The 55,984-nt window shown below is 72.6% G+C and carries 51 protein-coding genes, 4 tRNA genes and 1 pseudogene (1 of these 56 running past the window's edge); 45 read left to right on the forward strand and 11 right to left on the reverse strand.

The features are described 5' to 3' along the window. Positions 1–115 precede the first annotated feature (115 nt). Positions 116–1,285, reverse strand: a complete 1,170-nt coding sequence (locus tag ACZ52J_RS05475; RefSeq protein ID WP_465616364.1) for a sensor histidine kinase — start codon at positions 1,283–1,285, stop codon at positions 116–118. A gap of 414 nt (positions 1,286–1,699) precedes the next feature. On the opposite strand from ACZ52J_RS05475, the gene ACZ52J_RS05480 reads away from it, so the two are divergent. The 11 genes from ACZ52J_RS05480 to htpX all read left to right on the forward strand — a co-directional run bounded on the left by ACZ52J_RS05480 (position 1,700) and on the right by htpX (position 12,930). Further along, positions 1,700–2,116, forward strand: coding sequence for an NADH-quinone oxidoreductase subunit A (locus ACZ52J_RS05480; protein ID WP_465616063.1), 417 nt, complete (start codon positions 1,700–1,702; stop codon positions 2,114–2,116). Beyond that, on the forward strand, positions 2,107–2,802 hold the full coding sequence (locus tag ACZ52J_RS05485) for an NADH-quinone oxidoreductase subunit B (RefSeq protein ID WP_465616065.1): 696 nt from the start codon (positions 2,107–2,109) through the stop codon (positions 2,800–2,802). Before ACZ52J_RS05480 ends, ACZ52J_RS05485 begins: the two co-directional genes overlap by 10 nt. Beyond that, the gene (locus ACZ52J_RS05490; RefSeq protein WP_465616067.1) at positions 2,799–3,941 is read left to right on the forward strand and encodes an NADH-quinone oxidoreductase subunit C; all 1,143 of its coding nucleotides are present in this window, start codon (positions 2,799–2,801) and stop codon (positions 3,939–3,941) included. Before ACZ52J_RS05485 ends, ACZ52J_RS05490 begins: the two co-directional genes overlap by 4 nt. Beyond that, positions 3,938–4,897 (forward strand): NADH-quinone oxidoreductase subunit NuoH, encoded by a 960-nt coding sequence (nuoH, locus tag ACZ52J_RS05495; RefSeq protein ID WP_465616069.1) that lies wholly within the window; start codon positions 3,938–3,940, stop codon positions 4,895–4,897. Before ACZ52J_RS05490 ends, nuoH begins: the two co-directional genes overlap by 4 nt. Then, positions 4,894–5,448: a NuoI/complex I 23 kDa subunit family protein gene (locus tag ACZ52J_RS05500; protein WP_465616071.1), complete on the forward strand. Its 555-nt coding sequence runs from the start codon at positions 4,894–4,896 to the stop codon at positions 5,446–5,448. The genes nuoH and ACZ52J_RS05500 overlap by 4 nt, the downstream gene beginning before the upstream one ends. Then, positions 5,445–6,182: an NADH-quinone oxidoreductase subunit J family protein gene (locus ACZ52J_RS05505; protein ID WP_465616073.1), complete on the forward strand. Its 738-nt coding sequence runs from the start codon at positions 5,445–5,447 to the stop codon at positions 6,180–6,182. The genes ACZ52J_RS05500 and ACZ52J_RS05505 overlap by 4 nt, the downstream gene beginning before the upstream one ends. Continuing rightward, positions 6,182–6,556, forward strand: coding sequence for an NADH-quinone oxidoreductase subunit NuoK (nuoK, locus tag ACZ52J_RS05510; RefSeq protein WP_360495483.1), 375 nt, complete (start codon positions 6,182–6,184; stop codon positions 6,554–6,556). Before ACZ52J_RS05505 ends, nuoK begins: the two co-directional genes overlap by 1 nt. Continuing rightward, positions 6,553–8,613, forward strand: a complete 2,061-nt coding sequence (locus ACZ52J_RS05515) for an NADH-quinone oxidoreductase subunit 5 family protein (protein WP_465616075.1) — start codon at positions 6,553–6,555, stop codon at positions 8,611–8,613. Before nuoK ends, ACZ52J_RS05515 begins: the two co-directional genes overlap by 4 nt. A 53-nt stretch (positions 8,614–8,666) precedes the next feature. Further along, positions 8,667–10,247 (forward strand): complex I subunit 4 family protein, encoded by a 1,581-nt coding sequence (locus ACZ52J_RS05520; protein ID WP_360495477.1) that lies wholly within the window; start codon positions 8,667–8,669, stop codon positions 10,245–10,247. A gap of 56 nt (positions 10,248–10,303) precedes the next feature. Then, the gene (locus ACZ52J_RS05525) at positions 10,304–11,854 is read left to right on the forward strand and encodes an NADH-quinone oxidoreductase subunit N (RefSeq protein WP_465616078.1); all 1,551 of its coding nucleotides are present in this window, start codon (positions 10,304–10,306) and stop codon (positions 11,852–11,854) included. 212 nt (positions 11,855–12,066) lie between these two features. Next, on the forward strand, positions 12,067–12,930 hold the full coding sequence (gene htpX, locus ACZ52J_RS05530) for a zinc metalloprotease HtpX (RefSeq protein WP_465616080.1): 864 nt from the start codon (positions 12,067–12,069) through the stop codon (positions 12,928–12,930). 72 nt (positions 12,931–13,002) lie between these two features. Here htpX and ACZ52J_RS05535 read toward each other — a convergent pair whose 3' ends face one another. After that, the gene (locus tag ACZ52J_RS05535) at positions 13,003–14,457 is read right to left on the reverse strand and encodes an aminotransferase-like domain-containing protein (protein WP_465616082.1); all 1,455 of its coding nucleotides are present in this window, start codon (positions 14,455–14,457) and stop codon (positions 13,003–13,005) included. Between ACZ52J_RS05535 and ACZ52J_RS05540 the strand changes: the two genes are divergently transcribed. The 3 genes from ACZ52J_RS05540 (at position 14,456) to ACZ52J_RS05550 (ending at position 16,943) form a co-directional block, all read left to right on the forward strand. After that, a complete protein-coding gene (locus tag ACZ52J_RS05540; protein WP_465616084.1) occupies positions 14,456–15,364 on the forward strand; it encodes a DMT family transporter in 909 nt (302 codons plus the stop codon). The two genes, ACZ52J_RS05535 and ACZ52J_RS05540, sit on opposite strands and share 2 nt — an antisense overlap. 193 nt (positions 15,365–15,557) lie before the next feature. Next, a complete protein-coding gene (locus ACZ52J_RS05545) occupies positions 15,558–15,983 on the forward strand; it encodes a BlaI/MecI/CopY family transcriptional regulator (RefSeq protein WP_360495463.1) in 426 nt (141 codons plus the stop codon). 3 nt (positions 15,984–15,986) lie between these two features. Next, the gene (locus tag ACZ52J_RS05550; protein WP_360495460.1) at positions 15,987–16,943 is read left to right on the forward strand and encodes a M48 family metalloprotease; all 957 of its coding nucleotides are present in this window, start codon (positions 15,987–15,989) and stop codon (positions 16,941–16,943) included. 21 nt (positions 16,944–16,964) lie between these two features. Here the strand turns inward: ACZ52J_RS05550 and ACZ52J_RS05555 are convergent, their stop codons facing one another. Next, complete coding sequence (locus tag ACZ52J_RS05555) at positions 16,965–17,654, reverse strand: FMN-dependent NADH-azoreductase (protein WP_465616086.1); 690 nt, start codon at positions 17,652–17,654, stop codon at positions 16,965–16,967. 74 nt (positions 17,655–17,728) lie between these two features. Here ACZ52J_RS05555 and ACZ52J_RS05560 point away from each other — a divergent pair, with 74 nt between their 5' ends. Further along, positions 17,729–18,700: a sigma-70 family RNA polymerase sigma factor gene (locus ACZ52J_RS05560; protein WP_465616088.1), complete on the forward strand. Its 972-nt coding sequence runs from the start codon at positions 17,729–17,731 to the stop codon at positions 18,698–18,700. Positions 18,701–18,811: 111 nt separating this feature from the next. Here ACZ52J_RS05560 and ACZ52J_RS05565 read toward each other — a convergent pair whose 3' ends face one another. Further along, positions 18,812–19,816 (reverse strand): NADP-dependent oxidoreductase, encoded by a 1,005-nt coding sequence (locus tag ACZ52J_RS05565; RefSeq protein WP_465616090.1) that lies wholly within the window; start codon positions 19,814–19,816, stop codon positions 18,812–18,814. Positions 19,817–19,954: 138 nt separating this feature from the next. On the opposite strand from ACZ52J_RS05565, the pseudogene ACZ52J_RS05570 reads away from it, so the two are divergent. Then, positions 19,955–20,809: pseudogene (locus ACZ52J_RS05570) on the forward strand (LysR family transcriptional regulator); the annotation flags it as partial. Between the two features lie 74 nt (positions 20,810–20,883). Here the strand turns inward: ACZ52J_RS05570 and mug are convergent. From mug to ACZ52J_RS05585, 3 genes are all read right to left on the reverse strand, one after another. Beyond that, entirely contained in the window at positions 20,884–21,498 is a 615-nt protein-coding gene (gene mug / locus ACZ52J_RS05575; protein ID WP_465616366.1) for a G/U mismatch-specific DNA glycosylase, read from the reverse strand. 14 nt (positions 21,499–21,512) lie between these two features. Then, entirely contained in the window at positions 21,513–22,511 is a 999-nt protein-coding gene (locus ACZ52J_RS05580) for a phosphatase PAP2 family protein (RefSeq protein ID WP_465616092.1), read from the reverse strand. Positions 22,512–22,683: 172 nt separating this feature from the next. Further along, positions 22,684–23,763: a M24 family metallopeptidase gene (locus tag ACZ52J_RS05585; RefSeq protein WP_465616368.1), complete on the reverse strand. Its 1,080-nt coding sequence runs from the start codon at positions 23,761–23,763 to the stop codon at positions 22,684–22,686. Between the two features lie 438 nt (positions 23,764–24,201). Between ACZ52J_RS05585 and ACZ52J_RS05590 the strand changes: the two genes are divergently transcribed. Then, the gene (locus ACZ52J_RS05590; protein ID WP_465616094.1) at positions 24,202–24,693 is read left to right on the forward strand and encodes a hypothetical protein; all 492 of its coding nucleotides are present in this window, start codon (positions 24,202–24,204) and stop codon (positions 24,691–24,693) included. A 158-nt stretch (positions 24,694–24,851) separates the two neighbouring features. Here ACZ52J_RS05590 and ACZ52J_RS05595 read toward each other — a convergent pair whose 3' ends face one another. Continuing rightward, on the reverse strand, positions 24,852–25,466 hold the full coding sequence (locus tag ACZ52J_RS05595) for a YajQ family cyclic di-GMP-binding protein (protein ID WP_465616096.1): 615 nt from the start codon (positions 25,464–25,466) through the stop codon (positions 24,852–24,854). A gap of 115 nt (positions 25,467–25,581) precedes the next feature. On the opposite strand from ACZ52J_RS05595, the gene ACZ52J_RS05600 reads away from it, so the two are divergent. The 8 genes from ACZ52J_RS05600 to ACZ52J_RS05635 all read left to right on the forward strand — a co-directional run bounded on the left by ACZ52J_RS05600 (position 25,582) and on the right by ACZ52J_RS05635 (position 36,298). Then, positions 25,582–25,662 (forward strand) — tRNA-Tyr (locus ACZ52J_RS05600). A gap of 354 nt (positions 25,663–26,016) precedes the next feature. Further along, positions 26,017–27,849 carry an APC family permease gene (locus ACZ52J_RS05605; protein WP_360495437.1) on the forward strand — a complete coding sequence of 611 codons (1,833 nt, stop codon included), beginning with the start codon at positions 26,017–26,019 and terminating at the stop codon, positions 27,847–27,849. A gap of 424 nt (positions 27,850–28,273) precedes the next feature. Continuing rightward, positions 28,274–28,363 carry a K(+)-transporting ATPase subunit F gene (gene kdpF / locus ACZ52J_RS05610; protein ID WP_045693083.1) on the forward strand — a complete coding sequence of 30 codons (90 nt, stop codon included), beginning with the start codon at positions 28,274–28,276 and terminating at the stop codon, positions 28,361–28,363. 1 nt (position 28,364) lies between these two features. Further along, positions 28,365–30,029 (forward strand): potassium-transporting ATPase subunit KdpA, encoded by a 1,665-nt coding sequence (gene kdpA / locus ACZ52J_RS05615; RefSeq protein ID WP_465616098.1) that lies wholly within the window; start codon positions 28,365–28,367, stop codon positions 30,027–30,029. Beyond that, entirely contained in the window at positions 30,029–32,146 is a 2,118-nt protein-coding gene (kdpB, locus tag ACZ52J_RS05620) for a potassium-transporting ATPase subunit KdpB (RefSeq protein WP_465616100.1), read from the forward strand. Before kdpA ends, kdpB begins: the two co-directional genes overlap by 1 nt. Before the next feature lie 17 nt (positions 32,147–32,163). After that, positions 32,164–32,793, forward strand: coding sequence for a potassium-transporting ATPase subunit KdpC (gene kdpC, locus ACZ52J_RS05625; protein WP_465616102.1), 630 nt, complete (start codon positions 32,164–32,166; stop codon positions 32,791–32,793). Positions 32,794–32,961: 168 nt separating this feature from the next. Beyond that, on the forward strand, positions 32,962–35,631 hold the full coding sequence (locus ACZ52J_RS05630) for an ATP-binding protein (RefSeq protein WP_465616104.1): 2,670 nt from the start codon (positions 32,962–32,964) through the stop codon (positions 35,629–35,631). Next, positions 35,624–36,298 carry a response regulator gene (locus ACZ52J_RS05635; RefSeq protein ID WP_465616106.1) on the forward strand — a complete coding sequence of 225 codons (675 nt, stop codon included), beginning with the start codon at positions 35,624–35,626 and terminating at the stop codon, positions 36,296–36,298. The genes ACZ52J_RS05630 and ACZ52J_RS05635 overlap by 8 nt, the downstream gene beginning before the upstream one ends. Before the next feature lie 282 nt (positions 36,299–36,580). Here the strand turns inward: ACZ52J_RS05635 and ACZ52J_RS05640 are convergent, their stop codons facing one another. After that, entirely contained in the window at positions 36,581–37,849 is a 1,269-nt protein-coding gene (locus tag ACZ52J_RS05640; RefSeq protein WP_465616108.1) for an amidohydrolase family protein, read from the reverse strand. A 252-nt stretch (positions 37,850–38,101) separates the two neighbouring features. Here ACZ52J_RS05640 and ACZ52J_RS05645 point away from each other — a divergent pair. The 8 genes from ACZ52J_RS05645 (at position 38,102) to ACZ52J_RS05680 (ending at position 42,951) form a co-directional block, all read left to right on the forward strand. Continuing rightward, positions 38,102–38,174 (forward strand) — tRNA-Thr (locus tag ACZ52J_RS05645). 43 nt (positions 38,175–38,217) lie between these two features. Then, a tRNA-Met gene (locus tag ACZ52J_RS05650) sits at positions 38,218–38,290 on the forward strand. Between the two features lie 83 nt (positions 38,291–38,373). Continuing rightward, positions 38,374–38,538, forward strand: a complete 165-nt coding sequence (gene rpmG / locus ACZ52J_RS05655; protein ID WP_006604855.1) for a 50S ribosomal protein L33 — start codon at positions 38,374–38,376, stop codon at positions 38,536–38,538. A 130-nt stretch (positions 38,539–38,668) separates the two neighbouring features. After that, positions 38,669–39,127, forward strand: coding sequence for an FAS1-like dehydratase domain-containing protein (locus ACZ52J_RS05660; RefSeq protein ID WP_465616110.1), 459 nt, complete (start codon positions 38,669–38,671; stop codon positions 39,125–39,127). 5 nt (positions 39,128–39,132) lie between these two features. Continuing rightward, complete coding sequence (locus ACZ52J_RS05665) at positions 39,133–39,555, forward strand: MaoC family dehydratase (RefSeq protein WP_465616112.1); 423 nt, start codon at positions 39,133–39,135, stop codon at positions 39,553–39,555. A gap of 161 nt (positions 39,556–39,716) precedes the next feature. After that, positions 39,717–40,280 carry a TetR/AcrR family transcriptional regulator gene (locus ACZ52J_RS05670; RefSeq protein ID WP_465616114.1) on the forward strand — a complete coding sequence of 188 codons (564 nt, stop codon included), beginning with the start codon at positions 39,717–39,719 and terminating at the stop codon, positions 40,278–40,280. Positions 40,281–40,378: 98 nt separating this feature from the next. After that, a complete protein-coding gene (locus ACZ52J_RS05675; protein WP_465616116.1) occupies positions 40,379–41,833 on the forward strand; it encodes an MFS transporter in 1,455 nt (484 codons plus the stop codon). Between the two features lie 74 nt (positions 41,834–41,907). Further along, entirely contained in the window at positions 41,908–42,951 is a 1,044-nt protein-coding gene (locus ACZ52J_RS05680; RefSeq protein WP_465616118.1) for a UDP-N-acetylmuramate dehydrogenase, read from the forward strand. Here the strand turns inward: ACZ52J_RS05680 and ACZ52J_RS05685 are convergent. Both ACZ52J_RS05685 and ACZ52J_RS05690 read right to left on the reverse strand, forming a co-directional pair. Then, entirely contained in the window at positions 42,948–44,039 is a 1,092-nt protein-coding gene (locus ACZ52J_RS05685) for an adenosine deaminase (RefSeq protein WP_465616120.1), read from the reverse strand. The genes ACZ52J_RS05680 and ACZ52J_RS05685 overlap by 4 nt on opposite strands. A 109-nt stretch (positions 44,040–44,148) precedes the next feature. Next, positions 44,149–45,396 (reverse strand): pyridoxal phosphate-dependent aminotransferase, encoded by a 1,248-nt coding sequence (locus tag ACZ52J_RS05690; RefSeq protein ID WP_465616122.1) that lies wholly within the window; start codon positions 45,394–45,396, stop codon positions 44,149–44,151. A 285-nt stretch (positions 45,397–45,681) separates the two neighbouring features. On the opposite strand from ACZ52J_RS05690, the gene ACZ52J_RS05695 reads away from it, so the two are divergent. The 12 genes from ACZ52J_RS05695 to rpoB all read left to right on the forward strand — a co-directional run. Then, positions 45,682–45,754, forward strand: a tRNA-Trp gene (locus ACZ52J_RS05695). 149 nt (positions 45,755–45,903) lie between these two features. Further along, the gene (secE, locus tag ACZ52J_RS05700; protein ID WP_360494892.1) at positions 45,904–46,263 is read left to right on the forward strand and encodes a preprotein translocase subunit SecE; all 360 of its coding nucleotides are present in this window, start codon (positions 45,904–45,906) and stop codon (positions 46,261–46,263) included. A 209-nt stretch (positions 46,264–46,472) separates the two neighbouring features. Then, a complete protein-coding gene (gene nusG, locus ACZ52J_RS05705) occupies positions 46,473–47,396 on the forward strand; it encodes a transcription termination/antitermination protein NusG (RefSeq protein ID WP_465616124.1) in 924 nt (307 codons plus the stop codon). A gap of 165 nt (positions 47,397–47,561) precedes the next feature. Further along, the gene (gene rplK, locus ACZ52J_RS05710) at positions 47,562–47,996 is read left to right on the forward strand and encodes a 50S ribosomal protein L11 (RefSeq protein ID WP_360494898.1); all 435 of its coding nucleotides are present in this window, start codon (positions 47,562–47,564) and stop codon (positions 47,994–47,996) included. A gap of 76 nt (positions 47,997–48,072) precedes the next feature. Further along, entirely contained in the window at positions 48,073–48,795 is a 723-nt protein-coding gene (gene rplA / locus ACZ52J_RS05715; RefSeq protein WP_360494901.1) for a 50S ribosomal protein L1, read from the forward strand. 237 nt (positions 48,796–49,032) lie between these two features. Beyond that, positions 49,033–49,815: a hypothetical protein gene (locus ACZ52J_RS05720; RefSeq protein WP_465616127.1), complete on the forward strand. Its 783-nt coding sequence runs from the start codon at positions 49,033–49,035 to the stop codon at positions 49,813–49,815. Positions 49,816–49,939: 124 nt separating this feature from the next. Continuing rightward, complete coding sequence (locus ACZ52J_RS05725; protein ID WP_465616129.1) at positions 49,940–50,779, forward strand: SCO4651 family lipoprotein; 840 nt, start codon at positions 49,940–49,942, stop codon at positions 50,777–50,779. Between the two features lie 100 nt (positions 50,780–50,879). Continuing rightward, entirely contained in the window at positions 50,880–51,827 is a 948-nt protein-coding gene (locus ACZ52J_RS05730; RefSeq protein WP_465616131.1) for an SCO4651 family lipoprotein, read from the forward strand. 185 nt (positions 51,828–52,012) lie between these two features. After that, positions 52,013–52,891, forward strand: a complete 879-nt coding sequence (locus ACZ52J_RS05735) for an SCO4651 family lipoprotein (RefSeq protein WP_465616133.1) — start codon at positions 52,013–52,015, stop codon at positions 52,889–52,891. A 345-nt stretch (positions 52,892–53,236) separates the two neighbouring features. Beyond that, entirely contained in the window at positions 53,237–53,800 is a 564-nt protein-coding gene (gene rplJ / locus ACZ52J_RS05740) for a 50S ribosomal protein L10 (protein WP_045693068.1), read from the forward strand. An 88-nt stretch (positions 53,801–53,888) separates the two neighbouring features. Continuing rightward, complete coding sequence (gene rplL, locus ACZ52J_RS05745) at positions 53,889–54,272, forward strand: 50S ribosomal protein L7/L12 (RefSeq protein ID WP_360494915.1); 384 nt, start codon at positions 53,889–53,891, stop codon at positions 54,270–54,272. Positions 54,273–54,969: 697 nt separating this feature from the next. After that, positions 54,970–55,984, forward strand: partial view of a DNA-directed RNA polymerase subunit beta gene (gene rpoB / locus ACZ52J_RS05750; RefSeq protein ID WP_360494918.1) — the 5' portion only. 2,462 nt of this gene lie beyond the right edge of the window; 1,015 of the gene's 3,477 nt are visible here — the first part of the coding sequence; it begins with the start codon at positions 54,970–54,972; its stop codon lies off the right edge, out of view.

Consider the following 55,984-nt stretch of genomic DNA (forward strand, 5'->3'; position numbering starts at 1 on the left):
CACGAGGGTTCTCTTCCCCCCCCCCTCCGCACCGTCTTCCCCCCTCCCCCCCGTCACTGCCTCGACGGGGGCCCGGCGCCCGTCCGGACAGTCAGCGGTGGGGTCAGCGGTGGGGTCAGCGGCGGGCAGTGCGGGTGTGCCAGGGCAGCTCGACGGTGACGGAGGTCGGGCCGTCCTTCGGGCTCTCCACCAGGAAGACCCCGTCCACCGCGCGGACCCGCTCGGCCAGCCCCGCCAGACCGCTGCCCGGGTACGGGGCCGCGCCGCCCTTGCCGTCGTCCTGGACCAGCACCATCAGCTGGTGGTCCGAGCGCCAGACGTCGACCGAGGCGGTGCGGGCTCCGGCGTGCTTGGAGACATTGGTCAGCAGCTCGCTGACGGTGAAGTAGGCGATGCCCTCGACCGCCGAGTCCGGGCGCTCCGGCTCACCGTCCCGGCCGGTCAGGTCGACGTTCACCTTGACCCCGCCGGGGACGGTGCAGCGGGCCGCGACCGCGGACAGCGCGGCGTCCAGACCGCGGTCGGTGAGCACCGCCGGGTGGATGCCGCGGGCCAGGTCCCGCAGCTCCTGCAAGGCCAGCTTCACCTCGCCGTGCGCGTTGTCGACCATCCTCGTGGCGGCCACCACGTCCTCCTCGGACTCCACCTCGCGCAGCCGCTCCTTGGCCATGCCGAGATCCATCGCCAGCGCCACCAGCCGGGCCTGGGCCCCGTCGTGCAGGTCGCGCTCGATCCGGCGCAGGTCGGCGGCGGCGGTGTCGACCACCGTGCCGCGGTCGTCCTCCAGCTCGCGCACCCGCTCGGCCAGGGCGCCCGGGAAGAGCAGCGACTCGATCAGGATCCGGTCGATCGCGGCCATGCCGCGGATCACCCAGGGCAGCACCGGCCACAGCACCAGGACCGAGACCAGGGTCAGGGCGAAGCTGAGGATGCCCCAGGGCAGCATCAGCACGTTGTAGAGCGCGGTGCGCCAGTTCAGCAGGTCGGTGACGTGCGCGATGGTGTAGCCGACCACGCCCGGGCGGCGCGGCTGCACCGGCTCCGGCTCGTCGATCGCGGAGCCGTACGCCGTCCGCGCCCGGCGCCGGCCCAGGGCGCCCAGGGAACGCTGGGCGGCCAGCCCGGCGGCCAGCAGCGGCAGGCCGACCACGGTGACGGACAGCCCCAGGCCGACCGAGAGCGTGAGCACGGCGAGAACGAAGCCGACGATGCCCAGCGGCAGGTTGAGCAGCAGGTGCCCCGCCTGGCGCCACATCCGTGCGCCGTACAGCGATGGGCGCTCCATCCGAGCGTCCTGCTCATCGATGGTGTCCTCGGCGCGGCGGTGCAGCGGCTTCATCCGGATCTACCGTCCTCTTGATCGTGCGACTGGACCAAGCTTCTCCAACCGGGGGCGGTGGGTGCCATGGGGGTGATACATCTTCCCGGCCGGGGGTTATCCCCACCCCCGTCCCGGACGCCGGGCGTTCACCGGGGTGTCCACGGGCCGTCTTGCGGAACGGGCAGGGTTCGGGTGGAGCCGAGCCGTCCCCTTAGACTCACGCATTGGCCATGGTTGTGATCCCGGTTGAGACCGTGGTCGGGACCGTGGTCAGGACCGCGGTGACGACCGTGGTTATGACCGTGGTTATGACTGTGCGAGGAAACGTCGTAGAACTGCCTTGAGGGGCGGATTCACGGCCGAGGTGGAGGCGAAGGCATGGAGGGGCAGCACGCGGCTGTCGTCGCGGCCGACCCGGCGGTCGGCAGCGGCTACTTCGACGCGTACGCCGCGATGGGCGTGCTGGCCGTCGTCGGGGTGCTGTTCGTCGCCGTGGCGTTCACCGCCAACCGCCTGCTGCGGCCGGTGGTCTACTCGCCCGAGAAGCTCCTCGCCTACGAGTGCGGCGTGGACCCGGTGGGCGAGGACTGGGCGCACACCCAGATCCGCTACTACGTGTACGCCTTCCTGTACGTGATCTTCGCGGTCGACGCGATCTACCTGTTCCCGTGGGCGACCGTCTTCGCCACCGCCGGGTACGGCGCCGGAACGCTGATCGAGATGTTCCTCTTCATCGGCTTCCTCGCAGTCGGGCTGCTCTACGCCTGGAAGAAGGGCGTTCTGGAATGGACGTGACGCACTCCCACTCGCACGGCGCCCAGGGCGGTCCCGTCCCGCTCGGACTGCCGGACCCCGCCCGCCCCGGCGCCGTCGAGCGCCGCGGCATCGGACCGCTGGCCCGGCTCGCGCCGGACCCGGTCAAGGTGGTGCTCAACTGGGGCCGCCGCTACAGCCTCTGGTGCTTCAACTTCGGCCTGGCCTGCTGCGCGATCGAGTTCATCGCCGCGTCCATGGCCAAGCACGACTTCATCCGGATGGGCGTCATCCCGTTCGCGCCGGGTCCCCGTCAGGCGGACCTGATGATCGTCTCGGGGACGGTCACCGACAAGATGGCCCCGGCCGTCAAGCGGCTCTACGAGCAGATGCCCGAGCCGAAGTACGTCATCTCCTTCGGCGCCTGCTCCAACTCCGGCGGGCCCTACTGGGACTCGTACTCGGTCACCAAGGGCGTGGACCAGATCATCCCGGTCGACGTCTACGTGCCCGGATGCCCGCCCCGGCCCGAGGCGCTGCTCCAGGGCATCCTCAAGCTGCAGGAGAAGATCGCCGAGGAGTCCCTGCCCGACCGGTACACCGCGCCCGCGGCGGCGCTGCGCCGCCCGCTGGTGGCGGGGCCCACGGCTGCGGCCGGTTCCGAGGCCGGGTCTTCGGCCGGGTCTTCGAGTGAGGCCGGGCCTTCGAGTGAGGGAGGGGCCTCGTGACCACGGCCGAGCAGTACGCGGCGTCGGTCGGGGAGTGGGCGACCGGCGCCGAGGCGTACGGGCTGATCACCGTCGACGTCCCGGCCGAGAACTGGATCGAGGCGCTCACCAACGCCCGGGACGTCCTGGGCCTGGGCTTCTTCGACTGGCTGAGCGCCGTCGACGAACTCGCCGAGGGCTTCTCCGTGGTCGCGCACCTGGCCGCCGTCGAGGCACCGGGCGTGCGGCACCTCGCGCTGCGCACCAAGGTGCCGCGCGACAAGGCGGCACTGCCGACCGCCGTCTCCGTCTACGCCGGTGCCGGCTGGCACGAGCGCGAGACGCACGAGATGTTCGGCATCGACTTCCCCGGGCACCCCTACCTGGCCACCCTGCTGCTGCCGGACGGCTTCGAGGGGCACCCGCTGCGCAAGGAGTTCGTGCTCGCCGCCCGGGTCGCCAAGGACTGGCCGGGCGCCAAGGAGCCGGGCGAGTCGGACCACGGCGGCGGCCCGGCCCGGCGCAAGATGCAGCCGGCCGGTGTGCCGGACCCGAACGAGTGGGGGCCGCTCAAGGGCACCCTGCCGCCGGTCGCCGCGCGGCCCGCGCGCGGTGCGCGGGCGGCGGGCGCGGCGGCGCGCACGCCCCGGGCGGCCGCTGCCGCCGGTGGCGCCGCCCCTGCTGCCGGTGCCGCCGGTGCCGCCGGTGGCGCCGCCGAGGGCGCGCCCGTACGGGCCGACCGGCCGCGGCGGACGCGCTCGGTGGCGGAGGGCTCGGCGAGCCAGGCCGCTTCCGACGCCGCTCCCGCTGCTTCCGGTGCTCCCGCTTCCGGTGCTCCCGCTCCCGCTTCCGGTGCTCCCGCCGTTCCCGCCGAGGAGACGCCCGCGGTGCGGGCGGACCGGCCGCGGCGAGTCCGGTCGGTCTCCGACGGGTCGGTCAGCCAGACCGCCGACGAGGCCGCGCCGGAGCGTCCGGCCCCCGCGCGGCCCTCGTCCTCCGACGCGCCCTGGCACAACCCGGTGCCGGCCCACGACGAGAAGCCGTCGGGCGACCGGCCCCCGGCGCCGTCGGGCGACGAGCCCGCGGAGCAGCCCGGCGAGCCGGAGCAGAAGGACGAGACGGCGGCCGCCCCGGCCGACCGGGACGGAGACGGCGCGTGAACCTGCTCGACACCGTGCTGCGCTGCGTCGCCACCCTCGTGGTCTTCCTGGTCGTCCCGCTGGTCATCGGCCAGACCGAGCACAAGGTCATGGCGCACATGCAGGGCCGGCTCGGCCCGATGTACGCGGGTGGCTTCCACGGCTGGGCACAGCTCGTCGCGGACGGCGTGAAGTTCGCGCAGAAGGAGGACATCGTCCCGGCCGGGGCGGACCGCCGGATCTTCCAGCTGGCGCCCGCCGTCTCGCTGCTGCCGTACCTCTTCGTCCTGCTGGCGATCCCGGTCGGCCCGAACGGCTTCGTCGGCCAGGCGATCGACGCCGGGCTGTTCTTCGTGCTGGCCGTGATGGGCGTCGGCGTGATCGGCAAGCTGATGGCCGGCTGGGCCTCGGCGAACAAGTTCTCGCTGCTCGGCGGTCTGCGCACGGCCGCGCAGCTGATGTCGTACGAGCTGCCGATGGTGCTGGCGGCGGCCTCGGTGGCGATGGCCGCGGGCACCCTCTCGCTGCCCGGGATCGTGGACTCCTGGCAGTGGTACTGGCTGCCCTGGCAGGTCATCGGCGCGTTCGTGTTCTTCACGGCCGGTCTGGCCGAGCTGCAGCGCCCGCCGTTCGACATGCCGGTCGCCGACTCGGAGATCATCTTCGGCGCGTACACCGAGTACACCGGTCTGCGGTTCGCGCTGTTCCTGCTGTCCGAGTACGTGGGCATCCTGGTGGTGTCCGCGCTGACCGCGGTGCTCTTCCTGGGCGGCTGGCACGGGCCGATGGCGGACCAGCTCGGCTGGCTCTGGATGATCCTCAAGACCTTCGCGCTGGCCTTCGTGGTCATCTGGCTGCGGGTCACCTACCCGCGGCTGCGCGAGGACCAGCTGATGCGCTTCGCGTGGACGGTGCTGATCCCGCTCGCCCTGGTCCAGCTGGCCCTCACCGGCATCATCAAGGTGGCGATCTCATGAGTTTTCCGGGTATCGGCCTCGCCAAGGGGCTGGCCGTGACGCTGCGGACGATGACGAAGAAGAGCGTCACCGCGCAGTACCCCGACGTGCAGCCGGTGCTGCCGCCGCGTTCGCGCGGCGTCATCGCGCTGCTGGAGGAGAACTGCACGGTGTGCATGCTCTGCGCGCGCGAGTGCCCGGACTGGTGCATCTACATCGACTCCCACAAGGAGACGCTGCCGGCCGCCGAGCCGAACGCCCGGGCCCGCACCCGCAACGTGCTGGACCGGTTCGCCATCGACTTCTCGCTCTGCATGTACTGCGGGATCTGCATCGAGGTCTGCCCCTTCGACGCGCTGTTCTGGTCGCCGGAGTTCGAGTACGCCGAGACGGACATCCACGAGCTGACCCACGAGCGGGACAAGCTCCGCGAGTGGATGTGGACCGTCCCGGCGCCGCCGGCGCTGGACCCGGCGGCCGAGGACCCCAAGGAGATCGCCACCGCGCGCAAGGCCGCGGACAAGCTGGCCGCAGCCGCCGCGGCGCTGGAAGAGAAGGGTGACGACGCATGAGTACCGCCGCCACGCTTCTCGCGGCGACCGGCTCGTTGGAGCCGGCCGCCCGTTCGTTCCTGTCCCCGACCGGGCAGGAGATCGTCTTCCTGCTGGTCGGCATCGCCGTGCTCGGCTCGGCCGTGGTCGCCGTCACCACCAAGCAGCTGGTGCACGCCGCGCTCTGGCTGGTCGTCGCGCTCGGCGGGCTGGCGGTGGAGTTCCTGCTGCTCACGGCCGAGTTCATCGCCTGGGTGCAGGTGCTGATCTACCTCGGCTCGGTGGTCGTCCTGGTGCTGTTCGGGCTGATGCTCACCAAGGCGCCGATCAGGCGCTCGCCGGACGCCGACTCCAAGAACCGCTGGGTGGCCCTGGTCGTGGCGCTGGCCTCGGCCGGGACGCTGGTCACGCTGGTCGTCGACGCCTTCCGGACCTCCTGGATCGACCTCGGCGCGGGCGGCGGCTCCGCCGCCGTCACCGGGGCGAGCCTGTTCCGGAACTGGGTGCTGCCCTTCGAGGCACTGTCCGTCCTGCTGCTGGCGGCGCTGGTCGGCGCGATCGTGCTGTCGCGCGGGGACAAGCGGCGGGTGCCGGTGCCCCGGGCGGGCAAGCTGCGCGCCGGACGGCCGGTCGGATCCAACGGGACGGTCGCCGCGACCGCGCCCAAGCCGGCCGCGCCGGCCGCCGCCGAGCAGGCCGCCGCTGAGCCGGCCGCCGCCGAGTCGGCCTCCGCCGAGCCGGAGGAGAAGAGCTGATGCACCTCGCCTACCCCGTCGTCCTCGCCGCGCTGCTGTTCAGCGTCGGCGTGTACGGCGTGCTCGCCCGGCGCAATGCCGTCCTGGTACTGATGTCGGTCGAGCTGATGCTCAACGCCGTCAACCTCAACCTGGTCGCCTTCGACGCCTGGCTGCGCGACTCGCTGCACGCCGGACAGGCGCTCACCCTGTTCACCATCACCGTCGCCGCCGCCGAGATCGGGCTGGGGCTCGCCATCGTCCTGCTGCTGTTCCGGGCCCGGGGCACGGCGGACATCGACCGGGCCACCGCGCTCGGCGACCCGGCCGAGTCGCTCGCCGCCGAGGAGACGCCGACCGGAGCCGAGGCGCTGAAGGGCCAGGCCGCCGCATGAACCTCGCCCTGCCCGTACTCGTCCCCGTGCTGCCCGCGCTCGGCGCGGCCGCGACCCTGGCCACCGGCAAGAAGGCGCCCGGGCTGGCCCGGCCGCTGGCGATCGTCCCGGTCTCCGTCTCGGCCGTGCTCGCCCTGGTGGTCGCCCTCCAGCTCGGCACCGGCCAGACCCTCGACGCGGCCACCCGGCTCACCCCGACCGGCGGCCCGGACATCACGCTCGCCCTCCACCTGGACGGCTTCAGCTCGCTGATCTCGGTGCTCGTCGGCCTGGTCGCCACCTGCGTCCAGGTCTACTCGACCGCGTACCTGAAGCAGGACCCGCGCTACCCCTCGTACGCGGCGCTGGTCTCGCTGTTCACCGCGGCGATGTTCCTGGTGGTCTACTCGGGCGACCTGATCGTGCTGCTGGTCGGCTGGGAGGTCATGGGCCTCTGCTCGTACTTCCTGATCGGCCACCACTGGGAGAGCGCGGACGCCCGCTCGGCCTCGCTCAAGGCCTTCCTGGTCACCAAGCTCGGCGACGTGCCCTTCCTGTTCGGGATCTTCCTGCTGGGCGCGGACGCCGGCAGCTTCCGGATCACGGACGTGCTGGCCGCCGCGGGCGAGGGCAAGCTCGGGCACCCGACGCTGATCGCGCTGCTGCTGCTCGCCGGGGTCGCCGGCAAGAGCGCGCAGTTCCCGCTGCACACCTGGCTCCCGGACGCCATGGCCGGCCCCACGCCGGTCTCCGCGCTGATCCACGCCGCCACCATGGTCGCGGCCGGCATCTACCTGGTCGCCCGGCTGATGCCGGTCTTCCTGCTGTCCGGCGCGGCGCTGGTCGTGCTCGCGGTGATGGCCGCCGTGACGATGATCGGCTCGGCGCTGTGCGCGCTCGCCCAGGACGACCTCAAGCGGGTGCTCGCCTACTCCACCGTCGGCCAGCTCGGCTACATGGCCGGCGCGCTGGCCAGCGGCGACCGCGAGGCCTCCGTCTTCCACCTGGTCAGCCACGGCGCGTTCAAGGCACTGCTGTTCCTGGCCGCCGGTGTGGTGATCCACGCCGCGCACACCAACTCGATCTCCGCGATGTCCCGGATCCCGGGGCTGCGCAAGCGCGTCCCGGACGCCTACTGGACGATGGGCATCGCGCTGATCGCCCTGATCGGGCTGCCGCCGTTCTCCGGCTTCTTCAGCAAGGAGGCGGTGCTGACCGCCGCCGAGCACGCCGCCAAGGGCGAGGCGCTCACCAACGGGCTCGGCCCGGCCTCGGCGGTGCCGCAGGTCGCCGGGTGGATCGTGCTGATCTCCGCCGCGCTCACCGCGCTGCTCACCGCCGCGTACGCGACCCGGCTCTTCCTGGTGGCGTTCCACAGCCCGGCCGGTGCCGCCGCTGCCGCACCGCAGGTGCTGCCCGCCGCCGACCGGGCCACTGTCGTGGCCGACCACGAGGCCGACGCACCGTACTCGCCCGAGCTGGACGAGGCCGACCCGGGCAGCACCGAGCCGCCCGCGATGCGCTGGCCGCTCTGGGTGCTCGCCGTCCCGACCATGGGCTTCGGCATCGCCGGCCTGCGCTCGGACTGGCTGCCCGCGCTGCTGGACGGCGGCTCGCTGCGACCCACCGGGGTCACCGCCGTCACCGGCACCGGGCTCGCCGTGGTCGGCGTGCTCGCGGCGTACGGCGCCTGGCGCTCGGCGACCGCCCGGCTGGGCACCGGCAGGCCGGCTCCGGCCGCCGCCGGCCGGGTGCCCGAGCAGGCCGGAGCGCCGGCCGCCGAGGTGATCGTCGCCGACCCCGGGCGCACCCTGCTCGGCCCGCTGTTCGGCCCTGCCCGGCACGGCTTCGGCGTCGACCGGCTGTACCAGGCGCTGTTCGTCCGACCGGTGGTCGCCGCCGCCCGGCTGGTCCGCTTCCTCGACCGCGAGGTCGTCGAGGGCTACGTGCAGGGCAGCGGGATCGGCGCCAACCTGCTCGGCCGGGCCGTCCGGCTCGCGCAGACCGGCAACGCGCAGACCTACCTCAGTGCCCTGCTGGCCGCCGTCGTCCTGCTGGCCGTCCTGGTGGCGGTGTAGCCGGTGCTGTCCTTCACCTCCGTCCCCTCGACCGCCGCACGTAGGAGCCCCCGATGAACGCAGTCCTCATCGCCCTCCTGGTGCTGCCGCTGCTCGGTGCCGCGCTCACCCTGGCGCCGGTGTTCGGGCCGGACCGGGCCGCCGCCGACCGGCGGGCGCTGCGGCTGAACACTGTCGTCACCGGCGCGGTGCTCCTGCTCACCGTCGCCCTCGCGGCCGGCTTCGACCACGACGAACCCGCCCGGATGCAGGCCACCACCGACGTGTCCTGGATCCCGGCCCTGCACGTGCGCCTCCACCTCGGCGTGGACGGCATCTCGCTGCCGCTGATCGTGCTGACCGCGCTGCTCACCTTCCTCTGCGCGCTGTACTCGGAGAAGCGGCTGCCGAACGGGGAGGCCCGGGGCGGAGTCCCCGATGAGCCCCGTCCGTCCGCGCAGGCCTTCGTCGGGCTGTTCCTCCTCCTCGAAGTCGGCATGCTCGCCACCTTCGCGGTGCTGGACCTCCTGCTCTTCTTCCTGGCCTTCGAGATCGTGCTGATCCCGATGTACTTCCTGATCGCCCGCTGGGGGAGCGGCGCGAAGGCCCCGGCCGCCAACCGGTTCATCCTCTACACGCTGCTCGGCTCGGCCGTGATGCTGCTCGGCTTCCTGCTGATCGGCAGCAAGGCCGGCACCTTCGACATGCAGGCCCTGGCCGCCGCGCACGGCAGCGGACTGAGCCACACCACCCAGGTGATCGCCGCGCTGGCGATCCTGGTCGGGCTCGCCGTCAAGGCCCCCGCCTGGCCGCTGCACAGCTGGCTCCCCGACGCGCACACCGCCGCCCCGACGGTGGGCTCGGTGCTGCTCGCCGGTGTGCTGCTGAAGATGGGCACGTACGGTCTGGTCCGCGTCCTCCTCCCGGTCGTGCCGGACGGCACCGCCACGCTCGCCCCCTACCTGGGCGCCTTCGCGGCCGTCGGCATCGTCTACGGATCACTCGCCTGCCTGGCGCTGGCCCGCCCCGGATCCAAGGGCGACCTCAAGCGCCTGATCGCGTACTCCTCCGTCGGCCACATGGGCTTCGTGCTGCTCGGCATCGCCTCCCTCACCCCGGTGGGCGTCAACGGCGCACTGTTCGCCAACATCGCCCACGGCCTGATCACCGGCCTGCTGTTCTTCGTCGTCGGTGCGCTCAAGGACCGCTACGGCACCGCCGACCTCGACACCCTCTCCGGCGCCACCGGCGCCGCCCTGTACGGCCGGGCGCCGCGACTCGGCGCGCTGCTCGCCTTCGCCGCCGTCGCCAGCCTCGGCCTGCCCGGCCTGGCCGGCTTCTGGGGCGAACTGCTCGCCATGTTCGGCGCGTTCGACCCGGCCGACGCCCTGTCGCGCCCCGCCTTCGTCACCTACATGGTCCTGGCCGGCCTCGGCACCCTCCTCACCGCCGCCTACCTGCTGATCGTCGTCAAGCGCGTCTGCATGGGTGACCCCGAGCAGCCCGCGCCGGTGGCCGAGGTGGCCGACCTGCGCCCGTACGAGGCCGTCAGCTGGACGCCGCTGGCCGCGCTCACCCTGCTCGCCGGCCTCTGGCCCGCGCTGCTGCTCGGCCTCTCGAACCCCGCCGTCAAGCACCTCCTCGGGGGTGGCTGACCGTGCTCGCAGCCCAGACCGCCGCACTCGGACCTCACTCCACGGGGCAGCACACTGTGACCTCCCTCGCCGTAGCCAACCCGGGCAGCCTGATCCAGTCCGTGGACTGGGTGGCGATCGCGCCCCCGCTGATCGCCGCCGTGGCCGCCCTCGCCGTGCTGGTCACGGACCTGTTCCTGCCCGAGCGGCACAAGAAGTGGCTCGGCCGCCTCACCGTGGCCGGACTCGCCCTCGCCCTCATCGCGCTTCTTCCCCTCACCGGTGGGTCACCCCGAGCGACCTTCTGTGTGCAGAACGTAGCAGGCGGCACTGACAACGCCGGCTGCTCCTACGTCGCCGACCATTTCGCCCTGGTGTTCCAGCTGCTCGTCCTCGGCGGCGCGCTGATCGCGGCGCTGCTCTCGGCCCACACCGTCGAGAACGAGAAGCTGCCCCGCGGCGAGTACTGGTTCCTGCTGCTCTCCAGCGCCACCGGCGCCGCCCTGCTGCCCGCCTCCCGCGACCTCGCCACCCTGGTGATCGCCCTGGAGGTCGCCTCGCTGCCCGCCTTCGCCCTGGTCGCGCTGCGCCGGGACGGCCGGGGCGCGGAGGCCGCGCTCAAGTTCTTCGTCTCCTCCGTGACCGCGACCGCCGTGATGCTGCTCGGCATCGGCTTCGTCTACGCGGCGAGCGGCAGCCTGCACCTCGCCGCCGTCGCCCAGGGCCTGGAGCACGCCCCCGCGCAGCTCAAGCCGCTGGCCGAGGCGGGCGCGGTGCTGACCCTGGTCGGCTTCGCGTTCAAGGTCGCCGCAGTCCCGTTCCACTTCTGGGTGCCCGACACCTACACCGGCGCACCGCTGCCGGTGGCCGGCTACCTGTCGGTGGTCGGCAAGGCGGCCGGGCTCTCCGGGCTCGCCCTCGCCACCACCATCGCCTTCCGGCCGTACGCGCACACCTGGGGGGCGGCGCTCGCGGTGCTGGCCGCCGTCACCATGACCGTGGGCAACGTCGGCGCGCTGCGGCAGCGCTTCGACACCCGGTACAGCGCGGTGCGGCTGCTCGCCTGGTCCTCGGTCGGCCAGGCCGGGTACCTGCTGGTGCCGCTCGCCGCGGCCGGCTACGCGCCCACCGGGAGCGACCAGCTCGGCGCCACCGCCGCGTACGCGCTGATCTACGGCGTGGTGAACCTCGGCGCCTTCGCGGTGGTCGCGGCGGTCGGCCGCCGGGCCGGGACCAGCGTGGACGACTTCCGCGGCCTGTTCGCCCGCCGCCGCTGGACGGCGCTGGCACTCGCCTTCTTCCTGCTCTGCCTGGCCGGACTGCCGCCGGGCGTGATCGGCCTGTTCGGCAAGGTCGTGGTGTTCCGCGCGGCCGTCGACGCCGGGCTGGGCTGGCTGGCCGTGGTGATGGCCGCCAACGTGGTCGTCGCCCTGTACTACTACCTGCTGTGGACGGCCCGGCTGTTCGCCCCGGCGGCGGACCGGCCGGCGGGCGGCGCCGTGGTCGAGGCCGAGCAGCGCCTGCCCGCGAGCCTGACCGCGACCCTGGGGCTCACCGCCTCGGTCGCGGTGGTCCTGTCGGTGGCGCCCCAGCTGGTCCTGCAGGTCGCGGGCGGCTCGCTGTTCTGAGCCGGTGCCCGCCCCGGCGGGCGGTGCCCGTTCCGGTGCGACGGCGCGACGGCGCGGCGGTGCGGCGCGGCGGGGCGGCAGTACGACGGTGCGACGGGCCGGTGCGGCGGTGTCGCGTCGGTCACAAGGGAACAAGGTCCCAGGCCCCGCCCGTTGACCGGGCAAGAGGGACGAGGCAAGGGCTTCCCCACCGCACCAATGGAGGGCCTGACGTGCACCGCCGGCACAACGGACTGAGGACCGCCGTCCTGCTCGGTGGCCTCTCCGCGCTGATCCTGGTGATCGGAAGCTTCTTCGGCCGCACCGGCTTCGTGATCGCCCTGCTGATCGCCCTCGGAACCAACGCCTACGCCTACTGGAACAGCGACAGGATCGCGCTGCGCGCCATGCGGGCCCGGCCGGTCAGCGAGTTCGAGGCGCCGCAGCTGTACCGGATCGTGCGCGAGCTCTCCACGGCCGCCCGCCAGCCGATGCCCCGCCTCTACATCTCCCCGACCCCGGCTCCCAACGCCTTCGCCACCGGCCGCAACCCGCGCAACGCGGCGGTCTGCTGCACGGAGGGCATCCTGCGGCTCCTGGACGAGCGCGAGCTGCGGGGCGTGCTCGGGCACGAGCTGAGCCACGTCTACAACCGGGACATCCTGATCTCCTCGGTCGCCGGGGCGCTCGCCTCGGTGGTGATGTTCCTGGTGAACTTCGCCTGGCTGATCCCGTTCGGGCGCGACGAGGACGACGACGGGCCCGGGCTGTTCGGGGTGCTCGCCATCATGATCCTCGGACCGCTCGCGGCCGGACTGATCCAGATGGCGGTCAGCCGCTCCCGCGAGTACCAGGCCGACGCCGACGGCGCCCGGATCACCGGCGACCCGCTCGCCCTCGCCGGCGCCCTCCGGAAGCTCGACGAGGGCACCCGCCGGCTCCCCCTGCCGCCCGAGCCGCAGCTCCAGACGGCGAGCCACATGATGATCGCCAGCCCCTTCCGCCCCGGCGAGGCCGGCGCCAGGCTCTTCTCCACCCACCCTCCGATGGCGGAGCGCATCGCCCGCCTGGAGCGGATGGCGGGGTACGGGCGGTAACCGACCGCCACCCCCGGTTGCAGGGTCAGGGGGCGCGGCGAGGCCTGGGCGGGCCCCCGGCACCAACCCGGGTCAGCCGGCGGTCTCCTCGTAGGCCAGTCGGAGGCGGTGGATGCCCTCGGCCACCCGGGCGGGGCTCTCCGCGGCGGCGTAACTGAGGCGGACGTGGGGCGCCTGGGGTTCGGCGGGGTGGTAGGGGCGGCCGGGGGTGATCTGGACGCCGGTGCGCAGGGCGGCGGCGGTGAGGGCGCCGTCGTCGGTGCCGTCCGGGAGGCGCAGCCACAGGTGGTAGCCGCCGGGGCGGTGGATGGTGAGGAGGCCGGGCAGCTCGCGGTGCAGGGCGGCGACGGCGGCGGTGCGGCGGTCGCGCAGTTCGGTGCCGAGGGTGCGCAGGTGGCGGGCCCAGGCGGGGTCGGCGACCAGTTCCAGCGTCGCTTCCTGGAGCGGCCGGGGCACGAAGAAGCTGTCCACCACCTGGGTGGCCCGCAGTCGGGCCAGGGCGGGGCCGCGGGCGGTGAGGGCGCCGATCCGCAGATTGGGGGAGGCGGCCTTGGTGAGCGAGCGCAGGTGCACCACGACCCCGTCCCGGTCGTCGGCGGCGAGCGGGCGCGGCAGCGCGGGGGCGTCCGCGTGGACCAGGAGCCGGGCGAAGTCGTCCTCGACGACGAAGGCCCCGGCCGCCCGGGCGATCCGCAGGACCTCCTCCCGCCGTGAGGGTGAGAGCACCGCGCCGGTGGGGTTCTGGAACAGCGGCTGGCAGACGAAGACCCGGGCCCGGGTGGCCGCGAACGCGTCCGCCAGCAGGTCGGTGCGGACGCCGTCGGCGTCGATCGGGACGGGGACGGGCCGCAGCCCGGCGGCCCGGATGACCGCCAGGATGCCCGGGTACGTCGGCGATTCCACCAGGACCGGCGCGCCGGGCGCGGCCAGCGAGCGCATGGCGACGGTGAGCCCGCCCTGCCCGCCGGAGGTGATCAGGACGTCTCCGGCGCCGATCGGCCCGCCGTGGCCGCCGATGTCGCGGGCGAACCAGCCGCGCAGCTCGGTGAGGCCGTCGACGGGTGGGCGGTCCCAGGCGCCGGGGCGGCGGCCGGCCCGGGCGAGGGCGGTGGCCAGCAGGCGTTCGGGCAGCAGTGAGGCGTGCGGGTAGCCGCTGTTGAGGTCGATGACGTGGGGCGGCGGCACCCGGAGGGTGGCGAGGACCGGGGCGGCGATCAGGTCGCGGGGGCCGGAGTCGGCGCTGAGCGCGATCTCCTGCCAGGAGAGGTCGCCGGTGCGGCCGGGCGGTGCGGCGGGGGCGGTCGGGGCCGCGGCGAAGGCCGCCGCCCGGAAGACCCCGGCGCCGGGCCTGGAGACCACCAGTCCCTCGGCGACGAGGACCGCGATGGCCCGGGAGACCGTCACCGGGCTGACCTGGTGGCGTTCCATCAGCGCCCGGCTGGCGGGCAGCTTCCGTCCTTCCGGGTAGCGCTCGACCTCCCGCCGCAGGGTGTCGGCAAGTTCGGTCACACTGCTACGCTCGTTCATGACGGCACAAGATAGCGCTACCCAGCTCCGGGCGATAGCACCGCAGCGCGGCGCGGCCTCCGGCACCGCTCTCGCCGCCCTCGGGGTGGCCTCCTTCTCGCTCAGCTTCCCGGCCACCGCGTGGTCCCTGACCGGCTTCGGCCCGTGGACCTCGACCGGCCTGCGCGGGGTCCTGGCCGGGGCGCTGGCCGCGCTCTACCTGCTGGCTGCCGCCGCCCCGCTGCCGCAGCGGCGGCACTGGCCCGCCCTGCTGGTGGTCTCGGTCGGCTGCGTCCTCGGCTTCCCGCTGCTGACCACGCTCGCCCTGCGCACCTCCTCGACCGCCCATTCGGCGGTGGTGATCGGCGTCCTGCCGCTGGCCACCGCGGTGGTCGCGGCGCTGCGCACCGGCCGCCGGCCGTCCCGGGCGTTCTGGGCGGCCGCGCTGGCGGGGGCGGTGGCCGTCCTGGCCTTCACCCTGCTGCAGAGCCACGGCCGGCCGACCGTCGCCGACCTCTACCTGTTCGTCGGGCTGGTGATCTGCGCGGCCGGGTACGCGGAGGGCGGGCGGCTCTCCCGGGACCTCCCGGGCGCCCAGGTGATCGCCTGGGCGGTGCTGGCCGCACTGCCGGTGACGCTGCTGACCTCGGCGTTCGGGCTGGCCACCGAGCCGGTGCAGCTCGGGCCGAAGGCGCTGGCCGGGCTGGCGTACGTCGCGGCGGTGTCGCAGTTCGGCGGGTTCGTGCTCTGGTACCGGGGGATGGCCGGGATCGGCGTGCCGAGGGCCAGTCAGCTGCAGCTCGGGCAGCCGCTGCTGACGCTGGTCTGGTCGGTGCTCCTGCTCGGCGAGCACCTGCCGGCCGCCGCGCCGGTCACGGCGGTGGTGGTGCTGGTCTGCATCGCGGTGACCCAGCGGGCCCGGACCTGAGCGGGCAGCGGCGCGGGGGACGCCGAACGCCACGGCTGACGCCACGGCTGACGCCACGGCGAACGCCGCCGCGAACGCCGCCGCCCGTACGGCCCCGGAGCCGCGCACTGACCGCTTCGGAGCAGCCCTCCGCTCGTTAGGATGAAGCCGTGCCCGTCGGTCCGGGCGCGGCATCCGGAGGGAGTGGGCCGTCATGGCAGACGAGAGGCACGCCCCGGCGGCCGGGGAAGCGCCGGCCCGACGACGCGGCCAGGGCGAGCTGGAGGCGCAGGTGCTGGCGGTGCTCCAGCAGGCGCCCGGCCCGGCCAGCGCGGGGTGGGTCCAGGAACGCCTGGAGGGCGACCTGGCGTACACCACGGTGATGACCATCCTGTCCCGGCTGCACGCCAAGAACGCCGTCTCCCGGTCCCGCTCCGGCCGCTCCTACCTGTGGCTGGCCTCCTCCGACGCCGCCGGGCTGGCGGCGCTGCGGATGCGCCGGATGCTCGACGGGGAGGCCGACCGGGACGCCGTCCTGGCCAGTTTCGTCACTGCGCTGCTGCCGCACGACGAGGAACTGCTGCGGGCGCTGCTCGACGCCGCCTCCGCCGATCCGGCGGCGACCGACCGCGAGAGCTGACCCGTGGGCTTCTTCGTCTTCCTCCCGCTCATCCTGCCGCTCACCGCGGTTCCGATCGCGCGCCTGACCGAGCAGCACCTGCACCCGCGCGGCGCGGCCCGGCTGATGACCGTGATCAGCGCGGTGATGGCGGTGTGCAGCGTGCTCTGCCTCGGGCTGATCGGCGTGGTGGGCACCGCGCAGATCCCCGGCAACCCGCTGCCGGACAGCTGGTCAGACCCGGAGGTGCGGGCCGCGCTGCCGTACCACGAGACGGTCGGCACGGCCGCGATGTGGCTGCTGGCGCTGGTGGGCCTCGCCTGCGCCCGGACGCTCGTCCGGCACCTGCGGGTGCGCGCCCGGGCCCGGCGGGCGCTGTCCGGACTGCCCGCGCGGCCCGGGCCGACCGGTGACCTCGCGGTGCTGCCGGACCGCAGCCCGTACGCCTACGCGCTGCCCGGCTCGCCCGGGCGGGTGGTGGTGTCCACCGGGATGCTGGACGGCCTGGCGGCGGACGAGCGGGAGGCCCTGCTCGCCCACGAGCGGGCGCACCTGCGCCACCGTCACCACCGGTACCTGCTGACCACCCAGCTCGCCGCCTGCGTCAACCCCTTCCTGCGGCCACTGCAGGACGCGGTGGCGTACAGCGCGGAGCGGTGGGCGGACGAGGACTCGGCACAGGCCGTGGGGGACCGCCGGATCACCGCGCGGGCGGTGGCCCGGGCGGCCCTGGTCTCGCACGCCGCCCCGGCGCCCGGCTTCGCGGCCTTCGCCGCCCCGACCGCGGCGGCCGGTCCGGTGCCGCGCCGGGTCGCCGCGCTGCTCGGCCCGGTGCCGACCTCCCGCAACTGGCCGCCGGCCAAGACCCCGGCGGGCCTGGCGGCGATGGTCGCCGCGATCGGGACGGCGGCGTCGGCGCTGTGCGCGCTCAACGCCGCCGTGGCCCTGCTGCTGGTGCTGAAGGCCGTCACCCCGCTGTAGTGGACGAACCTGCCGCCGGGCTCAGAGCGTCGCGGCCAGTTCGTCGACGGCGGCCTCGGCAGCCGCCAGCGACTCGGCGGCGAGCGGCTCCAGGCCGTTCAGCGCGGGAACGTCCGCGGCCCGGGTGAGCTCGGCGGTGACGACGTGCAGGTTCTCCTCGGCGATTCCGAGGCTGCCGAAGTACGCCCGCAGGTACGGGAGCTGGAAGTCGAAGTGCTCGCGCGGGGTGCCCGGCCCGTAGCCGCCGCCGCGGACCGCGACGACCACCACGGGGGTGCCGCGCAGCAGCCGCCCGCCGGTGTCCGGGTCGAGGAAGGCGCCGGGGAAGGAGACCCGGTCGATCCACGCCTTGAGGCCGGTCGAGACGGTGAAGTTGTACATCGGGCTGCCGAGCAGCAGGGTGCCGGCGGCCCGCAGTTCCTCGATCAGTGGCCGGCTGAGCGCCCACTCGCGCGCCTCGTCCGGGTTCTCGACCAGCGCGGCGACGTCCGCCGGCGGGAGCGGGCCCTTGCGTTCGGTCCGTCGGCCGAGGCTGTCGTAACCGGCGCGCACCGCGGGCACCGGGTCGGCGGCGAGGTCGCGGTAGCGGTGCCGGGCGGCGCTGCCGTGCCGGGCGCGCCATGCGGCGGCGAAGCGGCCGGTCAGGGCGCGGCTGACCGAGCCGGCCGGGCTGATGCTGGAGTCCAGGTGGAGCAGCGTGGTGGAGGTCATGGTGGTCTCCTGGTCACCTCGGGGGAGGACGGATCGTCATAGCGGTGACGAGCCGGGCCGAGGAAAGGTGACCGATGGACCGGGACGGGATTTCGGGAGCGATCACCGAGGGAGCGCCGGCCGGGGACGCGATTACCACCGGAGCGGCGGCCGGGGACGCGATCACCGGCGGAGCGGCGGCCGCAGGCGCGGCGGCGCGGTTCGAGGCCGAGCGCGGGCGGCTGCGGGCGATCGCCCAGCGGATGCTCGGGTCGACCGGCGAGGCCGAGGACGCCGTGCAGGAGGCCTGGCTGCGGCTGGCCCGGACCGACCCGGCGGAGATCGACAACCTGCCCGGCTGGCTGACCACCGTGGTCTCCCGGATCTGCCTGGACCTGCTGCGGGCCCGCGCCGCGCGCCGCGAGGAGCCGACCGGCGAGGCGCTGCCGGACGCGGCGGGCGGTGGCGCGGACCCGGAGCGGGAGGCGCTGCTGGTCGAGTCGGTGGGCCGGGCGCTGCTCGTGGTGCTGGACCGGCTGGGCCCGGCCGAGCGGGTCGCCTTCGTGCTGCACGACGGCTTCGCGGTGCCCTTCGAGGAGATCGCGTCGATCGTCGGACGGACCCCGGTGGCCGCCAAGAAGCTGGCCAGCCGAGCCCGGCAGCGGGTGCGGGGCACGGCCGCGCTGCCCCCGGAGCCGCTGGCCGGGCACCGGCGGGTGGTGGAGGCCTTCCTGGCCGCCGCCCGGGACGGGGACCTGGCCGGGCTGCTGGCCGTCCTGGCCCCGGACGTGGTGCGCCGGGCCGACCCGGCCGCGCTGCCGCCCGGCCGCGCCCTGGTGGCCCGCGGCGCGGCGACGGTCGCCCGGGAGACCACGGTCTTCGGCCGCCGGGCCCGCCACGGCGCGGTGGCCCTGGTGGACGGGGTGCCGGGCATCCTGATCGCGCCGGCCGGGCGGCTGCGGCTGGTGCTGCGGGTGGCGGTCGCGGACGGCCGGGTGGCCGGCTACGAGGTGGTCGCCGACCCGGCCCGGCTCGCCGCCCTCGAGCTGGCCGTACTGCCGGGGTGATCCCGAGGCCCGCCCCGCCGCCCGTCCGCCCCGCCGCCCGTCCGCCCCGCCGCCTGGCCGCTCCGCCCTGCCGCCCGTCCGTCCCGCCGAAGGGCTCAGTCGGTGGAGGGCTCAGTCGGCGATCCGGACCAGCATCTTGCCGGTGTTGGCGCCGCGCAGCATGCCGAGGAAGGCGTCCACCACGCGGTCGAAGCCGTCCACGATCGTCTCGTCCGGGACGACGGCGCCCGACCGCAGGTGCGGGACGAGGAAGTCGTACAGCTCGGGCCGGGCGTCGAGGTGGTTGCGGACCAGGAAGCCCTCCAGTCGCAGGCTCTTGCCGACCACGTCGTAGAGGTTGCGCGGCGCGGCCGGCGGGTCCTGCGGGCGGTCGTACTGGGCGACGGCGCCGCACCAGGCGATCCGGCCGTGGTCGCGCAGGGCGCCGATGGCGGCTTCCAGGTGGTCGCCGCCGACGTTGTCCAGGTAGACGTGCAGCCCCTCGGGGGCGGCCTCGCGCAGGCGCTCCGCGATCGGGCCGTCGTGGTAGTCGAAGGCGGCGTCGAAGCCGAGGTGCGCGGTGAGGCGGGCGGCCTTGGCGGCGGAGCCGGTGCTGCCGACGATCCGTCCGGCACCGAGCAGGCGGGCGAGCTGTCCGGTGGCGGTGCCGACGCCGCCGGCGGCCGCCGAGACGAACACCGTCTCGCCGGGCTGGAGCCGGGCGATCCGGGTCAGGCCGACCCAGGCGGACAGGCCGGTGCCGCCGAGCACCGACAGGTGGGCGCTGAGCGGGACCCCGGCGAAGTCGGGCAGCAGGCTCGCCCGCTCGGCGGTGACCACCGAGTGGGTGCGCCAGGCCTGGCGGTGGTGGACGAGCGCCCCGACGGGCAGGGCGTCGGCCCGGGACTCCACCACCCGGCCGAGGGTGCGGCCCTCCAGCGGGGCGTGCAGCTCCCAGCCGCCCTCGTTCATCTCCTCCCGCATGTACGGGTCGACGGACTGGTAGAGGTTCTCGACGAGGGCCTCGCCCGCCGCGAGCGCCGGGACGGCCTCCTCGACGAAGGCGAAGTTCTCGGCGGTCGGCGCGCCGTCGGGGCGGGAGACCAGGTGGACGGCGTGGGCGGTGGGGCGGGACATCGGGGCGCTCCGGACGGGTGAGGACGGGCGGGACGTGATCACCGTAGGAAGCGGGGGAGCGGTCGGGCAGGGGCTCACGTCGATGGAACGGCGGCTTCCATGAACGGGATCGATGGATCGGGGACTAGATTCGGGCGCATGACCGATCTCGCCCCGCACGAGCTGCGGACCCTCGTCGCCGTCGACGAGGAGCGGAGCTTCACGGCGGCCGCCGGCCGCCTGGACACCACCCAGTCCGCCGTCTCGCACGCCGTGCGGGCCTGCGAGCGGAAGCTCGGCGCGGTGCTGTTCGACCGCGGCCGCCACGGCGCGCGCCCCACCGACGCCGGCCTCCGGGCCCTGGCGTACGCCCGCCGGATCCTGCGGCTGCTGGACGCCATGGGTCCCGACGTGCGCGGTGCCGGAACGGAGGGGCCGCTGACCGGCACGCTGCGGATCGCCGCCTTCCGCAGCGCCGCCGCCCACCTGCTGCCGCCCGTCCTGGCCCGGCTAGCCGAGCGCCACCCCGGGCTCGGCACGCACGTCCGGATCGTCCGGGAGATCGGCCGCGGCACCGCCGGGGAGGTCGCCGACGGCCGCGCCGACCTCGGGCTCGCCACCCTGGACGCAAGCGGCCCGCCGCCCGTCCCGGGCCTGGTCGCGGCGCGCCTGTACGAGGAGACGTACGCGCTCGCGCATCCGCAGGGCCACCCGGCGCCGCGCGAGCTCCCGCTGGTCGACTGGGACGAGAACTGCGGCTCGTACACCCGGGACTGGTGGCAGCGGCAGGACTGGATCCCGCCCGCGACCGTGGACGTGGAGGACGACACGGTCGCCCTCTCGCTGGTCGCCCAGGGCATCGGCATGGCGATCATGCCCCGGACGGCGCTGCTCGGCGCCCCGGCCGGCCTCGCCGTGACCGACCTCGGGCCGCGCCCGCCCAGCCGCTTCGTCGGGTACGTCACCACGCCCGAGCTGGCCGGGGCGGCCGCCGTCCGGGCGCTGATCCGCGAGCTGCGCGAGGTCCCGCTGCCGGCGGGGCTCACCTCCGCCCGGCCCTCGGCAGCCGCCCAGCCCGCGACGGCGGCTCAGCCCTCGACGGCTGCCGCGTCCCCTTCGCCCCCGCCGCCCTCGCCGCCCCCGCCGACCCCGCCGCCCTCGATGGCTTCGACGGCCTCCCTGAGCTTGCGGAACTCCCCGGCCAACGCGTCCAGGGTGTAGTGCGCGTTGAGGCCGCTGGGGTTGGGCAGTACCCACACCTCGGTGTCGCCGATGCCCTCGGGCTGGCGGCCGATCGCGGCCCGTCGCTGCCCGAAGGCCGTCCGGTAGGCGCCGATGCCGAGGACGGCCAGGGCCCGCGGGCGCAGCCGCCGCACCCGGTCGCGGAGCGCGGCACCGCCCTCGCGCAGTTCCTCGGCGGTCAGCTCGTCCGCCTTGGCGGTGGTGCGCGGGGCGACGTTGGTGATCCCCAGGCCGAGCGCGAGCAGCTGCTCCTGCTCGTCCGGCCGGTACTGGCGCCCGGTGAAGCCGGAGCGGTGCAGCGCGGGCCAGAAGCGGTTGCCGGGCCGGGCGAAGTGGTGTCCGGTGGCGCCGGACCACAGGCCCGGGTTGATGCCGCAGAACAGCACCCGCAGCCCGGGCCCGGTGATGTCCGGGATGGTGGTGTCCTTGGCGGCCAGCAGCTGTTCGGCGGTGGGCTTCATCGGCGTGTGCGGCTTCACCCGGCCAAGTGTGCCGTGCCCTCCGCCGGCGCCGTACGGCGGCAGCGCAGCCACCGCAGGCCGAAGACCACCGCGGCCGCGTACGCCCAGCCGACGAAGACGTCGATGATGAAGTGCTCCGCGCCGTAGACCAGGGTGAACGTCATCGCGAGCGGATAGGCGACCAGCACCGCCCGCAGCCAGGGCCGGACGGTGGGCCAGAAGAAGAACAGCAGCATCGCCGGGTAGGCGGAGTGCAGCGAGGGCATCGCGGCGACGTCGTTGGCGAACTGGCTGCCGTTCTCCAGCAGCGAGTCGGCCTGCGGCAGCCCGCTCACCGAGATGACCTCCCAGACCACCCGGGTCACGTGCGGCAGGTTGCCGTCCTGGGCGACCAGCCACGGCGGGTCGGCCGGGAAGAGCAGGTAGGTGGCGAAGCCCGCGAAGGTGAGGGTCAGGTAGCAGGCGAGCAACTGTCGGAACCGGTGGTGCGCGCGTCGCCAGAGCGCGGCGAGCAGCAGGAAGACGACGAAGAAGTGCGAGAGGTAGACGCCGATCGCCGCGTAGTCGTACCAGTGCGGCGAACCGGGGGTGTAGAGGGCGTGCTGGAGCCGGACCGTCCAGGTCTCGCCGAAGCCGAGGGCCTCGTCGAAGCGCAGTTGTGGCAGCCAGTGGGGGGCCCACGGGGTGTGCGCGCCGTAGCCGCGCAGCAGCGAGTACGCCCAGACCACGGCCATCACCGGCACCCAGTCGCGCAGCACCAGGAGGAAGCCGCGGGGGCCGTGCCCGCTGTGCACGGCGGCGGTCAGCAGGGCGCCGATCAGCCAGAGGAACAGCACGTCGTTGGCGGCCGGGATGCCCTCGGCGCTCAGGAACCAGAGGAGGCCGGTCAGGTAGAGCGGCCACGCCAGGAACCGGAGTCTCGACCAGCCCGTCACGCGGGGGCGGGGTGGAGGCACCGGGCGCGGTTGTTCGGCCCGCACGGGGGGCGGGGCGGGGCGGAGGGTCTTGGTCATGCGCACCGAAACTAGCAATCGAAACTTGGAGGACTCTGGATGAAGTATGACCGGATCGTAAGAACGTCGGATCCGGTCAGCGCCGCTGCCGGCCTCGCTGCCGAGCTCGCGGTCGGTACCGCGGTCGGTACCGCGGCCCACCTCGCGGTCGGCGCCGTGCCGGGCATCGCGCTCATGCCACGATGCCCAGCTCGTGCGGGGTGTTGTTGAAACGGCGGCCGCCGGTCGGGGTGACGGTGACGATGTCCTCGATCCGCACCCCGAACCGGCCGGGCAGGTAGACCCCGGGCTCGATCGAGAAGCACATCCCGGGCACCAGCGGCTGCTCCTCGCCTTCGACCAGGTACGGCGGTTCGTGCGTGGTCGTACCGATGCCGTGGCCGGTGCGGTGGATGAAGTACTCGCCGTAGCCGCCGTCGGTGATCACCCGGCGGGCGATCCGGTCGATCTCCTGGCAGCTCACCCCGGGGCGGACCGCCTCGAAGGCGGTCTGCTGGGCGAGCCGGACCAGGTCGTGGACCTTCCGCACCTCCGCCGGGACGTCCGTGCCGACGTGCACCGTCCGAGTGGTGTCGGAGCCGTAGCCGTCCTTGAGGCCGCCGAAGTCCAACACCACGGTGTCACCCGTTCGGATGACCCGGTCGCCGGCCTCGTGGTGCGGATCGGCGCCGTTGGGGCCGGAGCCGACCACCGTGAAGTCGACCTGGCTGTGCCCGTACTGGATGAGCAGCGCGCCGAGGTCGCCGGCCACGTCGGTCTCCCGGCGGCCGGCGAAGGCTGCCTCCAGGATCCTGCGGTAGGCGGCGTCCGCCGCGCCGCCGGCCGAAGCCAGGCGCTCCAGCTCCTCGGTGTCCTTGACCGCGCGCAGCATCGGCAGGGTCTCGGTGAGCGAGGTGAACGAGGCGCCGGGCAGCGCGGCCTGGAAGCCGAGCAGGTGCATGGCCCAGGCGTTGTCGGAGACGCCGTAGCGCCCGGCCGGGTCGAGCAGTGGACCGGCGGTGGCGAACGGGTCCTCGCCGTCGGACCAGTCGAGCAGCCGGACGGCCTTGGCGCCGACCGCCTTCTCGGCGTCCGGGCGCTCCAACGTGGGGACGACCAGGGTGGGTTCGCGCCCGACGGTGAGGACGAGGGTGGTCAGCCGCTCGGTGATCGCGGTCGGCGTGTAGCCGCACAGGTAGGCCAGGTCGGGGCCGGCGGCGACGACCAGGCCGGCCAGCCCGGCGGCGGTCGCCTCGGCGCCGGCCCGAACCATCCGGGCGGTGTAGTCCTCGACGGTGAAGGGTCGGGGCACGGGTTCTCCCTCTGGGGGCGGACGGGCTCTGCCGGAACTCCATACTCCTCGAACTCCCTCAAGACCTCCTCGAGTTGGCGAAGCTCCAGGCGGACGTCGTGCAGGCCGGCCGCGGTGAAGGCGGCGGCGACCCGCTCGGCGGGCGTCCGGCACCCGGTGCCGGCCGCGGCGCGGGAGTCGGGGGAGGGCCCCGGGGCGGGCCGTACCCGGCCAGTCCACCCGGGTGCCGGGGCCGCCGCATGCGGCACGCACCCGAGTGGGTGACCGGCCGCCGACGCCGGGGCGTTCGCGGCCGAGGCCCGGTGCTTGACGGTGCTCAGTCTGCTCTACGGTCTCCGACTGGGCACGGAATCATAAATTCCGGGCCGACTGTCAGTGCGGTGGGACACCATGGCCGGCATGGCCTACGAACTCCAAGCGCTGATAGGAACATTGGAGCTGCTGAGGGTGGCGGCGGCGGAGGTCCCGGCGGCCCGGGTGGTGCCCCTGGCACAGGGGCTGGCCCTGATCCCGGTCACCTCCGCCGTCCTCACCGCGCTCCAGGGCGACGGCAGCGTGCGGAAGCCCGCCGGCTGGGCCGGGTTCGGCCGGTACGCGGACGGCTTCGAACTCCGGCTCGCCGCCTGGTCGAAGGCCGGCCCGATCGCCTGCGTCGAGGCCGAGTACTTCGGCGGCAGCGGCACCCAGTGCGCCGCGGTCTGGGAGAACGGCCGGATCGTCCTCGGCCCGCTCACCGTCGGCGAGTTCGAGCCCGAGCCGCCCGAGGGCCTCCCGATCTCCCGAGCCCTGCGGCGGATCGGCGCGCGCACCGACGAGGGCCGGGTCGACGAGTTCGACTCGGTCGGCCTGGGCGCGCACCGCAGCACCGGGAGCTGGGCCGGGGCCGACTGAGCCGGCGCGCGCGGTTCGGCGTACGTGCGGTGGCTGCGTTCGGACGACTGCCCGACCGTGTGAGGCAGGCACGAACGGCCCCGCTCCCAAATACCGGGGAGCGGGGCCGTGCCGTTCGTCCCGCCGACCGGAGGCCAGTGGCTGGCGGCGGTTCGCGATCAGCGGTAGTTCACGTACTGGATCGCGAAGTCCAGGTCCTTGCTCTTGAGCAGGTTCTGCACGGCCTGGAGGTCGTCGCGGCTCTTCGAGCTGACGCGCAGTTCGTCGCCCTGAACCTGCGCCTTGACGCCCTTCGGGCCTTCGTCACGGATGATCTTCGCGACCTTCTTCGCGTCCTCCGTGGTGATGCCTTCCTTGATGTTGGCGAAGATCTTGTACTCCTTGCCGGAGAGCTGAGGCTCGGCGGCGTCCAGAGCCTTCAGCGACAGGCCGCGCTTGACGAACTTCGTCTGCAGCACGTCGAGGATGGCGCGCACGCGCTCCTCGCCGTTGGCCTTCATCTCGATCTTTTCGCCGGAGCGGCTGATCTCGCCGCCCACGCCCTTGAAGTCGAAGCGCGTCGCGATCTCACGGGAGGTCTGGTTGATCGCGTTGTCGACCTCCTGCCACTCGACCTTCGAGACGATGTCGAAACTGGAGTCGGCCATGGGTGTTGGTCTCCTTGATGCTCTGGCTGCACTGACAAGGGCTGCCCCACCGGACGCCCGCCGCCCCAGCCTATCCAGCGCCGCCCCGCCCTCGCCCGCGGCGAGCACGTGGCGATCCTTGATCATCGCGTGCCTCATCGCGTGCCTCATCGCGAGGCCTATCGAGTGGCGAACCACCCCCCGGCATCGGGTATGGTTTACCAAGTCGAACGGGGCGAACACCCCGGAAGGCAAAAATCCTGGCTGGTTGCCCGAGCGGCCAAAGGGAGCAGACTGTAAATCTGCCGCGTAAGCTACGCAGGTTCGAACCCTGCACCAGCCACAGGATAGAGAACAGCCCCTGATCTGCGGAAACGCAGATCAGGGGCTGTTTTGTCGTGCCCGGATGCCGACGGGCCCAGCTCTTGCACATTGCTTGCAATTGCGTGAGTCAGGCAGCAGAGTGGGGGCCCGGGGGTGGGAGTCCTTCGACTGAGCTGATCGTCTTCCCAACCGGCGCCCGCCGGGACAAACGGCTCGCCCACCCCCGCCAACAGCCCCTCCACGCAGGACGGCGGGCGCGTCAAGGGCCCGTCAAAGCTGCTCGTGGCCGCGTCAGGAACGCGTAGGGCCGGGGAGGCGCCGGGCGCACGGACCGCAGGATCGGAGCAACTACCGACCGCGGAGGTTCCGTCCGATGTCCAGCGCCACCACCACCCCGGCCGTCACGGCCGAACCCGAGCCGCCGGATACCGGCGCGGGCGACGAGCGGCACCGGCTCAGCGCGCTCGGCGGACTGGCGGCGCTGTCGCTGGACGCGATGGCCTCGGTGGCGTACGGGCCGGAGTCGATCGTGCTGGTGCTGGCGGCCGCCGGCGCGTACGGGCTGGGCTTCACGCTGCCGGTCACCGCGGCGATCGCCGTCCTGCTGGCGGTGCTGGTCGCCTCCTACCGGCAGGTGATCGCGGCGTTCCCGGACGGCGGCGGCTCCTACGCGGTGGCCAAGGCGCACCTGGGCCGCCGGACGGCGCTGACCGCGGCCGCCTCGCTGGTGATCGACTACATCCTGAACGTCGCGGTCTCGGTGACCGCGGGCGTGGCCGCGCTGACCTCGGCCGTACCGGGCCTGTACGGCCAGCGGGTCTGGCTCTGTCTGGGTGTGCTGGCCCTGGTGACCGCGGTGAACCTGCGGGGGATCGCCGAGTCGGCGCGCTGGTTCATGGCGCCGACGGCGGTCTTCGTCCTCGCGATCCTGGCGATCATCGTGGTCGGTCTGTTCCGGGACGGCCCGGCGAGCACCGCGGCGGCCGCCGGGCACGCCTCGGCGCTGGCCGGGAACGCCACCACGGTCGGTGCGCTGCTACTGCTCAAGGCCTTCGCGGCGGGCTGTTCGGCGCTGACCGGGGTGGAGGCGGTGGCCAACGCCGTCCCCTCCTTCCGCGCCCCGCGAGTGAAGCGGGCGCAGCACACCGAGGTCGTGCTCGGCGCCCTGCTCGGCGTGATGCTGATCGGCCTGGCCGTGCTGATCGGGCGCTTCCACCTCCAGCCGGTCGAGGGCGTCACCGTGCTCGCCCAACTCGCCGACGCCTCGCTCGGCCACGGCGCCGGCTTCTACGTCGTCCAGTTCGCCACCGTGGTCCTGCTCGGGCTGGCCGCCAACACGTCCTTCGGCGGGCTGCCGGTGCTGATGGACCTGCTGGCCCGGGACAACCACCTGCCGCACGTGTTCGCGCTGCGCGCCGACCGCCAGGTGTACCGGTACGGCGTGTTGTTCCTGGCCGCGGTGTCGGCGGCGCTGCTGGTCGGCTCCGGCGGGGACGTCAACAGCCTGGTGCCGTTGTTCTCGATCGGCGTGTTCGTCGGCTTCACCGTCTGCCAGGTCGGCATGGTCCGGCACTGGCTGCTGCACCGCCCGGCGGGCTGGCGGGGCAAGGCCGCGCTGAACGGCTTCGGCGCGCTGCTCACCGGCGTCGCCGCCCTGGTCGTCACCGGCACCAAGTTCACCGAGGGCGCCTGGGGCATCGTGGTGGCCCTGCCGCTGCTGGTGGTGCTGTTCGAGGCGATCCACCGCAGCTATGCGCGGATCGGCGAACGGCTGGAGCTGGGCCGCGTACCCGGCCCGGTGACCCGACAGCGCAGCCTGGTCATCGTCCCGGTGACCGCGATCACCCGGCTCACCCGGGACGGCCTGTCGGCGGCGCTCTCGCTCGGCGACGAGGTGATGGCGGTGACCGTCGTGCACGAGCCGACCGCGGCCGAGGCGCTGCGCCGGGACTGGGAGCTGTGGCAGCCGGGCGTGCCGCTGGTGGAGATCCCGGACGGCCGCCGGCGGCTGGGCCGGCCGATCGCCGACTTCGTCAACGAGCTCGGGGCGGAGCACGTCTACGACCGGCTGACCGTGCTGATCCCCGAGGTCGAGCCCGCCCGCTGGTTCCAGCGGGCGCTGCAGAACCGGCGCGGTGCCGTGATCGACCGCGCCCTGCGCCGGCACACCGACGCGGTGGTCTGCCGGCTGCGGATGCGGATGTGACCGGGGGAGACCCGCGTGAACGGCCCCGGGCGGCAGCCTGCCGCCCGGGGCCGTTCGCCGTCCCACCTGTTCGCCGTCCCACCTGTTCGCCGTCCCACCTGCACACCGTCCCACCACCCGTTTGCCGTCCCATCACCTGCACACCGCCCCACCACCCGTTCGCCGTCCCACCACCCATTCGCGTCAAGGTCCCGTCAACGTGGCGCGGTCACCCGTATGGAGGGCGTCAGGGCTCGATAACGCGCCTCTGACGGCTGGTTTGCTGCATCTGCCGGTCGTCCGCCGGCGCCGCGCGAGCCGTACGGCCAGGTCGCGGCATCTCCCGAACCACGCTGGTGGAGCCCATGTCCGATCTCATCTACGTCGGTGTCACGGTCGCCGTGTTCGCCGTCATCGCCCTGATCGCGCGGGGGGTGGAGAAGCTGTGAGTGCCGAGAACATCGCTGGTCTGGTCGTGGCTGTCGCGCTCGTCGGCTATCTCGTCGTGGCGCTGATCTTCCCGGAGAAGTTCTGACATGGGATCCACTCTCGCGGGCTGGCTGCAGGCCCTCGCCCTCGTCGGCGCGCTGGCCCTGTGCTACCGCCCCCTGGGCGACTACATCGCCAAACTGCTCACCACCTCCAAGCACCTCGGAGTCGAGCGCGGCATCTACAGGGTGATCGGGGTCGACGGCGACGCCGATCAGCGGTGGCCGGTGTACCTGCGTTCGGTGCTGGCCTTCTCGGCCGTCTCCGTCCTGTTCCTGTACGGCCTGATCCGGCTCCAGGGCTACCTGCTGCTGAGCCTGGGCGTGCCGCAGATGGAGGGCCACCAGGCCTGGAACACCGCGATCTCGTTCGTCGCCAACACCAACTGGCAGTCCTACGCGGGTGAGTCCGCGATGGGCCACCTGGTGCAGATGACGGGCCTGGCGGTGCAGAACTTCGTTTCGGCGGCCGTCGGCATCGCGGTGGTGGCCGCGCTGATCCGGGGCTTCACCCGCAACCGCACCGACCGGGTCGGCAACTTCTGGGTGGACCTGGTCCGGATCAACCTGCGGCTGCTGCTGCCGATCTCGATCGTGTTCGCCCTGGTCCTGGCCGCCTCCGGGGTGATCCAGAACTTCCACGGCTTCCACGAGGTGACCACGCTCAGCGGCGAGGTGCAGAAGATCCCTGGCGGCCCGGTGGCCTCCCAGGAGGCCATCAAGCTGCTCGGCACCAACGGCGGCGGCTTCTTCAACGCCAACTCGGCGCACCCGTTCGAGAACCCCACCGGCTTCTCCAACCTGGTCGAGGTCTTCCTGCTGCTGGTGATCCCGTTCGCGCTGCCCCGAACCTTCGGCCGAATGGTCGGCGACAACCGCCAGGGCTACGCGATCGTCGCGGTGATGGGTCTCTTCTGGGTGGCGTCGACCGCCCTGCTGACCCTCGCCGAGTCGCAGCACCAGGGCAGCGCCCTACAGGCCGCGGGCGCCGCGATGGAGGGCAAGGAGCAGCGGTTCGGTATCGCCGCCAGCTCGCTGTTCGCCGCGTCGACCACGCTGACCTCGACCGGTGCGGTGAACTCCTTCCACGACTCGTACACGCCGTTCGGCGGCGGGTTGACGGTCTTCGACATGATGCTGGGCGAGATCGCGCCCGGCGGCACCGGCTCCGGCCTGTACGGCATGCTCGTGCTGGCGATCGTCGCGGTGTTCGTCGCGGGCCTGATGGTCGGGCGCACCCCCGAGTACCTGGGCAAGAAGCTCGGCGGCCGGGAGATGAAGTTCGCCTCGCTGTACATCCTCACCACGCCGACGATCGTGCTGATCGGCACGGGTGTGGCGATGGCCCTGCCGGGTGAGCGGGCCGGGATGCTCAACTCGGGCGCCCACGGCTTCTCCGAGGTGCTGTACGCGTTCACCTCGGCCGCCAACAACAACGGCTCGGCCTTCGGCGGCATCACCGTGAACACCGACTGGTACGACACCGCGCTCGGACTGGCGATGATCTTCGGCCGGCTGCTGCCGATCGTCTTCGTCCTGGCGCTGGCGGGCTCGCTCGCGCAGCAGCAGCCGGTCCCGGCCACCCCGGGCACCCTGCCCACCCACAAGCCGCTGTTCGTGGGCCTGCTGTCGGGCGTGATCCTGATCGTCGTCGGCCTCACCTACTTCCCGGCCCTGGCTCTCGGGCCGATCGCGGAAGGTCTCACCTCCTGATGTCCACCCCCACGCTCAACCCCGTACCGGCCGACACCGAGGCCGTGCCCGCCGCGCCGCACAGAGTGCAGAGCGGCCTCCTCGACCCGAAGCTGATCGTCGCGTCCCTGCCGGACGCGGTGAGGAAGCTCGATCCCCGGGTGATGGTCAAGAATCCGGTGATGTTCGTGGTCGAGGTGGGCTCGGTCGTCACCACGATCTCCGCGATCGCCAGCCCGTCCGTGTTCGCCTGGACGATCACGGTCTGGCTCTGGCTCACCACGGTCTTCGCCAACCTGGCGGAAGCCGTCGCCGAGGGCCGCGGGAAAGCCCAGGCCGACACCCTGCGCAAGACCAAGACCGAGAGCGTCGCCCGCCGGCTCACCAACTGGCCCGCCACGCAGGACGAGGAAGAAGTCCCCGGCACCGCGCTCCAGCTCGGCGACCACGTGGTGGTCGAGGCCGGCCAGGTCATCCCCGGCGACGGTGACGTCGTCGAGGGTGTCGCCTCGGTGGACGAGTCGGCGATCACCGGTGAGTCCGCGCCGGTCATCCGCGAGTCCGGCGGCGACCGCTCCGCCGTGACCGGCGGCACCAAGGTGCTGTCCGACCGGATCGTGGTGAAGATCGCCTCGGAGCCCGGCAAGTCGTTCATCGACCGGATGATCGCCCTGGTCGAGGGCGCCGCCCGGCAGAAGACGCCGAACGAGATCGCGCTCAACATCCTGCTGGCCTCGCTGACCATCGTCTTCCTGGTCGCGGTCGTCACGCTCCAGCCGATGGCCACCTACGCGGGCGCCCCGCAGTCGATGATCGTGCTGGTCGCCCTGATCGTGGCGCTCATCCCGACCACGATCGGCGCGCTGCTCTCCGCGATCGGCATCGCGGGCATGGACCGGCTGGTCCAGCGCAACGTGCTGGCGATGTCCGGCCGCGCCGTCGAGGCCGCCGGCGACGTCAACACCCTGCTGCTCGACAAGACCGGCACCATCACCCTGGGCAACCGCCAGGCCGCCGAGTTCCTCGCGGTGAGCGGTGTCTCCACGGACGAACTGGCCAGTGCGGCCCAGCTCTCCTCGCTGGCGGACGAGACCCCCGAGGGCCGCTCGATCGTGGTCCTCGCCAAGACCGAGTACGGCCTGCGGGCCCGCGCCCAGGGCGAGTTGACCCACGCCACCTGGGTCCCGTTCACCGCCCAGACCCGCATGTCGGGCGTCGACCTCGACGAGGCCGACGGGGTCCACCAGGTCCGCAAGGGCGCCGCCGCCGCCGTCTCCACCTGGGTCGCCGACAACGGCGGCCGGGTCGGCGACGAGGTCTCCACGCTCGTCGACGGGATCTCGGCCGCAGGTGGCACCCCGCTGGTGGTGGCCACCAGGATCGGTGAGGAGCCCGCCCGCGTCCTCGGGGTCATCCACCTCAAGGACGTGGTCAAGGAGGGCATGCGGGAACGCTTCGACGAGCTGCGCCGGATGGGCATCAAGACCGTCATGATCACGGGCGACAACCCGCTGACCGCCAAGGCGATCGCGGAGGAGGCCGGCGTCGACGACTTCCTCGCCGAGGCCACGCCCGAGGACAAGATGGCCCTGATCAAGAAGGAGCAGGAGGGCGGCAAGCTGGTCGCGATGACCGGCGACGGCACCAACGACGCCCCCGCCCTCGCCCAGGCCGACGTCGGCGTCGCGATGAACACCGGGACCATGGCGGCCAAAGAGGCCGGCAACATGGTCGACCTCGACTCCAACCCCACCAAGCTGATCGAGATCGTGGAGATCGGCAAGCAACTGCTGATCACCCGCGGCGCGCTGACCACCTTCTCCATCGCCAACGACGTGGCCAAGTACTTCGCGATCATCCCCGCGATGTTCGCCGGCGTCTACCCGGGCCTGAGCCACCTCAACATCATGGACCTGCACAGCCCCCAGTCCGCGATCACCTCGGCGATCATCTTCAACGCCCTGGTCATCATCGGCCTCATCCCGCTCGCCCTGCGCGGCGTCAAGTACCGGCCTTCCGACGCCAGTTCGCTACTGCGCCGCAACATCGGGATCTACGGCTTCGGCGGTCTGGTGGTCCCGTTCGTCGGCATCAAGCTGATCGACCTGCTCGTCCAGTTCATCCCCGGCCTCAGCTGAGAGAGGAGTCCACCACCATGTCCAAGCCCCTGCCCGCCGCCGTGCGGACCCACTTCACCGCGCTGCGCGTGCTCCTCGTGCTGACCGTGATCCTCGGAGTCGCCTACCCGCTGCTGGTCACCGGGATCTCCCAGGTCGCGTTCAGCGACAAGGCCAACGGCTCGATCGTGACGTCCGACGGCAAGGAAGTCGGCTCCAGCCTGATCGGCCAGAACTTCAACCTGCCCAAGGCCAACCCGGACGACCCGAAGGAGGAGGCCAAGCCGGACCCGAAGTGGTTCCAGCCGCGCCCCGCCGCCAACGGCTACGCCGGCGACAACTCGGGCGCCTCCAACCAGGGCCCGAACAGCGAGGACCTGCTGAAGGCCGTCAACGACCGCCGCGCCGCCGTCGCCGCGTTCGACGGCGTCGACCCGGCGAGCGTCCCGGCCGACGCGCTGACCGCCTCCGGCTCCGGCCTCGACCCGCACATCTCCGTGGCCTACGCCAAGGAGCAGGTCAACCGGGTCGCCAAGGAGCGCAACCTCCCGGCCGACAAGCTGAACCGGCTGGTCGACACCTACACCGAGAGCCGCTCGCTCGGCTTCCTCGGCAGCGAGGCGGTCAACATCGTGCTACTCAACAAGGCTCTGGGCGAGCAGAAATGACGCTACGTCAGAAGTCTGCGTGACCTGGCCGGCCCGGTCATGGGAGAACCTCTCCCGTGGCCGGGCCGGCCGCGCCACACCCACACCCAGGCCCGCACCCGCACTCACAACCACGACCACGCCCGCACCATCCCAACTGTCGGATCCTCGACGGAAAGAGCAGTGCCCATGGCCCGCGACCTCACCACCGGCTCCGCCATCCGCGGCGGCCGGCTGAGGGTGTACCTCGGCTCCGCGCCGGGGGTCGGCAAGACCTACCGGATGCTGGACGAGGCCCGGCGCAGACAGGAGCGCGGGGCCGACGTCGTGGTCGGCTACATCGAGTGCCACGGCCGGCGTCACACCGAGGGCATGCTGGCGGGCCTGGAGATCCTGCCGCGGGTCCAGCGCTCCTACCGGGGGGCCGAGTTCGAGGAGATGGACCTCGACGCCGCGCTCGCCCGCCGCCCGTCCGTCGTCCTGGTCGACGAGCTGGCGCACACCAACATCCCCGGCGGCCGGCACGCCAAGCGCTGGCAGGACGTCGAGGAACTACTCGCCGCCGGGATCGACGTCATCACCACCGTCAACATCCAGCATCTGGAATCGCTGAACGACGTCGTCCAGAAGATCACCGGCATTCCGCAGCGCGAGACCGTCCCGGACGAGGTGGTCCGCCGGGCCGACCAGATCGAACTCGTCGACATGGCCCCGCAGGCGCTGCGCCGCCGGATGGCCCACGGCAACGTCTACAAGGCGGAGAAGGTGGACGCCGCGCTCTCCAACTACTTCCGGGTCGGCAACCTCACCGCCCTGCGCGAACTCGCCCTGCTGTGGGTCGCCGGGCGGGTGGACGAGGGCCTGCGCGACTACCGCGCCAGCCACAGGATCGACCGGGTCTGGGAGACCCGCGAACGCGTCGTTGTGGCGCTGACCGGCGGCCCCGAGGGCGAGACCCTGATCCGCCGCGCCGCCCGGATCGCCGACCGCACCGCCGGCGGCGAGCTGCTGGCCGTCCACGTCTCCCGCAGCGACGGCCTGGCCGGCGCCTCCTCCGGCGCGCTCGCCCAGCAGCGGCAGCTGGTGGAGACCCTCGGCGGCAGCTACCACGTGGTCGTCGGCGACGACGTCCCCACCGCGCTGCTCGCCTTCGCCCGCGCCCACGACGCCACCCAGCTGGTACTCGGCACCAGCCGCCGCGGCCGGATCAACCGCTTCCTGACCGGCCCCGGCACCGGGCAGACCACCGTGGACGCCTCCGAGGACATCGACGTCCACATGGTCACCCACGAGTTCACCGGCCGCGGCCGACTGCCCGCGCTCGGCCGCCGCCACTCCCGGCGCCGCACCCTGGTCGGCTACGTGGCGGGCTTCGTACTGCCCTGGCTGCTCACCGCCGTGCTCTCCCAGGCCGACGGCCGGATCAACCTCACCACCGACGCGCTGATCTTCCAGCTCGGCGTGGTCACCGTCGCCCTGCTCGGCGGCGCTATGTCCGCCCTGGTGGCCGCGCTGATCGCCTCGGTCCTGCTGAACTACTACTTCATCCCGCCGATCCACAGCCTGACCATCGGCGAGACCAACAACATCGTCTCCCTGGTGGTCTTCGCCGCCATCGCGCTCACCGTCTCCACCGTGGTCGACCACGCCGGCCGGCTCACCAGCAGGGCCGCCCGCGCCACCGCCGAGGCCGAGACCCTCTCCACCCTGGCCGGCAGCGTGCTGCGCGGCGCCGACGCGCTGCCCGCCCTGCTGGAGAAGTCCCGGACGGCCTTCGGCATGCGGGCGGTCGCCCTACTCTCCCGGGCCGACGGCGAGGTGCTCGCGCACTGCGCGGGAGAGCACCAGGACGACGACGGCCCGCAGGAGACCACCGAGGTCCCGGTCGGCGCGGACGCCGTCCTGGTGCTCACCGGCCGCCGGCTGCCCGCCGCCGACCAGCGCGTGCTCACCGCCTTCGCCGCCCACGTCGCCGCCGCCCTGGAACGCGACCGGCTCGCCGTGGTTGCCGCCGAGGTTGAACCCATCAAGGCCGCCGACCGGATGCGCACCGCCCTGCTCGCCGCCGTCAGCCACGACCTGCGCACCCCGCTCGCCGCCGCCCTGGCCTCGGTCGGCTCGCTGCGCAGCCCCGACGTCGAGTTCTCGCCCGAGGACCAGGCCGAACTCCTCGCCACCGCGGACGAGTCCCTGGTCAAGCTCACCCGGCTGGTCGACAACCTGCTCGACATGAGCCGCCTCCAGGCCGGCGCGCTCACCCTGCACCTCACCGAGACCCACCTGGACGAGATCCTGCCCCGGGCGCTCGACAGCCTCCCCGATCCGTACGCGCCGGTCCAGCCGCTGGACCTGGACACGGCCCCGGCGGTGCTCGCCGACCCGCCGCTGCTGGAACGCGTGCTCGCCAACGTGATCACCAACGCGCTGCGGTACAACGCCCCCGGCGCGCCCGTCCTGGTCACCGCCAGCCACCACGCCGACCAGGTCGAGCTCCGGGTGATCGACCGCGGCCCCGGCATCGCCCCCGAGGACCGCGACCGGGTCTTCCTGCCCTTCCAGCGCCTCGGCGACACCGACAACACCACCGGCGTCGGCCTGGGGCTTGCTCTCTCCCGCGGCCTCGCCGAGGCCATGGGCGGCAGCCTGGAGGTCGAGGACACCCCCGGCGGCGGCACCACCATGCTGCTCACCCTGCCCGCCGCCACCGCGCACCCCGCCACCGCGCACGCCACCGAGCCCGCCGCCACCGCGTATCCCGCCACTGCGCACGCCACCGAGCCCGTCGCCACCGAGCCCGTCGCCACCGAGCCCGTCGCCACCGAGCCCGTCGCCCCTGGGGAGGAGCCACCGTATGAGTGAGATTCTGGTCGTCGACGACGAACCGGCCCTGCTGCGCACCTTACGGATCAACCTGAGCGCCCGGCAGTACGCCGTCCGCACCGCCGCCAGCGGCGGCGAGGCGCTCGACCGCGCCGCCCACTCGCTCCCGGACGCCGTCCTGCTCGACCTCGGCCTGCCCGACCTCGACGGGATGGACGTGCTGCGCGGCCTGCGCACCCACAGCGCGATGCCGATCATCGTGCTCTCCGGCCGCAGCGACGCCGCCGACAAGGTCGGGGCCCTCGACGCGGGCGCCGACGACTACCTCACCAAGCCGTTCCTGATGGACGAACTGCTGGCCCGGCTGCGCGCGGTGCTGCGCCGTCCGCTGGGCGGTGTCCCGCCGGCCCGGCCGGTGATCGGCGACCACACCGTGGACCTCGCGGCCACCGCGGTGAACGGCCCGAACGGCCCGGTGCGGCTCACCCCGACCGAGTGGCGGATCCTCACCCTGCTGCTCGCCAGCCCCGGCCGGCTGGTGCCCGGACGGCAGATCCTGCGCGAGGTGTGGGGCCCGGCCCAGGAGGGGCGCGGCAACTACCTGCGGGTCTACCTGGCCGGGCTGCGCCGCAAGCTGGAGCGCGACCCGGCCCGGCCGCGGCACCTGCTCACCGAGCCGGGGATCGGGTACCGGTACGTGCCGTAGCGCGCCCGTTCCGCCGTCCGGGTGTCAACGGGGCGTCAAGAGCGGGCCGCGGGGCGACAGGGGGGCGTCAAGGCCGGTCGGCGGTGGTGCTCCGTGGGCGTAGCGTCGGTGCCGAGGCGAGCGGGACCTGCTCCGTGTGGGGGAGGCCAGGGGCCGCTCACGCCGCCGTCGAAGGACGGCCGGTAGGTGGGGGAGGGGCGCGCGACAAACCGTCGCGCGCCCCTTTTGCGGGTCAGGCCGCCCTCGGAGCCGGTCGCCCCGAGCCCCGGCCCCGGCCGCCCCTCAGTCCTCCGTGCTCCCGGACTGCCGGGGCAGCGCCAGCGCCACGGTGTCCGCGAACTCCCGTACCGCGCTGGTCCGGCTGACCACCCGGCCGCTGTGCACCACCAGTCGGCTGTGCCCGCCCGCCAGCGCCCCGGCCAGGCTGTCCCCGCGCACCGCCAGCAGCTCCGCGGGGAACCCGGCGTCCACCCGGACCGGCGGCAGCCCGAGCGCCGCCCGGGCCTGGTTCGCCACCGCGTCGTACGCCGCCTCCGGCTCCAACTCCCCGCCCGCCGCCAGCAGGTACGCCGCCTCCAGCGGATCCGCCCGGCCGACCGGGTTGGACGGGTCGCGCAGTGCCCCGCTGCCCGCCGCCAGCGGCACCCGGGCCGCCGTCAACTCCCGCAGCAGGCCCGGCCGCAGGCCCGCCGCCCGGCCCTCCAGGCCGGTGCAGCCGCCGTTCTGCGGCAGGCAGACCACCCGCACCCCGCTGGTCGCCAGCACCGTCGACGCGCCGTGGGGCAGCGCGCCGCATGGCCCGAGCGTCACCCGCGGCCGCAGCGGCGCCAGGGCGCCCGCCAGCCGGGCGAGTTGGGCCGCGTCGGCGGCGGTGGTGTGCAGGTCCACCGGGCAGTCCGCCTCCCGGGCGGCCTCCAGCAGCAGCTGCACGTACCCGGCCGGGTCCGGGTCCAGCTCCGGGCAGCCGCCAGCCGCCGTGGCGCCCAGTTTGAGCGCCTCGCACAGCTGCGCCCGGCCGTCCGCGCCGGCCCGGCCGGTGAGCAGCCGGGGCATCGCGACCGCCTGGAGGTCGGCGAGCCCGCGCAGGGCCTGCCGGGCGGTGAGCACCGCCTCCAGCGGGCGCAGCCCGTGCACGTCGCCGATCCGGACGTGGGTGCGCTGGGCGGTGGCGCCGTAGCCGAGCGAGGTGAGCGCGGCCTCGGTGACCCGGCGGGTGAGGTCGGCCGGGGTGTCCGGCGGCGGGGTGGGCAGGGCGGCGGAGAAGGCCATGTCGTAGTGGGCGTGCGCCTCGGCGGGGGCCGGGAGTAGCAGGTAGCCCTTGAGGTCGATCCGGGCGCCGGTGGTCACGGTGGGCGCGCCGGGCAGGGCGGGCAGCGGGCCGAGGCTGCCGACGGTGCCGACGGCCTGGATCCGGTCGCCGCTGATCCGGACGTCCACCACTCGCCCGTCGGCCAGTCGGGCGCCGGTGAGCAGCAGGACCGGGCCGTGCCCGAGCGGGTTGGCCGCCGGGCCGGGCCCGTGGTGTGGCCCGTCGGCGGCTGCGCTGTCCATCGCCGGCTCCTTCTCGCGCCGGCCCGTACGGTCGGCCAGTCGATTCCGATCAATGAGCGTCGAGCCTATGGCGCGCAGGGGCGGGGAGCCGGGAGGCGGGCAATAGTCGTATCGGGTCGGGCCGCACTCCTCACCGGCCGATCGAACGCCCGACCTTGGATCGCTCGTCCGTGCACCTCGCCCACCTGCGGTCTTCGCCGCGGGATACGGATTTCACCTCCGGGCGCGAAACGTGTAATCTCTTCCTCGTTCGCCCCTATAGCTCAGTCGGTAGAGCGTCTCCATGGTAAGGAGAAGGTCTGCGGTTCGATTCCGCATGGGGGCTCTGGTGAGAAGCGGTCAGTTTCGGCTGTGCTGCGGATCACTGTGGCGGTGTAGCTCAGTTGGTAGAGCAAGCGGCTCATAATCGCTGTGTCACCGGTTCAAGTCCGGTCACCGCTACCCCGCGTAGTCGGTCGGGAGATCGCACTCCCGGTCGGCTACTCTTGTCGTGTTCTTATTCGTTGTCCAAGGAAGGCACTCCCGTGGCTGCCACCGATGTCCGCCCGAAGATCACGCTGGCCTGCGTGGAGTGCAAGGAGCGGAACTACATCACCAAGAAGAACCGGCGTAACGACCCGGACCGTCTTGAGATGAAGAAGCACTGCCCCCGCTGCAACTCGCACACCGCGCACCGCGAGACCCGCTGACCTCGTTGTAGGGCATCGGGCCTGTGTGAATCAGGTCTCGACTCCGGGCCGCATCCCTCATGGGGGGTGTGGCCCGGAGTCATTTTCGTATCCGACCGCTTCGTATCCATCCGCGTTCCGAGGAGCTGCCATGGCGCTCGACCCCTCCTTCATCGGGCGGAGTTACCCGCCCACCGAGCCGTACGAGGTCGGCCGGGAGAAGATCCGCGAGTTCGCGATCGCGATCGGCGACGCCAACCCGGCGTACACCGACGCGGAGGCGGCGAAGGCACTGGGCCACCCGGACGTGATCGCCCCGCCGACCTTCCCGTTCGTGGTCACCTACAGTGCGGCCGGCCAGGTGGTCGGGGATCCGGAGCTGGGCCTGGACTTCAACCGGGTCGTGCACGGCGACCAGAAGTTCGCCTACACCCGCCCGGTGCGGGCCGGCGACCGGCTCTCGGTCGTTGTGACCATCGACAACATCAAGTCGCTGGCGGGCAACGACGTGCTCACCGTGCGTGGCGAGGTGCTGGACGGGACCGGCGAGCACGTGCTGACGGCGGTCATGACCCTGGTGGCCCGGGCCGCCGACGAGGCGGGGGAGTGAACGCGATGGCGATCAGCTACGACGAGGTCGAGGTCGGCACCGAGCTGCCGGCCCAGTCCTTCCCGGTGACCCGCGCCACACTGGTGCGCTACGCGGGCGCCTCGGGTGACTTCAACCCGATCCACTGGAACGAGAAGTTCGCCCTGGAGGTCGGCCTGCCCGATGTCATCGCGCACGGCATGTTCACCATGGCCGAGGCGATCCGGGTGGTCACCGACTGGGTCGGCGACCCGGCCGCGGTGGTCGAGTACGGCGTGCGGTTCACCCGTCCGGTGCCGGTGCCGAACGACGGGGTCGGGGCGGTGATCGAGGTCTCGGCCAAGGTCGCCAAGAAGTTGGACGACCGCAGGGTGCAGGTCGACCTGCTGGCGACCACGGGCGGGCAGAAGGTCCTCGGGATGTCCCGGGCGATCGTCCGGCTCGGCTGAGACCGGCGGGGTCGACGGGCCGGCCGACCGGGCCGGCCCGAATGATCGGCTCGACTGGTCGGCCGATCAACCGACCTGGCCGTGACCGGGGCCGTACGGCGGAATCCCGGTCGCGGTCGCGGGCCTTGCGTAGATAGTGATTGGCCACTAACTTGAGACTCATGGCGAGGTCGAGCATGCGGATGAGCGCGGAGGAGCGGCGCGAGAGCGTCGTCCGTGCCGCGGTGATCGAGTTCGCCCGGGGTGGCTACCGGGGCACCTCCACCGAGGCGATCGCCCGCCGGGTGGGCGTCTCCCAGCCGTACCTGTTCCGGCTGTTCCCCGGCAAGCAGGCCATCTTCGAGGCGGCCGCCGAGCGCTGCGTCGAGGAGACCTGGCGCGTCTTCGACGAGGCCTCGGCCGGCCTGACCGGCGAGGCGGCCGCCGAGGCGATGTCCGAGGCGTACATGGGCCTGGTCGAGGACCGTGACCAGCTCATGATGCAGATGCAGCTCTACGTCTCGGTGTCCGCGGCCCGGGCGGCCGGCGAGGAGGAGATCGGGGAGAGCGCCCGGCGGCTGTGGGAGGGCCTGTTCGATCGCGTCAGGATCCGGATCGGCGGCGACATGAAGGACGCCACGCGGTTCTTCGCCCACGGGATGCTGATCAACACGCTGGTGGCGCTGGGCTACCCGCCGGACCACCGGATGTGGACCGGCCTCGACGGGTGCGAAGGGGCCGAGTAGGCGGGTCGCACGGCGGTGTCCGTGCGGCCTCTTTTCGGGGCATGAAAGTTATTGATCAATAACTACCTAGGGAAACCTAGAGAAACCTGGGGGAAGTCATGACGGAGAAACCGGCCCTCGGCAGGACCGCGATCTGGACCCTGGTGATCGTCAGCGCGGCCAGCTTCATGGCCGCCCTGGACAACCTGGTGGTCACCACCGCACTGCCGTCGATCCGCGAGGAACTCGGCGGCGGGCTGTCCGACCTCGAATGGACGGTCAGCGCCTACACCCTGAGCTTCGCCGTGCTGCTGATGTTCGGCGCCGCCCTCGGCGACCGCTTCGGCCGCCGCAGGATGTTCCTGATCGGCCTGGCGATCTTCACCGCCGGCTCCGCCGGGGCCGCGCTCTCCCCGGAGATCGGCGAGCTGATCGCCGCCCGGGCGGTCCAGGGCGTCGGCGCCGCGGTGATGATGCCGCTCACCCTCACCCTGCTCACCGCCGCCGTGCCCGAGGCCAAGCGGGGGCTGGCCTTCGGCATCTGGTCGGGCGTCAGCGGCCTCGCCGTCGCCGCCGGACCGCTGATCGGCGGCTCGCTGACCGAGCACTTCTCCTGGCAGTGGATCTTCTGGGTGAACGTCCCGGTCGGACTCGTCCTGCTGCCGCTGGCCTTCCTCCGGCTCGGCGAGAGCCGGGGCGCGGACCGGGCCCTGGACGTGCCCGGCACCGTGCTGGTCAGCCTCGGGATGTTCGGAGTGGTGCTCGGCCTGATCCGCGGCAACCCGGACGGCTGGACCAGCCCGCTGGTCCTCGGCTCCCTGATCGGCGGCGCCGTGCTGCTCGCCGCCTTCGTCTGGTACGAGCAGCGCGTGGCCGCCCACCCGATGCTGCCGATGCGGCTCTTCCGCAGCCGCGCCTTCTCCGCCGTCAACGCCGCCAGCCTGCTGATGTACCTCGGGATGTTCGGCTCGATCTTCCTGATCAGCCAGTACCTCCAGGGGGTCGGCCACTACAGCCCGCAGGAGGCCGGCATCCGGATGCTGCCGTGGACCGCGATGCCGTTGCTGATCTCGCCGATCGCGGGCATCGTCTCCGACCGGATCGGCGGCCGGCCGATCGTGGCCGCCGGGCTGGCGCTCCAGGCCGCCGGCCTGGGGCTGTTCGCCCTGGTCGTCGACGGGAGCACCGGGTACGACTACCTCACGCAGGTCCCCGCCATCGTGATCTGCGGGATCGGCATGTCCCTCTACTTCGGCCCGACCGCCCAACTGGTGATGGCCGGCGTCCGGCCGCAGGAGCAGGGGATCGCCTCCGGCGCCAACAACGCGCTGCGCGAGGTCGGCGGGGCGCTCGGGGTCGCCGTGCTCTCGGCCGTGTTCTCGGCGCAGGGCGGCTACCAGTCGGCGCAGGCCTTCGCGGACGGGCTGGTGCCCGCGCTCTACGTCGGCGCGGCGGCCGTCGCGGCCGGAGCACTCGCCGCGGTGCTCATCCCGCGCCGGCGCAAGTCCGCAGCCCCGGCTGCGGCTGCCACCGGGCAGCCGGTGGCGGACCGGGCCGAGGCCGCCCGCGCCTGAGCCGGTGCGGCGGAAGGGCGGCCGGAGGTGAGCGGGCGATTAACTGCCCGCTTTCCCCCCGTACGCTGGTGGGCGTGCTGGTAGAAAACGACGCCCCCCTCGCCCCGCTGACCACGCTCCGGCTCGGCGGCCCGGCCCGCCGCCTGGTGACGGCCCACACCGACGACGAGGTGATCGCCGCCGTCCGCGAGGCCGACGCGGCGGGCGAGCCGCTGCTGGTCCTCGGTGGCGGCTCCAACCTGGTGATCGGCGACGCCGGCTTCTCCGGCACCGTGCTGCGGATCGCCACCACCGGCTTCGTCCTGGACGGCGCCGTGCTGGAGCTGGCCGCCGGCGAGGTGTGGTCGGAGGCGGTCGCCCGGGCGGTGTGCGAGCACGGCCTGGCCGGCATCGAGTTCCTGGCCGGCATCCCCGGCTCGGCCGGCGCCACCCCGGTGCAGAACGTCGGCGCGTACGGCCAGGAGGTCGCCCAGACGATCACCGAGGTGGTCGCGTACGACCGCGCCACCGGCGAGGCGGTCACGCTTTCGAACGCCGAGTGCGCGTTCTCCTACCGGCACAGCCGGTTCAAGGCCGAGCCGGACCGCTACGTGGTGCTGCGGGTCCGGTTCGCCCTGGCGGACCACGCCGGGCTCTCCAGCCCGGTCAAGTACGCCGAGGTGGCCAAGCACTTCGGCGTCGGGCAGGACGAGCGGGTGCCGCTGGCCGAGGCGTTCGAGGCGGTGCTGAAGCTGCGGGCCGGCAAGGGCATGGTGCTGGACCCGGCGGACCACGACACCTGGTCGGCGGGCTCCTTCTTCACCAACCCGGTGCTCACGGCCGCGCAGTACGAGTCCTTCCGCACCCGCCCGGGCGCCGAGAACGCCCCCGCCTACCCGGCCCCGGAGGGCTGCACCAAGACCTCTGCGGCCTGGCTGATCGACAAGGCGGGCTTCGGCAAGGGCTACGGCAGCGGCCCGGCGACCCTCTCCACCAAGCACACCCTGGCGCTCACCAACCGCGGCTCGGCCACCGCCGAGGACCTGCTGGCCCTGGCCCGGGAGATCCGGGACGGGGTCCGCGAGGCCTTCGGGGTGGAGCTGGTGAACGAGCCGGTGATGGTGGGCGTCGCGCTCTAGGCGGTCGAGGTCGAGGTCGAGGTCGCGGCGGCGGTGGCGGGCGCGTCCGCGGGGGCGTGCCCGTTCGCCAGCCAGGCGTCGATGTCCGCCAGCAGCTCCTTGCGGACGGCCTCCGGGGCGACCGAGCCGCGCACCGACTGCCGTGCCAGCTCGGCGAGTTCGGCGTCGCCGAAGCCCAGGACGTCCCGGGCCAGGTCGTACTGGTCGGCCAGCCGGCTGCCGAACAGCAGCGGGTCGTCCGCGCCCAGCGCCAGCGGCACCCCGGCGTCGAAGAGCTTGCGCAGCGGGACCTCCTCGGGGCTCTCGTAGACGCCGAGCGAGACGTTGGAGGACGGGCACACCTCGCAGGTGATCTGCCGGGCCGCCAGCCGCTCCATCAGCCGGGGGTCCTCGGCGGCCCGCACGCCGTGGCCGATCCGGCCGGCGTCCAGGTCGTCCAGGCAGTCCCGGACGGACTCCGGGCCGGCCAGCTCGCCGCCGTGCGGGGCGGCCAGCAGGCCGCCGTTGCGGGCGATCGCGAAGGCCCGGTCGAAGTCCCGGGCGAAGCCGCGGCGCTCGTCGTTGGAGAGGCCGAAGCCGACCACCCCGTGGTCGGCGTAGCGGACGGCCAGCCGGGCCAGCGTCCGGGCGTCCATCGGGGACTTCATCCGGTTGGCCGCGACCAGCACCCGGATGCCCACCCCGGTGGCCCGGGCGGCGTTCTCCACCGCGTCCAGGATCAGCTCCAGCGCGGGGATCAGTCCGCCCAGCCGGGGCGCGTACGAGGTCGGGTCGACCTGGATCTCCAGCCAGCGGGAGCCGTCCTGCCGCTCGTCCTGCGCGGTCTCCAGGACCAGCCGGCGGATGTCCGCCTCGTCCCGCAGCACCGAGCGGGCGGTGTCGTAGAGGCGCTGGAAGCGGAACCAGCCGCGCTCGTCGGTGGCCCGCAGTTTCGGCGGCTCACCGGAGCTGAGCGCCTCCGGCAGCCGGACGCCGTGCTTGTCGGCCAGCTCCAGCAGCGTGGCGGGGCGCATCGAGCCGGTGAAGTGCAGGTGCAGGTGGGCCTTCGGGAGGCCCCTGACGTCTCGCGGGTTCAACAGGCGTTCCATTCACCGATACTGCCGTATGGGACCCCCAAACGGGAACCGCCCTCTTTCCCTCCCCCGAAGGGGTGAAAGAGGGCGGTGTACCGGGTGAATCCCGAATGTCGGGCCGACGTCAGTCGCGGGCCTCGCCGAGCAGCTTCTGGATCCGGCTGACACCCTCGGCCAGGTCGGCGTCGCCGAGCGCGTAGGAGAGCCGCAGGTAGCCGGGGGTGCCGAAGGCCTCGCCGGGGACGACCGCGACCTCGGCCTCGTCCAGGATCAGGGTCGCCAGCTCGCCGGAGGTCTGCGGGCGCGTGCCGCGGATCTCCTTGCCCAGCAGGCCCTTCACCGACGGGTAGACGTAGAAGGCGCCCTCGGGCTCGGGGCAGTAGACGCCCTCGATCTCGTTGAGCATCCGCACGATCGTCTTGCGGCGGCGGTCGAAGGCGGTGCGCATCTCGGCGACGGCGTCCAGGTCGCCGGCGACGGCGGCCAGGGCGGCGCGCTGCGCGACGTTGGAGACGTTCGAGGTGGCGTGCGACTGCAGGTTGGTCGCGGCCTTGATGACGTCCTTGGGGCCAATCACCCAGCCCACCCGCCAGCCGGTCATCGCGTAGGTCTTGGCGACACCGTTGACGACGACGCACTTGTCGGCCAGCTCGGGCAGCAGGGCCGGCAGCGAGGTGAAGGTGGCGTCGCCGTACACCAGGTGCTCGTAGATCTCGTCGGTGAGCACCCACAGGCCGTGCTCCAGCGCCCAGCGGCCGATCGCCTCGGCCTCGGCCTCGGTGTACACCGCGCCGGTCGGGTTGGACGGCGAGACGAACAGCACCACCTTGGTGTTCTCGGTGCGGGCGGCCTCCAGCTGCTCGACCGAGACCTTGTAGCCGGTGGTCTCGTCGGACACGACCTCCACCGGGACACCGCCGGCCAGCTGGACCGACTCGGGGTAGGTGGTCCAGTACGGGGCCGGGATGATGACCTCGTCGCCCGGGTCCAGGATCGCCGCGAAGGCCTCGTAGATCGCCTGCTTGCCGCCGTTGGTGACCAGTACCTGGGAGGCGTCCACCTCGTAGCCGGAGTCGCGCAGCGTCTTGGCGGCGATCGCGGCCTTCAGCTCGGGCAGGCCACCCGCCGGCGTGTACCGGTGGTTCTTCGGGTCGCGGCAGGCCTCGACGGCCGCCTCGACGATGTAGTCCGGCGTCGGGAAGTCGGGCTCGCCGGCACCGAAGCCGATGACCGGGCGGCCGGCGGCCTTGAGGGCCTTGGCCTTGGCGTCCACGGCGAGGGTCGCGGACTCGGCGATCGCGCCGATCCGGGCGGAGACCCGGCGGTCGGCGGGGCGAATGGACTGGTCGGGCTGCGGGGTGGAAGCGCTCATGCCTGCATCGTCGCAGAACCGGGACGGACCGGGCATCGAGGTTCCAGTATCCGTACGGCTCCGTCCGCATCGCGGCGCCCGACGATCCGTCGGCGGGCGCCCCGTCGGACCGGACATCCGCCGGGCGATCGGTCCTCCCGGAAGAAGAGGTTCGACCAAACACCCCTCGACCACGTACACTCGCTCCTCGACGGCCCGCCGAAAAAGACCGGAGCTTTCACCGTCTGTGCAGACAGCGGGGAGAGATGCGGTAGGTTGGTCGCCACCGGAGCCGCGAGGCACCGTAGGGCAATAGCTCAATTGGTAGAGCACCGGTCTCCAAAACCGGCGGTTGGGGGTTCGAGTCCCTCTTGCCCTGCTGCTTGATCCGTTGTCAGCCCGTTCGCTCCACAGAGCGAGCGGGCTTGATGCGGAGATGGCACCGATCAGCACCGCTAAGCCGGCCGGTCGCGCTCCATCGGGTGCGCGGCGACGGATTCGGCAGGACCCGGATTCAGGTGAGGACGAGTGACGGAGACCACGGGCTCCACCGCAACGCCTGAGAGCGGCAACCCCGAGGGTGCCGACGGCGCTGCCGAGACCACGCCTGCCGAGGGCGAGGAGAAGGCGCTCTCGCGCCGCGACCGCAAGCGGGCCAACCGCTCCGGCGACAAGAAGTCCGGCAAGCGGGCCAAGAAGGGCCTGTTCGCCCGTATGGGGCTGTTCTACCGCCAGATCATCGCCGAACTGCGCAAGGTCGTCTGGCCCACCCGGAGCGAGCTCACCAACTACACCACCGTCGTGGTCGTGTTCGTCGTGGTCGTGATGGCCTTCGTGGCCGGCCTGGACTACGGCTTCTCCAAGATGAGCCTCTGGATCTTCGGCTGACGCGGCCGACCACCTTCGAAACAGCTTTCCGACCCGGGCCGACCTTCGGCCCGGGTCGAGCTGTCTGCGGCGGACGTACGCGCCATTACCGTTGACTCGGTACTGTTGAAGTCTCCGAGACCTCTCCAGGCGCCCGCGCGAGCGGCAGCGTGCCGGGTCGGGTTTCGGAGCGCGCCACCTTCACCATCTCCAGGAAAGAAGCAGCCACCGTGTCTGAGTCCCCCCTGTACGACGCCGACGAGACCGTCCGCGAGGCGGATGTCGCCGCCGAGCTGGACGCGGCCGAGCTGGCTGACGACGCAGAGTCCGCCGAGCAGATCGTGGACGCCGCGGACAGCGACGAGGACGAGGTCGAGGCGTACGACGAGGCCGAGGCCGGTGAGCCCGCCGAGGAGGCCGCGCTGCACGTGGAGGGCGACGTCGAGGCCGCCGCCGACGAGGCCGAGGCCGGCGAGGCTGAGGCTGACGAGGTCGAGGCCGACGAGGCCGCCGCCGAGGAGGCCGAGGAGGCCGAGGAGGCCGAGGAGGTCGACCCGGTCGCCAAGTTCCGCGAGGACCTGCGCTTCATGCCGGGCGAGTGGTACGTGATCCACACCTACGCGGGCTACGAGAACCGGGTGAAGCAGAACCTGGAGCAGCGCGCCGTCTCGCTGAACGTCGAGGAGTACATCTTCCAGGCCGAGGTGCCGCAGGAGGAGGTCGTCCAGATCAAGAACGGCGACCGCAAGACCATCCGCCAGAACAAGCTCCCCGGCTACGTCCTGGTGCGCATGGACCTCACCCCGGAGTCCTGGGGCGTCGTGCGCAACACCCCGGGTGTCACCGGCTTCGTCGGCAACGCCTACGACCCGTACCCGCTGACCCTGGACGAGGTCGTCAAGATGCTCGCCCCGGACGTCGAGCGCCAGGCGGCCAAGGAGGCCGGCAAGCCCTCGCCGATCAAGCCGAGCGAGATCCAGGTGCTGGACTTCGAGGTCGGCGACTCGGTCACCGTCACCGACGGTCCGTTCGCGACCCTGCAGGCGACCATCAACGAGATCAACCCCGACTCGAAGAAGGTCAAGGGCCTGGTCGAGATCTTCGGCCGGGAGACCCCGGTCGAGCTCTCCTTCGACCAGATCCAGAAGAACTAGTCATACGGTCTTCGGATCCGGGGTGGGGCCGAGCGCCCTGCCCCGGATCCGTTTTGGTCCAGCGGCGCGAACGCGTTAGCCTGGTTCGATGTGTGTGCTCCCGGCCGGGTGTCGCCCCGGTTCCGCACGCACCAGCAATCACCTCTCGGAAGGACCCGGAGAGACATGCCTCCCAAGAAGAAGAAGGTCACGGGGCTTATCAAGCTCCAGATCAACGCCGGTGCGGCCAACCCGGCGCCGCCGGTCGGCCCCGCGCTGGGCCAGCACGGCGTCAACATCATGGAGTTCTGCAAGGCCTACAACGCTGCGACCGAGTCGCAGCGCGGCATGATCGTGCCGGTGGAGATCACGGTCTACGAGGACCGTTCCTTCACCTTCATCACGAAGACGCCGCCGGCCGCGCGCCTCATCCTGAAGGCCGCGGGTGTCGAGAAGGGCTCCAGCGAGCCGCACAAGACCAAGGTCGCGAAGCTCACCAGCGCCCAGGTCCGCGACATCGCCACCACCAAGATGCCCGACCTGAACGCCAACGACCTGGACGCCGCGGAGAAGATCATCGCCGGCACCGCCCGGTCGATGGGCATCACCGTCGAGGGCTGAAACCCTTCTCGTCCCTTGTGGTAGGGCCCGCGCAGGCCCGTGACACCACAACTCCCATCACCATTCAGGAGCAGCTATGAAGCGCAGCAAGGCCCTGAAGGCCGCGGACGCCCAGGTCGACCGCGAGCGCCTTTACGCCCCCCTCGAGGCCGTCCGCCTCGCCAAGGCGACCAGCACCACCAAGTTCGACGGCACCGTCGAGGTCGCCATGCGTCTGGGCGTCGACCCGCGCAAGGCCGACCAGATGGTCCGCAGCACCGTGATCCTCCCGCACGGCACCGGTAAGACCGCTCGGGTCCTGGTCTTCGCGACCGGCGAGCGTGCCGAGGCCGCGCGTGCTGCGGGTGCCGACATCGTCGGTTCCGACGAGCTCATCGACGAGGTCGCCAAGGGCCGCCTCGACTTCGACGCCGTCGTCGCCACCCCGGACCTCATGGGCAAGGTCGGCCGCCTCGGCCGCGTGCTCGGTCCCCGTGGTCTGATGCCGAACCCGAAGACCGGCACCGTGACCCCGGACGTGGCCAAGGCCGTGAACGAGATCAAGGGCGGCAAGATCGAGTTCCGCGTCGACAAGCACTCGAACCTGCACTTCATCATCGGTAAGGCCTCCTTCACCGACGAGCAGCTGGTCGAGAACTACGCCGCCGCGCTGGACGAGGTGCTCCGCGCCAAGCCGTCCGCCGCCAAGGGCCGCTACATCAAGAAGACCGCGTTCTCGACCACCATGGGCCCCGGCATCCAGGTGGACCCGAACCGCACCCGCAACCTCCTCACCGAGGAGGACCCGGCCGCGGTCTGAGCCCCAGTGCTCTAGAGCAGTCCGTACGGCGGGCCCGTACCCCCTTCACCGGGGGTGCGGGCCCGCCGTCGTTTCCGGGGCCGTCGTCGTTTCCGGGGCCGTGGTCCTTCGGGGAGCCGGGGCCGCGATCGGAACGGTTGCGGGATCGGGACCGGCTCGGATGGGAACGGATGCCCGAGACGTCGTACGCTCTGCCGGTCAGATCATGTGGAGAGCCTGTGACCGACGGAGTGTCCCGTGCCGACAGCCCCCCGCTCCGCCGCCCTGGTGGCGGCTCTCCTGCTGCTCGGCGCCTGCACCGGCTGCAGCCTGCTGGCCACCCCGGACACCCGGAGGCCCGGCACCCCCGCGGCCGTGCCGCCCAAGCAGGTGGTGCTCTCGGCCGCGCAGGCACTGGACGACGCCGGCGGCGCCCGGATCGAGGTGGTACGGGAGGGCCCGGCCGGCCGGCGCACCGCGAGCGGCACCCTGGTCTGGGGCCCCCGGGACGAGGCCGAGCTGACCGTCACCGACGAGGCGGGCACCGGGCAGCTGGCGCTGCGCAACGGTGCGGTCGACCTCGCGTACCAGGGCGGTGCGGCCAAGCACGCCGACCGGGCCGGCGCCGAGTCGCTGGACCCGACGGCCGGCCCTGATCCGGACGGCTACGCGGGAGGCTGGACGACCGCGCTGATCACCGGACCGGGCAGCCGCGCGTACGCGATCGCCCAGCACGTCGCACTCGGCTCGCTCGGTGGCGAGCAACTGGACGGGATGGCCGTCGCGCACTACCAGGGCTCCGTGTCGGTGGACGAATTCTTCGGCAAGGACGAGGAGTTGAGCCCGCAGCGGCGGACCGCGACGGTCGACTGGTGCCGGCAGCAGGGGGTGACGGCGATCGGTTTCGACGTCTGGGTCGGACCCGGCGAGCGGCTGCTGAGGCTGCGTGAGACGGTGCGGGGCAGTGCCGGAACCACCGTGACCACCACGGATGTCCCCTCCTCCGGAACGGAAGACGCGACGCCTACCGCGGGCGGCTGACGGGAGGGGGACATCCGGTGCGTGGCGGCTCGGGCCATCCGTTAGAGTCCGCCTGGGAAAAGTCCTGAGAAGACCTGAATATCAGCTCTTCCATGGATCGAATCGGACCTCACGGGGGTACTCCATGCGCGCTGTGCGCCTCGCCTCGGCCGTCGCGACGACGGCCGTCCTGCTCGGTGCGGTCACCGCCTGCAGCAGTGGCAGCAAGGGCGGCAACGACGCCAAGAGCGGTGACGCCAAGGGCGGCGACCCGATCGCGGCGGCGCTGACCGGAGACCCGAAGGCGGCGCTGGCCGCCTCCGCACTGGTCATGCAGAAGGCCGGCAACGGCAAGGTCACCATGATCGCCCCGGACGACGCCAAGGGCGGCGGCTCCGGTGACGCCGACTGGAAGGACCCGGCCAAGGCCGCCGCGGACCTGACCGGCGACATGGGGGGCAAGAAGCTCAGTTTCCGGGTGATCGGGGCGGACGCCTACCTCGGCGGCGGCGACGCGGCCGCGGCCCTGGGCGGCAAGCACTGGGTCAAGCTGCCCGCCGGCAACGAGGCCGGTGACGGCTTCGTGGCGGCGGGCCAGATGCTGAACCCGGTCGTCGTGCTCACCGTCGCGGCCCAGGGCGGCAAGCTGTCCAAGGTCGGCCAGGAGAGCCTGGGCGGCGTCCAGACCACCCACCTGCGGGCGGTCGAGGACACCTCCGTCCTGGTGGCCGGGATGTCGGCGCTCCCCGAGGGCCAGCGCAAGGCCGTCCAGAAGACGCTGGAGGAGGACGGCAAGACCCTCACCTTCGACTTCTGGCTCAACGGCAAGCAGGAGCTCGTCCAGTACCAGGAGTACGGCGACACGAACGGCCAGAAGCAGGCCGTCACCGTCAAGTACTCGGACCTCGGCAAGGCCTCCGCGATCACGGCGCCCGCCGCCGCCGACCTCGGCGACGCGACCGACCTGCTCAAGCTGCTCGGCTGATCCGGCCGGGCCGGTGAACCGGAGCCCGTGGGGCTCCACCCGCACGACCGGCTACCGCCCCGGGCGCACCTCGCGCCCGGGGGTTCTCAAGGGGGGAACCATGGCTGGAACCCGCAAGACCGCCGTCGCCGTCGTCCTTGCCGCTGTGGCACTGACCGCGACCGCTTGCAACGACAGCAACGGCGACGGCAGGAACGCCGCCCCGGCCGCCCCGGCCGCGCCGACCACGGCCGGCGCGCAGGCTGGCGCGCCGTCGTCCGCAGCCTCGTCGGAGGCCGCCTCGAAGCCGACCAAGGTGACGCCGGCGGTCTACCTGGAGCAGGTCACCCAGAAGACCGGCGCGGCCAAGTCGGCGAAGATCGACGAGGTGATCACGGTGGGCGCGGTCACCATCAAGGGCAAGGGCGCGGTCGGCTGGTCCGACGGCCTCGAAGCCGACCTGACGATGGACCTGTCGGGCTCGCCGATGGCCAAGGTCCTGGAGCCGGTGACCGGAGGGCCCAGCGTGCGGTACCTGTACACCAAGGACGCGATGTACATGCGCCTGGGCGGACAGATGGTCCAGAGCGGTGGGGGCCCGCACTGGGTGCGCTTCGACAAGGCCGACATGGCCAAGGCGACCGGCGGCTCGACCGACCAGCTCCAGAACGCGGACCCGGTGCAGGGCGTCCGGACGCTGATCGCCAGTGGCAAGGTCGCGGAGGTCGGTCCGGAAACGGTGAACGGCAAGGCCACCACCCACTACTCGGGCACGCTCAGCGTCGCCGACATGGCCAAGGCGAGCGGTCAGGGAGTGACCGCGGACCAGCTCGACCAGATCAAGCAGAAGCTGACCGGGGCCGGCATCACCAGCGACCAGGTCGACGTCTGGGTCGATGCCGACCAGCTCGTGGTCAAGCGGACCGAGCGGTCCGAGACCAAGGCCGGCCCGCTGAACGTCTCCGTGACGTACTCGGACTACGGGACCCCGGTCATCGCGTCCGAGCCGGCCGACTTCATCGACTTCGGCGACCTGGACCAGTACATGAAGGACGACGCCACCAGCTGACCCGGGCGGACGGGGAGCCGACGCCGTCGGCTCCCCGTTCCGCGTCCCGACTCGGCCGACCCGGTGGATCCGCCCGGGCCGCGCGGCCCGACGAGGGGGCCGCCACCGACCGAGCCGGTGGCGGGTGGCATGGTGGCCGGAGGAGGGCCGCCGTCGGACGGGGGCCGGGCGAGGAGGGAACGGACGTGGCGGGACGGCAGCGGTTGGCGGCGGTGGTCGTCGTCGCCCTGCTGGCGAGCGGGCTGAGCGGATGCGGCGGGGGAGACGACGCGCGCGCGACGCCGTCCGGCAGCCCGAGCACGACCAGCGCCTCGCCGGCCGGCGCCTCCTCGACCGGGCCGGCCAAGCCGACCGACCGCTCGCCGCACGGGGTGCTGCTCTCCGCCCAGCTGGCCATGCAGACCGCCCGCCGGGCCAAGGTCAGCTACCGGCTCAGTGCGGACGCCGGATCCGGCCCGCTGTTCTGGCAGCCCAAGACGGCACTGCAGGTCAAACGCTCCACCCCGGGCGACGCCGAGCAGCTGATCGTCGTGGACACCGTCGCCTACCAGGGCGGCGACGCCGCCACCGCGGCCCGGCACGGCGGCAGGCACTGGGAGCGCTTCACCGTCCCGCCGGACCCGGACGGCCACAAGGAGATCCCCTACGCCGGGCTGATCGACCTGCTGAACCCGGTCGAGGCGCTGGCCGCGGCCACCGCCGACGGGACGGACGCCGCCTTCGTCGGCGAGGAGAAGTACGAGGACTCGACCGTCGAGCACTACCGGGTCACCACCACCGCCGAGAAGTACGCGGCCGCCCAGACCCAGCTGACCCAGGCCCGCCGGGACGGCCTGCGGGCCGCGCTCGCGCCCGGCGGCTCGCTCTCGCTCACCCTGGACCTCTGGCTCAACGACAAGGACCAGCTGGTCCGGATCCAGCGCACCGGAAACGGGGACAGCGGCCGGGCGGACGACTCGGTGCTCTACACCGACCTCGCCGGGGCCCTGCTCTCGGCGCAGGCGCCCGCCGAGACGGACACCGTGGACACCGGCGTCCGGACGGTCTCCCCACTGGCCCGCTGAGCCCCGGGACGGGCGGGGTCCGGGCGATTTGCCCCGGACGGCGCGGTGCCGTTACTGTTACCGAAGCCAAAGACCGCTGGTTGTCGCCGCGCCCCGTCAGGGAGCCGGTGGCCGAAGGATCTGCGATTCGTCGCAGGCAGCCCGCGCAGGTGTGTCTGGAGCTTCGACTTCCGGGTACCGCGCTCGCGTGGACGCCCGTCGAGGTCGTCACGAGCCCCGTGCGCCTGCGCACCGGGGCTCCTTGCATTTCGCAGGAGCTTTCCTTCCGTCCGGTCGGTCCGCGGCGACCTAGGTCGACTTTCGCGGTCGGCCCGACTTCGACATCACGGAAGGAGGCGTAAGCCTATGGCCAGGCCCGACAAGGCTGCTGCCGTTGCCGAGATCACGGACAAGTTCCGTGGCTCCTCCGCGGCGCTGCTGACCGAGTACCGCGGTCTCTCGGTGAAGCAGGTCAAGACCCTGCGTCGCTCGCTCGGCGACAACGCCGAGTACGCCGTGGTGAAGAACACGCTGACCAAGATCGCGGCCAATGAGGTCGGGATCACGGAGCTCGACGACCTGTTCAACGGTCCGACGGCTGTTGCCTTCGTCACCGGTGACCCGGTGGAGTCGGCGAAGGCTCTGCGTGACTTCGCCAAGGAGAACCCCGCTCTCATCATCAAGGGCGGTGTCCTTGACGGTAAGGCGCTGTCCGCCGATGAGATCAAGAAGCTCGCGGACCTCGAGTCCCGCGAGGTGCTGCTCGCCAAGCTGGCGGGTGCCCTGAAGGCCAAGCAGTCCCAGGCTGCCGCGCTCTTCCAGGCCCTGCCGTCGAAGCTCGTCCGCACCGTGGACGCGCTGCGCGACAAGGTCGAGCAGGGCGGTGCCGGTACGCCGGCTCCCGCCGCCGAGGACGCTGCCGCCGAGTAGTTCGGCAGGCTCACGCCTCGCTGCGGGCCCGTGCCCGCCAAACCCGTACATACGGCACCACCTGCCGATTTAGTGGAAGGACGCCATCATGGCGAAGCTGACCCAGGACGAGCTGCTCGCGCAGTTCGAGGAGCTCACCCTCATCGAGCTCGCTGCCTTCGTGAAGGCCTTCGAGGAGAAGTTCGACGTCACCGCTGCCGCTCCGGTCGCCGTTGCCGCCGCCGGCGTTGCCGGCCCGGCCGCCGAGGCCGCTGAGGAGCAGGACGAGTTCGACGTCATCCTCGACGGTGCCGGCGACAAGAAGATCCAGGTCATCAAGGAGGTGCGCACCCTGACCTCCCTCGGCCTGAAGGAGGCCAAGGACCTCGTTGACACCGCTGGTGCCAAGGTCCTGGAGAAGGTTGCCAAGGACGTTGCCGAGAAGGCCAAGGCCGCCCTCGAGGGTGCCGGCGCCAAGGTCACCGTCAAGTGATCATGCGCCCCCTCTGAGGGGGCGTACGGCCGGGCCGATCACCCTTGCGGGTGGTCGGCCCGGCTTTTTGCGTTCCCGGGGTACCGGGCGGTGCCCGGCCCCGTTTTCCCGTCCGGGCCGGCGCGGCCCACCGGTGTGGCCCACCGCTCACTCGGCACCGTCGGTGGCGAGCGGTAAGGTGATCACCGTCGTCAGGGGCGGCCCCCACCACGGCGTCTGTAACGCGGGAGGGGTCCGGACCGATGGACGGGGCGAGGTCCGCCCCGTCGGCGGGCCCTTGACGAACCCTGGCGCGGCGCGCGATTCTCAAGGCGCGAGTCCGCCCGGTTGGTTCGCTGCTGGATGCATAACCAGTGGCTCCGGCGGGAAATGACTCCACGTGAGTTAGAGCAGTACCCGGCAGGCGTTCGCGTCCGCCGGCTACCGGGAGGAGTCTCCGATTCGGTCTCCGAATCAGAGCTGGACAGCAGTGTGGCCTTTGGCTACACTGTCCCTTTGCGCTGCCTGTTAGCTGCTCCGTGACTCGTCGCCCGGAGTTTGCGTTGCCCTGAAGGGGTCTGGCATCGCCTCCGCAAAGCGGCTCTGACCTGGGGTTTCGACCCCGGCGGAGGCCAGTGGCGAGGAGGCGGGTCCAAGCCCAATTAGGCCCGGCTGGTACGCGCGTAGTGAGCTCCGAGCCCTCGGAAGGACCCCCCTCTTGGCCGCGCCGCGCAACGCCTCGAACAATTCCGCCGCATCCACCGCTCCTCTCCGCGTCTCGTTCGCGAAGATCAAGGAGCCCCTCGAGGTCCCGAACCTCCTGGCCCTGCAGACCGAGAGCTTTGACTGGCTGCTCGGCAACGCGGCCTGGAAGTCCAGGGTCGAGAAGGCGCTGGAGAACGGTCTGGACGTCCCCACCAAGTCCGGTCTGGAGGAGATCTTCGAGGAGATCTCCCCGATCGAGGACTTCAGTGGGTCGATGTCGCTGACCTTCCGCGACCACCGTTTCGAGCCGCCGAAGAACTCCATTGACGAGTGCAAGGACCGCGACTTCACGTTCGCGGCTCCGCTCTTCGTCACGGCCGAGTTCACCAACAACGAGACCGGTGAGATCAAGTCTCAGACGGTCTTCATGGGCGACTTCCCGCTCATGACCCACAAGGGCACGTTCGTGATCAACGGCACCGAGCGTGTCGTCGTGTCGCAGCTGGTCCGTTCCCCGGGTGTGTACTTCGACTCCACCCTGGACAAGGTCTCCGACAAGGACATCTACTCCTGCAAGGTCATCCCCTCGCGTGGTGCCTGGCTGGAGATGGAGATCGACAAGCGCGACATGGTCGGCGTCCGCATCGACCGCAAGCGCAAGCAGTCCGTCACCGTGCTGCTGAAGGCCCTCGGCTGGACCAACGAGATGATTCTCGAGGAGTTCGGCGAGTACGAGTCGATGCGCAACACCCTGGAGAAGGACCACACCCAGGGCCAGGACGACGCGCTCCTGGACATCTACCGCAAGCTGCGTCCGGGCGAGCCGCCGACGCGCGAGGCCGCGCAGACGCTTCTGGAGAACCTGTACTTCAACCCGAAGCGCTACGACCTCGCGAAGGTCGGCCGTTACAAGGTCAACCGCAAGCTGGGCAACGCCGAGTCGCTGGACTCCGGCGTGCTCACCGAGCCCGACATCATCGGTGCGATCAAGTACCTGGTGAAGCTGCACGCGGGCGAGACCGAGTGGC

It is taken from the genome of Kitasatospora sp. NPDC034035 (assembly GCF_055575755.1).

Bases quoted from the DNA above. Each gene is read 5' to 3' on its own strand.
- ACZ52J_RS05475 (WP_465616364.1), bottom strand. From the start codon at position 1,285: ATGGAGCGCCCATCGCTGTACGGCGCACGGATGTGGCGCCAGGCGGGG.
- ACZ52J_RS05480 (WP_465616063.1), top strand. From the start codon at position 1,700: ATGGAGGGGCAGCACGCGGCTGTCGTCGCGGCCGACCCGGCGGTCGGC.
- ACZ52J_RS05485 (WP_465616065.1), top strand. From the start codon at position 2,107: ATGGACGTGACGCACTCCCACTCGCACGGCGCCCAGGGCGGTCCCGTC.
- ACZ52J_RS05500 (WP_465616071.1), top strand. From the start codon at position 4,894: ATGAGTTTTCCGGGTATCGGCCTCGCCAAGGGGCTGGCCGTGACGCTG.
- ACZ52J_RS05505 (WP_465616073.1), top strand. From the start codon at position 5,445: ATGAGTACCGCCGCCACGCTTCTCGCGGCGACCGGCTCGTTGGAGCCG.
- nuoK (WP_360495483.1), top strand. From the start codon at position 6,182: ATGCACCTCGCCTACCCCGTCGTCCTCGCCGCGCTGCTGTTCAGCGTC.
- ACZ52J_RS05515 (WP_465616075.1), top strand. From the start codon at position 6,553: ATGAACCTCGCCCTGCCCGTACTCGTCCCCGTGCTGCCCGCGCTCGGC.
- ACZ52J_RS05520 (WP_360495477.1), top strand. From the start codon at position 8,667: ATGAACGCAGTCCTCATCGCCCTCCTGGTGCTGCCGCTGCTCGGTGCC.
- ACZ52J_RS05540 (WP_465616084.1), top strand. From the start codon at position 14,456: ATGACGGCACAAGATAGCGCTACCCAGCTCCGGGCGATAGCACCGCAG.
- ACZ52J_RS05535 (WP_465616082.1), bottom strand. From the start codon at position 14,457: ATGAACGAGCGTAGCAGTGTGACCGAACTTGCCGACACCCTGCGGCGG.
- ACZ52J_RS05545 (WP_360495463.1), top strand. From the start codon at position 15,558: ATGGCAGACGAGAGGCACGCCCCGGCGGCCGGGGAAGCGCCGGCCCGA.
- ACZ52J_RS05555 (WP_465616086.1), bottom strand. From the start codon at position 17,654: ATGACCTCCACCACGCTGCTCCACCTGGACTCCAGCATCAGCCCGGCC.
- ACZ52J_RS05560 (WP_465616088.1), top strand. From the start codon at position 17,729: ATGGACCGGGACGGGATTTCGGGAGCGATCACCGAGGGAGCGCCGGCC.
- ACZ52J_RS05565 (WP_465616090.1), bottom strand. From the start codon at position 19,816: ATGTCCCGCCCCACCGCCCACGCCGTCCACCTGGTCTCCCGCCCCGAC.
- mug (WP_465616366.1), bottom strand. From the start codon at position 21,498: ATGAAGCCCACCGCCGAACAGCTGCTGGCCGCCAAGGACACCACCATC.
- ACZ52J_RS05580 (WP_465616092.1), bottom strand. From the start codon at position 22,511: ATGACCAAGACCCTCCGCCCCGCCCCGCCCCCCGTGCGGGCCGAACAA.
- ACZ52J_RS05585 (WP_465616368.1), bottom strand. From the start codon at position 23,763: ATGGTTCGGGCCGGCGCCGAGGCGACCGCCGCCGGGCTGGCCGGCCTG.
- ACZ52J_RS05590 (WP_465616094.1), top strand. From the start codon at position 24,202: ATGGCCTACGAACTCCAAGCGCTGATAGGAACATTGGAGCTGCTGAGG.
- ACZ52J_RS05595 (WP_465616096.1), bottom strand. From the start codon at position 25,466: ATGATCAAGGATCGCCACGTGCTCGCCGCGGGCGAGGGCGGGGCGGCG.
- ACZ52J_RS05605 (WP_360495437.1), top strand. From the start codon at position 26,017: ATGTCCAGCGCCACCACCACCCCGGCCGTCACGGCCGAACCCGAGCCG.
- kdpA (WP_465616098.1), top strand. From the start codon at position 28,365: ATGGGATCCACTCTCGCGGGCTGGCTGCAGGCCCTCGCCCTCGTCGGC.
- kdpB (WP_465616100.1), top strand. From the start codon at position 30,029: ATGTCCACCCCCACGCTCAACCCCGTACCGGCCGACACCGAGGCCGTG.
- kdpC (WP_465616102.1), top strand. From the start codon at position 32,164: ATGTCCAAGCCCCTGCCCGCCGCCGTGCGGACCCACTTCACCGCGCTG.
- ACZ52J_RS05630 (WP_465616104.1), top strand. From the start codon at position 32,962: ATGGCCCGCGACCTCACCACCGGCTCCGCCATCCGCGGCGGCCGGCTG.
- ACZ52J_RS05635 (WP_465616106.1), top strand. From the start codon at position 35,624: ATGAGTGAGATTCTGGTCGTCGACGACGAACCGGCCCTGCTGCGCACC.
- ACZ52J_RS05640 (WP_465616108.1), bottom strand. From the start codon at position 37,849: ATGGACAGCGCAGCCGCCGACGGGCCACACCACGGGCCCGGCCCGGCG.
- ACZ52J_RS05660 (WP_465616110.1), top strand. From the start codon at position 38,669: ATGGCGCTCGACCCCTCCTTCATCGGGCGGAGTTACCCGCCCACCGAG.
- ACZ52J_RS05665 (WP_465616112.1), top strand. From the start codon at position 39,133: ATGGCGATCAGCTACGACGAGGTCGAGGTCGGCACCGAGCTGCCGGCC.
- ACZ52J_RS05670 (WP_465616114.1), top strand. From the start codon at position 39,717: ATGGCGAGGTCGAGCATGCGGATGAGCGCGGAGGAGCGGCGCGAGAGC.
- ACZ52J_RS05675 (WP_465616116.1), top strand. From the start codon at position 40,379: ATGACGGAGAAACCGGCCCTCGGCAGGACCGCGATCTGGACCCTGGTG.
- ACZ52J_RS05685 (WP_465616120.1), bottom strand. From the start codon at position 44,039: ATGGAACGCCTGTTGAACCCGCGAGACGTCAGGGGCCTCCCGAAGGCC.
- ACZ52J_RS05690 (WP_465616122.1), bottom strand. From the start codon at position 45,396: ATGAGCGCTTCCACCCCGCAGCCCGACCAGTCCATTCGCCCCGCCGAC.
- rplK (WP_360494898.1), top strand. From the start codon at position 47,562: ATGCCTCCCAAGAAGAAGAAGGTCACGGGGCTTATCAAGCTCCAGATC.
- rplA (WP_360494901.1), top strand. From the start codon at position 48,073: ATGAAGCGCAGCAAGGCCCTGAAGGCCGCGGACGCCCAGGTCGACCGC.
- ACZ52J_RS05725 (WP_465616129.1), top strand. From the start codon at position 49,940: ATGCGCGCTGTGCGCCTCGCCTCGGCCGTCGCGACGACGGCCGTCCTG.
- ACZ52J_RS05730 (WP_465616131.1), top strand. From the start codon at position 50,880: ATGGCTGGAACCCGCAAGACCGCCGTCGCCGTCGTCCTTGCCGCTGTG.
- rplJ (WP_045693068.1), top strand. From the start codon at position 53,237: ATGGCCAGGCCCGACAAGGCTGCTGCCGTTGCCGAGATCACGGACAAG.
- rplL (WP_360494915.1), top strand. From the start codon at position 53,889: ATGGCGAAGCTGACCCAGGACGAGCTGCTCGCGCAGTTCGAGGAGCTC.